Annotated in this window: 43 protein-coding genes; 35 read left to right on the top strand and 8 right to left on the bottom strand. The window is 40.9% G+C overall.

What is annotated here, in order from left to right:
- Positions 1-127: 127 nt before the first annotated feature.
- From P2W72_RS11315 to hemH, 24 genes are all read left to right on the top strand, one after another.
- A complete protein-coding gene (locus P2W72_RS11315; protein ID WP_276362384.1) occupies positions 128-1,768 on the top strand; it encodes an aminotransferase class V-fold PLP-dependent enzyme in 1,641 nt (546 codons plus the stop codon).
- A gap of 90 nt (positions 1,769-1,858) precedes the next feature.
- Positions 1,859-2,593, top strand: coding sequence for a carbohydrate-binding family 9-like protein (locus P2W72_RS11310; RefSeq protein WP_276362381.1), 735 nt, complete (start codon positions 1,859-1,861; stop codon positions 2,591-2,593).
- A gap of 36 nt (positions 2,594-2,629) precedes the next feature.
- A complete protein-coding gene (locus tag P2W72_RS11305) occupies positions 2,630-3,913 on the top strand; it encodes an amidohydrolase/deacetylase family metallohydrolase (RefSeq protein ID WP_276362378.1) in 1,284 nt (427 codons plus the stop codon).
- A gap of 18 nt (positions 3,914-3,931) precedes the next feature.
- Positions 3,932-5,239, top strand: a complete 1,308-nt coding sequence (locus P2W72_RS11300) for an amidohydrolase/deacetylase family metallohydrolase (protein WP_276362375.1) — start codon at positions 3,932-3,934, stop codon at positions 5,237-5,239.
- 11 nt (positions 5,240-5,250) lie between these two features.
- Positions 5,251-6,891, top strand: a complete 1,641-nt coding sequence (locus P2W72_RS11295) for an aminotransferase class V-fold PLP-dependent enzyme (RefSeq protein ID WP_276362374.1) — start codon at positions 5,251-5,253, stop codon at positions 6,889-6,891.
- A 28-nt stretch (positions 6,892-6,919) separates the two neighbouring features.
- Positions 6,920-7,873, top strand: a complete 954-nt coding sequence (locus P2W72_RS11290; RefSeq protein ID WP_276362371.1) for an amidohydrolase family protein — start codon at positions 6,920-6,922, stop codon at positions 7,871-7,873.
- A 59-nt stretch (positions 7,874-7,932) separates the two neighbouring features.
- The gene (locus tag P2W72_RS11285) at positions 7,933-8,856 is read left to right on the top strand and encodes an RraA family protein (RefSeq protein ID WP_276362368.1); all 924 of its coding nucleotides are present in this window, start codon (positions 7,933-7,935) and stop codon (positions 8,854-8,856) included.
- Between the two features lie 17 nt (positions 8,857-8,873).
- Positions 8,874-9,974, top strand: a complete 1,101-nt coding sequence (locus P2W72_RS11280) for a bile acid:sodium symporter family protein (RefSeq protein ID WP_276362366.1) — start codon at positions 8,874-8,876, stop codon at positions 9,972-9,974.
- A gap of 4 nt (positions 9,975-9,978) precedes the next feature.
- A complete protein-coding gene (locus P2W72_RS11275; RefSeq protein ID WP_276362363.1) occupies positions 9,979-10,407 on the top strand; it encodes a nuclear transport factor 2 family protein in 429 nt (142 codons plus the stop codon).
- A gap of 18 nt (positions 10,408-10,425) precedes the next feature.
- Positions 10,426-11,091 (top strand): bifunctional 4-hydroxy-2-oxoglutarate aldolase/2-dehydro-3-deoxy-phosphogluconate aldolase, encoded by a 666-nt coding sequence (locus tag P2W72_RS11270; RefSeq protein ID WP_276362360.1) that lies wholly within the window; start codon positions 10,426-10,428, stop codon positions 11,089-11,091.
- A 32-nt stretch (positions 11,092-11,123) separates the two neighbouring features.
- Entirely contained in the window at positions 11,124-12,035 is a 912-nt protein-coding gene (locus P2W72_RS11265) for a TIM barrel protein (protein ID WP_276362357.1), read from the top strand.
- Between the two features lie 30 nt (positions 12,036-12,065).
- Positions 12,066-13,025, top strand: coding sequence for a D-2-hydroxyacid dehydrogenase (locus P2W72_RS11260; protein ID WP_276362353.1), 960 nt, complete (start codon positions 12,066-12,068; stop codon positions 13,023-13,025).
- Positions 13,026-13,046: 21 nt separating this feature from the next.
- The gene (locus tag P2W72_RS11255) at positions 13,047-13,610 is read left to right on the top strand and encodes a RidA family protein (RefSeq protein WP_276362350.1); all 564 of its coding nucleotides are present in this window, start codon (positions 13,047-13,049) and stop codon (positions 13,608-13,610) included.
- A gap of 114 nt (positions 13,611-13,724) precedes the next feature.
- Positions 13,725-14,270 (top strand): RidA family protein, encoded by a 546-nt coding sequence (locus tag P2W72_RS11250; RefSeq protein WP_276362347.1) that lies wholly within the window; start codon positions 13,725-13,727, stop codon positions 14,268-14,270.
- A 1-nt stretch (position 14,271) separates the two neighbouring features.
- Positions 14,272-15,405: a glycerate kinase gene (locus P2W72_RS11245; RefSeq protein ID WP_276362344.1), complete on the top strand. Its 1,134-nt coding sequence runs from the start codon at positions 14,272-14,274 to the stop codon at positions 15,403-15,405.
- 158 nt (positions 15,406-15,563) lie between these two features.
- Positions 15,564-16,973 (top strand): D-alanyl-D-alanine carboxypeptidase/D-alanyl-D-alanine-endopeptidase, encoded by a 1,410-nt coding sequence (dacB, locus tag P2W72_RS11240; RefSeq protein WP_276362342.1) that lies wholly within the window; start codon positions 15,564-15,566, stop codon positions 16,971-16,973.
- Between the two features lie 74 nt (positions 16,974-17,047).
- Complete coding sequence (locus tag P2W72_RS11235) at positions 17,048-17,497, top strand: DoxX family protein (protein ID WP_276362340.1); 450 nt, start codon at positions 17,048-17,050, stop codon at positions 17,495-17,497.
- Positions 17,498-17,586: 89 nt separating this feature from the next.
- Positions 17,587-19,047, top strand: a complete 1,461-nt coding sequence (gene crtD, locus P2W72_RS11230; RefSeq protein WP_276362337.1) for a 1-hydroxycarotenoid 3,4-desaturase CrtD — start codon at positions 17,587-17,589, stop codon at positions 19,045-19,047.
- Between the two features lie 38 nt (positions 19,048-19,085).
- Positions 19,086-19,709: a lysophospholipid acyltransferase family protein gene (locus P2W72_RS11225; RefSeq protein ID WP_276362334.1), complete on the top strand. Its 624-nt coding sequence runs from the start codon at positions 19,086-19,088 to the stop codon at positions 19,707-19,709.
- A 2-nt stretch (positions 19,710-19,711) separates the two neighbouring features.
- Entirely contained in the window at positions 19,712-20,803 is a 1,092-nt protein-coding gene (locus P2W72_RS11220; protein ID WP_276362332.1) for a glycosyltransferase family 2 protein, read from the top strand.
- Positions 20,800-21,438 (top strand): carotenoid biosynthesis protein, encoded by a 639-nt coding sequence (locus P2W72_RS11215; RefSeq protein WP_276362328.1) that lies wholly within the window; start codon positions 20,800-20,802, stop codon positions 21,436-21,438. The genes P2W72_RS11220 and P2W72_RS11215 overlap by 4 nt, the downstream gene beginning before the upstream one ends.
- A gap of 61 nt (positions 21,439-21,499) precedes the next feature.
- Positions 21,500-22,348, top strand: coding sequence for a 4-hydroxy-3-methylbut-2-enyl diphosphate reductase (locus P2W72_RS11210; RefSeq protein WP_276362325.1), 849 nt, complete (start codon positions 21,500-21,502; stop codon positions 22,346-22,348).
- 3 nt (positions 22,349-22,351) lie between these two features.
- Entirely contained in the window at positions 22,352-23,035 is a 684-nt protein-coding gene (locus tag P2W72_RS11205) for a fatty acid desaturase (protein ID WP_276362322.1), read from the top strand.
- Positions 23,036-23,116: 81 nt separating this feature from the next.
- Positions 23,117-24,136 (top strand): ferrochelatase, encoded by a 1,020-nt coding sequence (gene hemH, locus P2W72_RS11200; protein ID WP_276362318.1) that lies wholly within the window; start codon positions 23,117-23,119, stop codon positions 24,134-24,136.
- 5 nt (positions 24,137-24,141) lie between these two features.
- Here hemH and P2W72_RS11195 read toward each other — a convergent pair whose 3' ends face one another.
- Positions 24,142-25,380 (bottom strand): glycosyltransferase N-terminal domain-containing protein, encoded by a 1,239-nt coding sequence (locus tag P2W72_RS11195; RefSeq protein ID WP_276362316.1) that lies wholly within the window; start codon positions 25,378-25,380, stop codon positions 24,142-24,144.
- A 197-nt stretch (positions 25,381-25,577) separates the two neighbouring features.
- Between P2W72_RS11195 and P2W72_RS11190 the strand changes: the two genes are divergently transcribed.
- The 4 genes from P2W72_RS11190 to rfbB are packed head-to-tail and all read left to right on the top strand — an operon-like array spanning position 25,578 to position 30,002.
- Positions 25,578-26,891 (top strand): UDP-glucose/GDP-mannose dehydrogenase family protein, encoded by a 1,314-nt coding sequence (locus P2W72_RS11190; RefSeq protein ID WP_276362313.1) that lies wholly within the window; start codon positions 25,578-25,580, stop codon positions 26,889-26,891.
- On the top strand, positions 26,888-27,874 hold the full coding sequence (locus tag P2W72_RS11185; RefSeq protein WP_276362310.1) for a UDP-glucuronic acid decarboxylase family protein: 987 nt from the start codon (positions 26,888-26,890) through the stop codon (positions 27,872-27,874). Before P2W72_RS11190 ends, P2W72_RS11185 begins: the two co-directional genes overlap by 4 nt.
- Positions 27,874-28,899: a UDP-glucose 4-epimerase GalE gene (gene galE, locus P2W72_RS11180; protein WP_276362309.1), complete on the top strand. Its 1,026-nt coding sequence runs from the start codon at positions 27,874-27,876 to the stop codon at positions 28,897-28,899. The genes P2W72_RS11185 and galE overlap by 1 nt, the downstream gene beginning before the upstream one ends.
- Before the next feature lie 50 nt (positions 28,900-28,949).
- Entirely contained in the window at positions 28,950-30,002 is a 1,053-nt protein-coding gene (gene rfbB / locus P2W72_RS11175) for a dTDP-glucose 4,6-dehydratase (RefSeq protein ID WP_276362308.1), read from the top strand.
- Between the two features lie 37 nt (positions 30,003-30,039).
- On the opposite strand, the gene P2W72_RS11170 is transcribed toward rfbB, so the two are convergent.
- Both P2W72_RS11170 and P2W72_RS11165 read right to left on the bottom strand, forming a co-directional pair.
- On the bottom strand, positions 30,040-31,284 hold the full coding sequence (locus P2W72_RS11170; RefSeq protein ID WP_276362305.1) for an ABC transporter permease: 1,245 nt from the start codon (positions 31,282-31,284) through the stop codon (positions 30,040-30,042).
- A 64-nt stretch (positions 31,285-31,348) separates the two neighbouring features.
- Positions 31,349-31,702, bottom strand: coding sequence for an iron-sulfur cluster assembly accessory protein (locus P2W72_RS11165; protein ID WP_276362303.1), 354 nt, complete (start codon positions 31,700-31,702; stop codon positions 31,349-31,351).
- Positions 31,703-31,795: 93 nt separating this feature from the next.
- Between P2W72_RS11165 and P2W72_RS11160 the strand changes: the two genes are divergently transcribed.
- The 4 genes from P2W72_RS11160 to P2W72_RS11145 all read left to right on the top strand — a co-directional run bounded on the left by P2W72_RS11160 (position 31,796) and on the right by P2W72_RS11145 (position 38,067).
- Positions 31,796-32,329 (top strand): hypothetical protein, encoded by a 534-nt coding sequence (locus P2W72_RS11160; RefSeq protein WP_276362300.1) that lies wholly within the window; start codon positions 31,796-31,798, stop codon positions 32,327-32,329.
- A gap of 4 nt (positions 32,330-32,333) precedes the next feature.
- Complete coding sequence (locus P2W72_RS11155) at positions 32,334-33,893, top strand: methylmalonyl-CoA mutase family protein (RefSeq protein WP_276362297.1); 1,560 nt, start codon at positions 32,334-32,336, stop codon at positions 33,891-33,893.
- 411 nt (positions 33,894-34,304) lie between these two features.
- On the top strand, positions 34,305-35,732 hold the full coding sequence (gene dnaA, locus P2W72_RS11150) for a chromosomal replication initiator protein DnaA (RefSeq protein WP_276362294.1): 1,428 nt from the start codon (positions 34,305-34,307) through the stop codon (positions 35,730-35,732).
- A gap of 172 nt (positions 35,733-35,904) precedes the next feature.
- Positions 35,905-38,067 carry a PQQ-binding-like beta-propeller repeat protein gene (locus P2W72_RS11145; RefSeq protein ID WP_276362293.1) on the top strand — a complete coding sequence of 721 codons (2,163 nt, stop codon included), beginning with the start codon at positions 35,905-35,907 and terminating at the stop codon, positions 38,065-38,067.
- A gap of 914 nt (positions 38,068-38,981) precedes the next feature.
- On the opposite strand, the gene P2W72_RS11140 is transcribed toward P2W72_RS11145, so the two are convergent.
- The 4 genes from P2W72_RS11140 to P2W72_RS11125 form a co-directional block, all read right to left on the bottom strand.
- Positions 38,982-39,533, bottom strand: coding sequence for an NUDIX hydrolase (locus tag P2W72_RS11140; RefSeq protein WP_276362291.1), 552 nt, complete (start codon positions 39,531-39,533; stop codon positions 38,982-38,984).
- 57 nt (positions 39,534-39,590) lie between these two features.
- Complete coding sequence (locus tag P2W72_RS11135; protein WP_276362288.1) at positions 39,591-40,361, bottom strand: TPM domain-containing protein; 771 nt, start codon at positions 40,359-40,361, stop codon at positions 39,591-39,593.
- Between the two features lie 32 nt (positions 40,362-40,393).
- Positions 40,394-40,828, bottom strand: a complete 435-nt coding sequence (locus P2W72_RS11130; protein ID WP_276362285.1) for a TPM domain-containing protein — start codon at positions 40,826-40,828, stop codon at positions 40,394-40,396.
- Positions 40,829-40,897: 69 nt separating this feature from the next.
- The gene (locus P2W72_RS11125) at positions 40,898-41,476 is read right to left on the bottom strand and encodes a LemA family protein (RefSeq protein ID WP_276362282.1); all 579 of its coding nucleotides are present in this window, start codon (positions 41,474-41,476) and stop codon (positions 40,898-40,900) included.
- A 90-nt stretch (positions 41,477-41,566) separates the two neighbouring features.
- On the opposite strand from P2W72_RS11125, the gene P2W72_RS11120 reads away from it, so the two are divergent.
- Positions 41,567-43,114 (top strand): FAD-dependent protein, encoded by a 1,548-nt coding sequence (locus tag P2W72_RS11120; RefSeq protein WP_276362279.1) that lies wholly within the window; start codon positions 41,567-41,569, stop codon positions 43,112-43,114.
- A gap of 818 nt (positions 43,115-43,932) precedes the next feature.
- Entirely contained in the window at positions 43,933-44,292 is a 360-nt protein-coding gene (locus tag P2W72_RS11115; RefSeq protein ID WP_276362276.1) for a CoA-binding protein, read from the top strand.
- Between the two features lies 1 nt (position 44,293).
- Here P2W72_RS11115 and P2W72_RS11110 read toward each other — a convergent pair whose 3' ends face one another.
- Positions 44,294-45,661, bottom strand: a complete 1,368-nt coding sequence (locus P2W72_RS11110) for an RNA methyltransferase (protein ID WP_276362273.1) — start codon at positions 45,659-45,661, stop codon at positions 44,294-44,296.
- Positions 45,662-45,797: 136 nt separating this feature from the next.
- Here P2W72_RS11110 and P2W72_RS11105 point away from each other — a divergent pair, with 136 nt between their 5' ends.
- Positions 45,798-46,115, top strand: coding sequence for a hypothetical protein (locus P2W72_RS11105; RefSeq protein WP_276362269.1), 318 nt, complete (start codon positions 45,798-45,800; stop codon positions 46,113-46,115).
- The last annotated feature ends 5 nt before the right edge of the window (positions 46,116-46,120 follow it).

Raw genomic sequence — 46,120 nt, 5'->3', positions numbered from 1 at the left:
CTAAGCACACAGGGTTGAGCCATAGAGCTCGAGGATGAAATTTTACAACTCTTGGCTGTGTTTTTTTAATTAATTAACAGAAGTATAAACCCGTTGACTTTAACTAGTCAACATTAAATATTTACGGATGAAACGTAGAAATGTAATCAAAGGGATAGCGATGCTGCCGCTTGCCGGAGCTGTTCTTAATAAGGAATCGCTTGCAGCGGCTCCTATTGCTGCTTCTTCAGCAGCAGAGTCTGTAACCACTGCAGCCTCTTTTATGGCAGAAACCAATATTTTCCGGAGAATTGGTGTTGAGCCTGTTATTAACTGTATGGGTACTTATACCATTATCGGAGGTTCAATCGAACGTCAGGCTGTGCGGGAAGCCATGGAAGCTGCTGCACATAATTTTGTTCAGTATGATGAACTGGCAGATGGTATCGGTCAGAGACTGGCAGATCTTACCGGTGCTGAGTGGGGAATAGTTACTGCCGGATGTGCCGGTGGATTGAAGCACATTACTGCTGCCTGTGTTACCGGTGGGAATCCTGAAAAACTGATTCGTATTCCTGATCTGACTGGTTTTGATAAATCAGAGGTAATCATTCCCAGATATTCACGTAATGCTTATGACCATTCTATCCGGAATATCGGGGTTAAGATTGTTCATGTTACTACACCTGAAGAACTCGAAAAGGCAATCAATCCTAAAACCGCGATGATTTACCTCACTGCAGGGGCACAGTCTGAAACCGGACAACCGCTTTCACTTGAAGCTATTTCTGCGATTGCAAAACCTAAAAATATTCCTGTACTGATTGATGTGGCCGCCCAGAATCTGACAATACCTCCTGTTCATCTGAAAAGAGGCGCTGATGTTGTGGCATACAGTGGTGGAAAAGCTATCTGCGGACCGCAGTGTGCAGGATTAATGCTTGGCAATAAATCTATTCTGATGTCGGCATGGCAGGCAAGTTCTCCGCACCATGGCCCCGGTCGTGATAATAAGGTAGGAAGAGAAGAAATGATCGGAATGATGGCTGCTGTTGAAGACTGGGTACAACGTGATCATGCTGCCGACTGGAAAAAATGGTTAGGCTGGCTGGATACAATCTCTAAAAAACTGGCATCCATTGATGGGGTTAAAACAACGGTTTATGAACCTGCCGGTCTTTCAAATAAATCACCTGTGCTCTATGTAAGCTGGGATCCTTCAAAGTTTCATGTTAATGGATTTGATGTTGCGGAAGAACTGGGAAGAAACAAGCCTAGAATTGCTTTGGCAGACCGTGGTGATAAAGACGGATTGAGTACGATCAGTATTACAACCGGACAAATCCAGGCCGGGGAAGAAAAGATAATTGCAACGCGTTTACATGAAGTACTTTCAAAGAAACGCAGTCCGAAGGCTGAAATGACAAGTCCGGCAGCTAACCTTAGCGGCAGCTGGGACTTCAGTATTAAATTTTTCAGCAGTACCAGCCAACAGGCCATGAATCTGCAGCAGGATGGTAACTGGATTCAGGGGACGCATAAGTCTGATTTTCAGGACAGAACCATCAATGGTACCATTGATGGAAATAATGTAAAACTGGAGAGTACTGTAAAGGTTATTGCCGATGATATTGATTATCAGTTTTTCGGCACAATAAATGGCGATACAATGTCGGGAGATATTCATTTAGGTGAATACCGCACAGCTACATTTACTGCGGTTCGAAGCAAGACAAGTCCGGTAAGAAAAAGGGTTCAGATCCCTGCAGGTCCGCCTTTGGCAACCTGATCTGATAATTTTAAATCAGCTGTCATCTCCAAATGGTGACAGCTGATTTCTTTTTTGCATTACAATACGTTTAAAAATCATAAAATATCCATGAGAGTCTTAAAACTATTTCTTCTTGCTTTAATCCTGTCTGCCGGCAATCTGTTTGCTCAGGATGGCGGTACCGGTAATCTTTCTGAGTTATCTGTTTACAGAGTCAAAAAAATTATAAATCCAATCAGTGTAAATGATGGATGGAAAAGTGCAGGCTGGAAAAAGATGAAATCAGTAAAGATTCAGAATTATATGGGCAAAGTGCCTGCATTTAAACCAGACGCACAGGCAAAGATGACATATGATGATAATTTCATTTATGTTATTTACCAGGTGAAAGATCGTTATGTACGAAGCATCACTCAAAAGATTAACGGGAAAGTATGGGAAGATTCAGCTGTAGAATTCTTCTTTTCTCCGGAGGCTGACAGGCCGGCAAATTATTTCAACCTGGAAATCAATTGCGGAGGAACTCCTCTGCTTCATCATAGTAAGAACCGGCCAACGGTGGCTGATATTGAACAGATAGAGATTAAAGCCAGTTTGCCAAAGGTGGTAGATCCTGAGATCACTGATCCTGTAACCTGGACAATGTCATTCAAAATACCACTCAGTATGCTTGAAAAATACACTAATGTTGTTCGTCCTAAACCCGGAGTAGCATGGAGGGCGAATTTTTACAAGATTGCAGAGATCAACTCCAATCCTCACTACATTACCTGGAATGAAATAAAGAATGATAAGCCGCAGTTCCATCTTCCTAAGTTTTTCGGGATTTTGAAATTTGAGTAATTCAGGCCTGTATAATTTGAATGATAAAAGATTGATATGAGATCACCGAAGAGTTTTTATATAATTAACAAGATTAACCGCAGGCTTGCCCTGGCTTTGTTATTCCTTTCTGTATACCTTTCTGCAAGAGCGCAGGAACTTGATTTGATTTTAAAGGGCGGGCATGTCATAGATCCCAGGAATAAAATTGATGCGGTTATGGATATTGCCATCAGCGGCAATAAAATTGTCAGGGTAGCTCAGAATATACCTGCAAATACCGCAAAAAAAGCGATTGATGTAAGCGGCTTATATGTTACCCCCGGAATTATTGATATGCATGTGCATGTTTTTCAGGGCACAGATAAGTATAGTACTTCTGTAGCTAATTCTAACCGGAGCCAGAATGCGGATGCTTTTTCTTTCCGCGCCGGTGTAACAACCATGGTAGATGCAGGTACCTCAGGCTGGAGGAATTTCCGCACTTTCAAGGCACAGTCTATAGATAAATCCCAGACCAGGATTCTGGCATTTTTGAACGTTATCGGAAACGGTATGATCGGCCGTTTTGAAGAGCAGGATATTACCGACATGAATCCCGAAATGAATGCCTACATGATCAAAAAGCAATTTCCTGAAATTCTGGTAGGTATAAAATCGGCACATTACTGGGGTGGTTTTACATCTGTAGATAAAGCAATAGAGTCGGGAAAGCTTGCTGATGTGCCAATTATGGTAGATTTTGGTGAGCATATCCCAACAAATTCTATTGAATCTCTTTTTTTGAAGCACTTCCGTCCGGGAGATATTTTTACCCATACCTTCTCTGAGATAAGTGCCGGTCGTGAATCTATTGTGGATGAGAAAACCAGGAAACTTAAGCCTTTTATATTCGAAGCACAGAAACGCGGGGTTGTTTTTGATGTTGGTCATGGTGGCGGGGCATTCTCCTGGTCGCAGGCAATTCCCGCATTTAAGCAGGGCTTTTTGCCTGATGTGATCAGCTCAGATCTACATGATTTGAGTATGAATGCAGGAATGAAGGATATGACGAATGTGATGTCGAAATTTCTTGCATTGGGAATGCGGCTTCAGGATGTGATTGAACGTTCTACATGGGCTCCTGCCAGAGTCATTAAGCGTACTGATCTGGGGCATTTGAGTGTTGGTGCTGAAGCTGATATTGCAGTGTTTAATCTCCGAGAGGGTAAATTCGGATTTACGGATGTTAAAAAAGTGAGTGTTATCGGAACAAAAAAACTGGAGGCAGAACTGACTCTCCGTGCAGGAAAAATTATGTGGGATCTGAATGGAATCAGCGGACAGCCCTGGAAAGACTGAATTTTTGAATGAAGGATTATGGAAGAGAATAATACACAAACAACAAATTATGAGATTATGAGCAGATTCTTTGTTGAGTTAAGGAATCGGGTACAGCTTTCTCTGCAAGCTGCATCCGTGCTGCTTTTATTACTGAGTAGTCCATTCATATTACGTGCTCAGGAATATGATCTGTTACTTAAAGGCGGCAGAGTGATTGATGCCGGGAATAATATTGATGCACAGATGGATGTTGCCATAAAAGCAGGGAAAATTGCAAAAATTATCAAAGGAATTCCTGAATCTTCTGCAAAGAAGGTAGTTAATGTAAGTGGTTTGATCGTTGCTCCCGGATTGATTAATATTCATACCCATGTTTTTGCGGGGAGTAAGCCGGGTTTTGCAGATGGTCCGGGAAGCCAGCTTCCTGATGCATTTGGCCCCCGTTCGGGGATCACTACTGTAGTGGATGCAGGTACAACAGGCTGGAGGACTTTCCCTGAGTTCAAAGCTAAAGTGGTTGATAATTCTTTAACACGTGTGCTGGCATGGATCAATATTTTTGAAACAGGCTTTAGTGCTGGTTCGGCATTTGAGCCCGATATGAATACACTGGATGTTCAAAAGACTCTGGAAACCATTAAACAATATCCTGACCTGATTGTTGGTACCCGTGTAGGGCATTATAAAGGTAAAAGCTGGATTCCGTTTGAAAGGGCATCAGAAACTGCAAAGCTTGCAGGCAAGCCACTTTTTGTTGAATGTCATATGCCAGAGTATTCTTTGAAAGATCAGCTGGATCACATGCGTCCCGGAGATATCATCACCCATTCTTTTGAGAATGTTTCAGAGCGGATGCCGCTTGTTGATGAACAGGGAAAAGTCAGACCTTTTGTTCTGGAAGCTCAAAAAAGAGGAGTTCTGTTTGATGTCGGTCATGGTGGTGTTGGGTTTTGGTTTAATCAGGCTATTCCGGCATTTCAGCAGGGTCTATGGCCAAATTCATTCGGTACAGATGAGCATAGTTTCAGCATGAATTCCGGAATGAAAAACATACTGAATGTGATGTCTAAATTCTTAAATATCGGGATGAGTCTGCCGGATGTTATTGCCCGCGGAAGCTGGAATGCTGCTAAGTCTATTAAAAGGGAAGATCTTGGGAATTTATCAGAGGGCTCGGTTGCAGATATTGCAGTTCTGAATGTGCTGACCGGGAAATTCGGATTTGTAGATTCTGGAGGCAATCGTATCGAAGGCGATAAGAAGTTAGAAGCAGAGCTAACCATCAGAGGAGGAAGAATTATCTGGGATCTGAATGGATTGTCAGCAAATAAATACAATCAATAATCAATAATTTCATGAAGCGCAGAAATTTGATCAAAGGCCTTGCATTACTTCCGGTGGTTGGAAATGTTCTTTCTTCTGAAGGAGCTGAGTTGGCAGCAGGGCAGGCCGGAGAAGCAGAAACAACTTTAAATTCTTTTTTAGCTGAGACTAATATTTACAGATCAATGGGTGTGGAACCCATCATCAATTGCCGCGGTTCATATACAATAATCGGAGGGTCGATTAAACTTCCTAAAGTAAAAGAGGCATTGGAGGCAGCCAGCAATAATTTTGTGCAGCTTGATGAACTTGCAGAGGCGGTTGGAAAACGTCTTGCAGAATTGACGAAAACAGAATGGGGAATGGTTTCTTCAGGTTGTGCGGCTGGTGTAAAGCATATTACAGCGGCATGCGTTACCGGAGGCAGTCCTGAAAGATTGATACGTATTCCTGATCTTACCGGATTTGAGAAGACAGAAGTTATTATTCCAAAATACTCCCGTCAGCATTATGATCATGCTGTCAGAAATATCGGGGTGAAGATTGTCACTGTGGCTACAGCAGCAGAGCTTGAAAAAGCAATTAATTCTAAAACAGCGATGATATACCTTACTTCAGGTACTCCCGGAGCTGCCTCAGATACCGGTCAGCCGTTATCACTGGAGGTAATTGCTTCTATCGCTAAACCTAAGAATATTCCAATTTTGATAGATGCCGCAGCAGAAAGTCTTACAATACCTCCTGTTCATTTAAAAAGAGGTGCAGATGTTGTTGCTTACAGTGGTGGTAAAACTATTCGCGGACCGCAGTCGGCCGGACTAATGCTCGGCAATAAAAACATTCTTCTTGCTGCCTGGCAGGCAAGTGCCCCCCATCACGGTCCGGGCCGCGACAACAAATTGGATCGTGATGAGATCGTTGGTATGGTGGCTGCAGTTGAGAATTGGCTTGTACGTGATCATGAAGGGGAATGGAAGAGATGGCTTGGCTGGCTGGATGTGATTTCAAAGAAGGTATCAACAATCAGTGGGATGAGTACCAGGATTGTTGAACCCACAAATCTGAACAATAAATATCCGGTTCTTCATATCATCTGGAATCCGGAAAAGTACCCAGTTACCGGATACGAGATTGCTGAGGAAGTAGGCAGGAGCAAACCAAGAATTGCTTTGGGTAATCGTGATGAAGCTGATGGAACTACTTCAATACAGATTACCCCGGGGCACATGCAGTCCGGTGAAGAGAAAATAGTGGCAGACCGATTATATGAGGTATTGTCCAGAAAGCGTAGCCCTAAACCTGAAATGGCTGCACCGCTTGCTAATCTCAGCGGGCGCTGGGATGTAGAGGTGCAATATGCATTAAGTACCAGTCAGCATTCTTTTGTGATTGAGCAGGATGGTAACTGGATTCAGGGGACTCATAAAGGTGATATGGATACCAAAAATATGGCAGGTACAATCGATGGCGATGAGGTAAAAATCAGGAGTACCATTCCAATCGTTGGAAATATTATCATTTATCTTTTTTCTGGTAAGGTTAAGGGAGACATAATATCCGGTGATATCCATATGGGAGAATACCTGACAGCGAAGTTTACAGCTAAACGGAATACAACTAAACTTCCGAGGCAGAAGGTCATGATCCCGGGAGGTCAACCGCTCGCAACTTAAAACAGGATAAAGATTTAAAAGAAAACCTATGAAACGCAGAGACATTATCAAGGGGATGGCAGTTTTGCCATTAATGGGCATGATTGAGCCGCATGCTTCAGTATTTGCATCAATGCCTGAGAAATTTAAGAAGAAACGTCTGGTCATTGATACGCATGTGGAAACATGGAACTTTGATCCCCGTTTCCCATTTAAGCATCCTGAAAATCCTGATGCTAAAGCCAGCATAGAGGCACCTATAGAAAATCAGGTTAAGCAAATGAAGGATTTTAATATAAGCTACGGGGTCTTAATTAATCCGCGTTATTACGGATGGGATAATTCATACAAGGCACATTGCCTGAAAACTTATCCGAATCATTTTGTTGCTCATGGCCTATTGAATCCTCATGATCCGAAAATTGTAGATAATCTGAGATATTGGGTTAACGAACATGGCTTTCAGGGAATGCGTTTCAGTCCCATTTATCACCCCAAAGAAACCTGGCTGAATTCACCTGCTCATTATCCATTGTGGAAAGAAGCCGAGAAGCTGGGACTTTGTTTTAACTACTATATACTGCCTCATCAGATGCCCATGCTGGAAGATATGGCAGAGCGGTTTCCGGGAGTGAAAATTGTTATTGACCATGCAGGTAAACCTGATCTGAAAGCTGCCGACTGCTGGCCGGAGTTTAAAAAAATGTTTAAACTCAGCCGTTTCAAAAATGTCTGGATCAGTAATTCAGAACCTTACGAGATGTCGGAAATTAAGAAATATCCATACGAAGATACTCTTCCATTTTATAAAGCAATTTATGAGGAGTTCGGCGCAAAGCAAATTATATGGGGTACAGGATATCCATTCCCGAGATGGGAGCTTCCTATGGATAAGGAACTTGAATTCATGGAGAAATATTGTGATTTCTATACCGATCAGGATCTTGATCTGATTATGGGTAAAAATGCTTTGGGAATCTGGAAATTTCCTAAAAAATCCTAAATGTTCAGGCGGTCTTGAATCTTTAAAAACAGATCATCAATTATATTTATAAAATTATTATGAATTATAGATTTTATCTATTTCTATTTATTTTTTGTTTTTCACTTTCAGCTAAATCATTGGTAGCTCAGACCATTCCGAAGGATGAACTGATATTTCTAACCTCTGCCTGGAAGGGTGAACGCTTTGAAGACGGACGTCCGCGTATTTCAGATGATCTGCTGGAAAGGGCTAAAGTTATAGGTATTGAAGAGGCCTGGCAGATCCTGAATAATGAAGGATATCTTTATCAGTATGAGCGCAACTGGAAAATTCTGCATGAGGATGTTAAAGTTGTAGGCAGGGCATTAACGGCTCAATTCATGCCAATCCGCCCGGATGTTGAGAAGAACATAGTTGATCGTGCGGCAAAAGAAGGCCGTAAGGGAAGGCATTTACACTGGCCGATAAATATGCTCACTAAAGGTGATGTATATGTTGCCGATAATAAGGGCAGGGTAGGCTCGCTGATGGGTGATAACCTTGGGAATGTGATCTATAAGAATTCAGGTAACGGAGTTGTGTTTGATGGATTTGCACGTGATGTAGACGGGCTTGCAGAAATTAAAGGGTTTAATGCATTTGTCAGAGATTTTGCTCCGCAGTTTTTACAGGGAGTAGTTTTAATGGGTTTGAATACACCCATTACAATCGGAACTGCAATAGTGCTGCCCGGTGATCTGGTAATAGCCGGAAGGGCAGGAGTAGTTTTCATACCGGCACATATGGCAGAACTGGTTGTTTCTACCGCAGAGTTTATTGCATCTAAAGATCGTTTCGGTCATGAGATGATTCGAAAAGGAATTTATAAAGCTGAACAGGTAGATACCCAATGGACTGAGCCGATCAGAGTTGAGTATCTGAAGTGGCTGGACAGAAATCCTTCAGAGCGAAAGATCAGTCGTGCCCAGCTTGATCAGTTTATGTCTAAAAGAACCTGGTAAGAATTTAAACGGAACCTATGAAACCAATTTTCAAAATTGTAATGGGCCTGGGAGCCGCATGTCTGCTGGCGTCCCTGACTTTTTATCTGATCAATAACCAGGCTGTAGCCGAGCCATTTCTTATTGGTGGAATCGTATCTGTGGCTCTGGGGGTCAGAGGAATTTCGGCTTTAAAGGGATTTGCTTATCCGATGATGATTATCGGGGTAGTATCAACGGCATTAATCTTTCCGCATTATTTCATTGAGATTAATGGGTATAAACTATCGGGACTGATTACTCCGCTTATTCAGCTGATCATGTTCGGTATGGGAATAACCATGAGCTATAAGGATTTTCTTGGGGTGTTTAAAGCGCCTAAAGGGGTGTTTGTAGGAATATTGAGCCATTTTACAATTATGCCCTTACTTGGATTTGCATTGGCAAGTCTGAGCAATTTCTCGCCTGAAATTGCAGCGGGGATGATACTTATCGGCTGCGCTCCCAATGCTGTTGCCGCGAATGTGATTTCATATCTGGCAAAGGCCAATCTTGCACTTTCCATCACTTTAACATCGATAGCTACTTTATTAGCTCCATTTCTGACTCCATTGATGATGAAGTTACTCGGAGGATCCTTTATTGAGATCGATGTTATTGCCATGATGTTGGATATTATGAAAATGGTAATCATACCAATTGCACTGGCCATCGGAATCAATGAATTGATGAAAGACAGAATGAAGTGGATTAACTCGGTTATGCCGGTTGTATCAATGTTTGGCATTGCATTTATCATCATCATTGTCACTGCTGTAGGCAGAGAAAGTTTGTTGACAGTGGGACCTTTACTCATCTTACTGGTCTTAATACATAATATCATGGGCTATACACTGGGTTACTGGTCGGCAAGACTTTTTGGAATGAATGAAAAAGATTGCCGCACCATTGCAATTAATGTGGGTATGCAGAATGCCGGGCTTTCAAAAGGTTTGGCTCATGGAATGGGGAAGCTCGGAACGGTTGGATTAGCTCCAATGATTTATGGTCCGATGATGAATATCAGCGGATCAATTCTTGCTTCATACTGGAAGAATAAACCTGTTGAGGAAGAAGATGACACTAAAACTAAAATTTAATAAGATGCTTAAATCACTATTAATAGGAACTGTTTTTCTGCTGATCAGCAGTGGTATTCAGGCACAGACGAAAAAAGAAAACCGTGTTGCACAATTGGTTAAAGACCTGAACCGGGCTATTGTAAACAGAGACAGTTCAGCCTTGGATGACCTTACCCTGGCTGAGCTCACTTTCGGACATTCGGGCGGTATTATTCAGGATAAGGCGGCATTTATTAAAGCTGTTCTGGGAGGGCCTACTTTTTTTAAATCGATTGATCCGGAAGGTCAGACCATAAAAATTACCGGTAAGCATGCTATTGTCAGACATATCGTTGTTGCCAGTGCTACACGCGATGGTAATCCTCTGCCCTTGCGATTTGGTAATGTGATGGTCTGGTATAAAAAACAGGGCAATTGGAAATTACTTGCACGGCAGGGATATAAACTATAAACAAAAGGGATTAAACAGATGAATAAGAAATCAGAGCTATCGGTGCTCATGAATGAACAAGGGATTGTTCCACTGTATTATGCTGCAGATGCCGGGGTAAGTATAGAATTAATGAGGGCCCTTTATAATGGGGGGATCAGAACAACCGAATATGCTGACCGTGGTGAAAAGGCAATGAAGAATTTTAAGGAGATGCGTAAAGCCTGTGATGCAGAAATGCCGGGAATGCGTCTTGGAATTGGCACCATTAAGAATCCGGAATCAGCGCAGGCCTATATTGATGAAGGGGCAGAGTTTTTGGTTTGCCCGGGGATTCTTGAATCTGTGATCGAATTATCCGATAAGCATAATCTTCTCTGTGTGCCGGGGTGTATGACTCCGAGTGAGATTATTCGGGCCGAGGCCTGTGGTTCAAAGATTGTCAAACTTTTTCCGGCCAATACTCTCGGACCCTCTTACATTGAGGCTGTTCAGGCTTTGTTTACAGATATTGTTTTCATGCCAACCGGTGGTATTGAACTCAATGAGGCTAATCTTCGCAGCTGGTTCAGGGTTGGGGTTTGTGCAGTTGGCGGTAGTAAGATGATCACCAAAAATGTAATTGAAAATAAATTATACGATGAGCTGACTGCCGAGTCGGGCCGTGCTTTGAATTTGATCAGGGCAATCAGGGAGAGTTTGTAAACAGAAGAAAATACGATTATACATTTATCAATATGAACGAAGCATTATGTAAATACATGAGAGTGGGTTTGGTTCACTTCATGGCATATCCGGCAACGATTAAAGGAGAAGGCCCGGTTGTGGAGACTATCCGTAAAATTGCCGTAGACGATTATTTCAGTGCCATTGAAATTACTACTGTTAAAGATCCTGAGGAACGTGCTGCAGTAAAAAAAATGCTTGAAAGTTCTCATATGACCGTAGCCTATGGTGCTCAGCCGAGACTGCTGACCACAGGAATGAATATCAATAGCCTGGTTGAAGAAGAGCGTCAGAAAGCGTTAAATAATCTTAAAGAAGGCATCGACGAAGCATACGAGATTGGAGCCTTCAGTTTTGCATTTTTAAGTGGTAACTATGATGAAAGCAGGAAGGAAGAAGCTTTTCAGGCTCTTGTAAAATCAACCAATGAGATTTGTGCTTATGCAAAAAGTAAAGGTGATCTGAAAATTGCACTGGAAGTATTCGATTATGATGTTGACAAGAGAAGTCTGATTGGTCCGGCAGATCTTGCCTTGCGTTATGCCAAAGAAATAAGAAAGACACATGATCACTTTGGTTTAATGGTTGATCTCAGTCATATACCTTTGATTCATGAGACCATAGAGGAATCGATACTTCCGGTCAAGGATTATATTGTACATGCTCATATTGGTAATTGCGTAGTTAAGAGTCCTGATATGCCGGCCTATGGGGATGTTCACCCTCGTTTTGGATTTCCGGGAGGCGAAAATGATGTTGATGAAGTGGTGGCATACCTCAGGGTTCTTTTACAGATCGGATTCCTGAATACAGAAAATCCTCCGGTGGTAAGTTTTGAAGTGAAACCTTTCGGCGATGAAGATTCTGATATTGTAATTGCCAATGCAAAGCGGGTATTGAACCTGGCCTGGTCAAGAGTTTAAGAATTTAAAAAGGGAACAAATATTTACAGAATGAAATTAGTTGTATTAGACGGTTATACTTTAAATCCCGGAGATCTTAACTGGGAGGGGATAAAGCAGTATGGTGAACTGCAGGTTCATGACAGGACACCCGAAAGTCAGATTCTGGAACGTTGCCGGGGTGCTGAGATTGTATTTACCAATAAGACGCCGCTCAGGGAAAACATTTTGGAGCATCTTCCTGATCTGAAATATATAGGGGTACTGGCCACAGGTTATAATGTGGTTGATGTTGACTATGCTAAAAAGAAAGGAATTCTTGTTGCCAATGTGCCGGGATATGGAACTGCTTCGGTAGTACAGATGACATTTGCCCTTCTTCTCGAATTATGTCAGCATGTTCAAAGTCATAGCGACTCGGTATTTGATGGCGGATGGGCTGCTTCGCCTGATTTTTGTTATTGGAATCATCCATTGGTTGAGCTCGCAGATAAAAATATTGGTATAATTGGCTTTGGAATGATCGGGCAAAAAGTGGCTGATGTTGCTGCAGCTTTCGGAATGAATGTAATTGCATACTCCAGAAGGCAGAGCGATCAGTCGCATCGCAAGAATTTCAGATGGGCAGGTTTGAATGAATTGCTTACAGACTCTGATGTGGTAAGTATTCACTGTCCTTTATTTCCGGAAACTCAGGGAATGATTAATAAGGAGTCCTTAAAATTGATGAAGAAAACAGCATTCTTTCTGAATACATCCAGAGGTCCGCTGATGGTTGATCAGGATCTTGCTGATGCACTGAATGCCGGGGTAATTGCCGGTGCCGGAATCGATGTGCTTTCGGTTGAACCGCCTTCAGAAAACAATCCTTTGTTCAAAGCAAAAAACTGCCTGATTACCCCTCATATTGCCTGGGCAACGAAAGAAGCCAGAGCCAGATTGATGGGAATTGCAGAAAATAATTTATCTTCATTCCTGAATGGAAATCCAGTCAATATTGTAAACAAGTAACAATTTAAAAATTAAACAATTATGAAAAAGTACTCTTTATTATTCCTTCTGTCAATCGCTTTAGTTAGCTGCAGTCCTAAAAAAGAAGATTCAGCAAAACAGGAAACTGCTGCTGCACCTGCTGTTGACATAGAGGCACGTTTGAAGGAGTTAAATATTCAACTGGTAGAACCATCTGTGCCAACTGCCAACTTTGTGAAAACTGTACGTGTTGGTAATCTGGTTTACACTTCTGGTCATGGTCCGGATAAACCTGAAGGCGGAACCTTACAGGGAGTAGTTGGTGGCGACCTTACCATTGAGCAGGGTCAGGAAGCTGCCCGTTTAACCGGTATCGCTTTATTATCAAGCCTTAAAAAGGAAATTGGTGATTTAAGTAAAGTGAAAAGAGTGGTTAAAGTTCTTGGAATGGTGCAGTCTACTCCTGAATTTAAGGATCAGCCTAAAGTAATGAATGCATTTTCTGACATGATGGTGGCGGTATTTGGCGAAAAAGGAAAGCATGCACGTTCTGCTGTGGGTATGGTTGCATTACCAGGGAATATCGCTGTAGAGATCGAGATGATCGTTGAGGTGGAAGAATAAGAATTTTTTCCTTAGCTGAATGTTTAATGCTGATCTGCTTTCTCTTTGTGATTTAGCTGATCAGCATTAATTTTATATAGCCTGTTTCTTTAAATTAATCCTAAAATTAACATCATGAAAAAGTATTTTATTTTATCATTCATCGCTGTAGCTCTGTTCGCATGTAAACCTGCACAGGAAGAAAAGAAGGCAGAAACCATTGACTTTGATAAGCGTTTGAAAGAGTTAAATATTACCTTATCTGCACCGAGTGCACCAATGGCTAATTATGTTAAAACTGTGCGTGCCGGTAATCTGGTGTTCACATCCGGACACGGACCTGAATTGCCGGGAGGTGGACGCGTTACCGGAACATTGGGAGCCGATCTTACTCTGGAGCAGGGCCAGGAAGCTGCCCGTTTAACGGGTATCGCTTTATTGTCGAGTCTTAAAGCAGAAATTGGTGATCTCAGCAAGGTGAAAAGAATTGTTAAAGTATTGGGAATGGTTCAGTCTGTACCTGAATTTAAGGATCAGCCTAAGGTAATAAATGCTTTCTCTGACATGATGGTTGCGGTTTTTGGCGAAAAAGGTAAACACGCCCGTTCTGCTGTGGGTATGAACGCATTACCTGCAGGTATGGCTGTTGAAATCGAGATGGTAGTGGAAGTAGAGCAATAAAATGCATATTCTGATTGCTCCAAATGCTTTTAAGAATAGTCTGACTGCACAGGAAAGTGCAGATGCAATCCGTGAAGGGCTCATCCGCAGTGGACTGAATTGCAGTACTGAATGTTTTCCTATTGCTGATGGCGGAGATGGTACAGGTCGCCTGATCGTAGAGAAATGCCAGGGTTTATGGCATGAGTACAATGTTCATGATCCTCTTGGCCGAATAATCAGAGCTCCTGTGGGTATCATAGATCAGGGCAAAACTGCTGTGATTGAAATGGCTGATGCTTCCGGTATCCGGATTCTCCGTGAAGATGAAAGAAACCCCTTAAAAGCGTCTTCTTTCGGTACAGGTGAATTGATCAGATATGCTCTTGACAGAGGAGTAAAATCTATTGTAATTGGTCTTGGTGGATCAGCAACGGTTGATGGTGGGATTGGGATTTTAAGTGCCCTTGGTGTACAATTTCTGGATGTGAATGGTAAACACATCAATGCACTATCCGAAAATTTAAAGTATTTAAACTCTGTTGATCTTTCAGAAATAGATCAGAGAATATTTGATTGCAGAATCACGGTGCTTTGTGATGTGGACAATCTTTTGCTGGGATCAAATGGTGCAGCAGCAGTTTTTGGTCCGCAGAAAGGTGCCCGACCCGAAGATGTGCCTGTTCTGGATGCGGCACTGGCAAAACTTTCTGATTGTGTTTTTAAGCTCAATGGAAAGAGAATGAATGAAATTGTTCATGGAGGTGCAGCCGGAGGCGTTGCTGCAAGTCTGAATGCCTTATTGGATGCCGAATTGCTGAATGGAGCCGAACATTTTCTGAAACTAACCGGTTTTTCTGCAAGTCTTAAAAACGCTGACCTTCTTATAACCGGAGAAGGCAGTCTGGATGAGCAGACATTACAGGGCAAAGGTCCCTTTGCAGTAGCGAAATATGCTAAGGAGAAAGGTATACCTGTAATCGGGTTTGCCGGCAAAGTACCGCTGATTGATCAGCCGGAAATGAATAAGTATTTTAACGTCCTTCTGGCTATTGGTAATCAGCCTGAGGATTTAGCCTCAGCTATGAAATTTACTGCTTCCAATCTGATCAGAACAGCTAAGGCTGCGGGGAGTTTGATCAGTTTGTTAAAGTAAAAGCTTAATAGTATTCACAAAACTGAGCTGATCTGCTCATTTTGTTCAGGCTCTTTTCTCAGGTTTTTTCTCTTATTTTGTCTTGTGTTTTTGGATTAGAACCAGAAACCTGTACCTGCCTGTTTTATAAACTTTAAAGACACTGACGGAGGCCCTCAATGCGATATTACCTTTTCTCATTTTTACTATTTTATTCCATCTGCAGTTCTGCGCAGACAATCAGGCAAAAGATTGAGAATGCCTACAGCACTTTTGAATCTGATCCGAACTTGAAATATGCGAGCAGCTCGCTTACGGTATTGAATGCAGAAACCGGTGCGGTAATATTTTCTGCAAATGGGAATACCGGTCTGGCAAGTGCATCAACCCTGAAGACCATCACCTCTGCCACTGCATATTATGTTCTGGGCAAGGACTTTACCTGGGAAACAACTTTGGGCTATTCGGGTACAATTCTGGCAAACGGAACACTGAATGGTGATCTGATCATTACAGGAGGTGGTGATCCGGTACTTGGAAGTGATCGGTATGATCAGAGCCGAAGTGAGCTGATATTGCAGAAATGGACCGATGCGCTGATTCGTTCAGGTATTAAACAAATTGCCGGAAATATTATAGCGGATGATCGTCTTTTTGGGACAGAAACCCTGCCGGGTGGATGGACATGGCAAGACATTGGCAACTATTATGGTGCAGGCCCATCTTCACTTAGCTGGCGTGAAAATCAGTTTGACCTCATCTTTAAACCTGGAAGGGTTGGATCACCGGCTCAACTGATAAGTACCCGGCCCGGGATGGATTATCTTAAAATAGTGAATGAAGTGCTTACGGGTGCTGCAGGAACCGGTGATAATGTTTATGCATATTCGGCACCATATTCAACAGTAGTTTATTTAAGAGGAACCTATGGGGCAGATCTGAATAAAGTCATTTCAGCTTCTGTACCTGATCCTGCTTATGATCTTGCATATCATTTGATGAACAGGCTGAAGCAGGCTGATATTCAGGTTTCTAAGGGAGTTGTTACAGCAAGAACACTGATTGCCAATAAGGAGACATTTATTCCACAGTCAAAAATTATTGATATACATACTTCGCCTTCGCTTGAAAAGGTCGTTTACTGGTTTAACCGTAAGAGTGTCAATCTCTTTGGCGAACATTTAATTAAAACTATTGGATGGAAGCAGGCTAAAGAAAGCAGCACAGCTAAATCTGTAGAGTTTGTTAAAAAATTCTGGGAGCAAAAAGCAGGTATTGAACCGGCAGCGATGAATATTTATGATGGCAGTGGTTTATCGCCTGCCAACCGTATAACCACAATGGCTATGGCCCGTATTTTACAATCAGTAAAGCGTGAACCATGGTTTGATAGTTTTTATGAGAGCCTGCCAATCTACAACAGTATGAAAATGAAAAGCGGCAGTATCAGTGATGTTCTGGCTTATACCGGATATCATACCGGCGCATCGGGTACTCCTTTGGTATTTTCTTTTATCGTTAATAACTATAGTGGTAGCAGTTCTTCTGTGAGACAGAAAATGTTTAGCGTTTTAAATACGCTCAAATAATGGTATAAATACATAAAATCTCAATATTTTTTTGTAACTTGAATGTAATCAGCCTGTTAAAAAAGGAGGTTTATATGAACTTGGTTCAAAAAATAGAGCACTGGGGCGATGTGCATCACGCTAAGTGGCTCGATCTGATTCGTATTGTTCTCGGACTCTTAATTCTTAGTAAAGGTCTTGCTTTTATAGCTGATACTGAAGCTCAGAAAGATTGGATATTGCAGAACAATACTTTTGGTTTTTCCGGCCTTATGGTTATGGCGCTTGTTCATACCGTGGCATTTGCTCACCTGGTGGGTGGGGTATTGATTACGGTCGGGCTTGTAACCCGGTTTGCAACAGTAGTACAAATTCCAATTCTGCTTGGAGCGGTATTTTTCGTTAATTTAACGAAAGGCTTTTCGGCATTAAATTCTGAGCTATGGTTATCGGTAATTGTACTTATGTTACTGATCCTTTTCTGGATTGTTGGTTCCGGGCCATATTCAGTAGATCAGTTGCTGAAAGATCATAAGATGAAATAATAGTAAAGGTTTCACGGTCAGATTTTAATAATCTGGTCATATTTGTTCGGAGACAATTGCGGAGGAGAGAAATAATGTAATTTCGTTGCATGTCCAAAGCAATTATCATTGGTGCAGGTATTGCCGGTATCGCTTCATCAATCCGCCTGGCTGTAAAAGGCTATCAGGTTCAGGTTTTTGAAGCAGCATCTGGTCCCGGAGGCAAACTCTCTGAGATCAGGCAGGATGGCTATCGATTTGATACCGGCCCAAGTTTATTTACCATGCCCCAATATGTAAATGAACTCTTTCTGCTTGCAGGAAAAAATCCGGGAGCTTATTTTAAATACAAAAAGCTGGATACAATTTGCCGGTATTTTTATGAAGACGGCACACGTATTGAAGCTTTTGCAGATCCTGAAAAATTTGCAAATGAAATTGCATCCAAAACTACCGACAGCTCTGAATCAGTTCTAACTTTCCTTGATAAGAGTAAAACAATTTATGAGATCACTAATTCGGTTTTCCTTGAAAGGTCATTGCATAAATTTAGCAGTTACTTTAATGCCGGAACATTAAAATCATTAATGCGTTTCCCCGAGATCGATGCTTTTCGATCTATGAACAGTGCCATAGAAAGTAAGTTCAGGGATTCAAAAACCATTCGGTTTTTCAACAGATACGCTACTTATAATGGGTCTGATCCATATAAAGCACCGGCAACCTTAAATGTTATTCCACATTTTGAGCAGTATTTTGGGGCTTATTTCCCGATTGGGGGTATGTATGCAATTGTGAGTTCTCTTGTGAAGCTGGCCGCTGATCTGGGTGTTGTTTTTCATTACAATTCTTATGTTGACGAAATTTTAATAAAGGCTGATCAAGTTACCGGGATAAGTTCGGGAGGGAAGATTTATGAAGCTGATTGTATTGTGTCAAATATGGATGTATGGTACACGTACAAAAAGCTGCTGAAAGGTTATAAAATTCCCGGACGCATCCTTCAGCAGGAAAGAAGCAGCTCGGCACTGATATTTTACTGGGGAATCAGCAGATCCTTTCCTGAACTGGGCTTGCATAATATTTTCTTTTCTGAGAATTACCGGGAGGAGTTCAGACAGATCTGGGATGAGAGATCTGTCTGTAAAGATCCTACAGTATATATCAATATTACTTCCAAATATAAGCCGGATGATGCCCCTGAGGGTGGGGAAAACTGGTTTACAATGATCAATGTCCCGGCAAATACCGGTCAGGATTGGGATACCCTGATTAAGGAGGCAAGGCAAAATATCATTGAAAAATTATCGAAAAATCTTGGAGAGGATATAAGTAAATTTATAAAGTATGAGTCGGTGCTCGATCCAAGAACAATCGACTCAGGAACATTCTCATATCAGGGCTCATTGTATGGAAGCAGTTCTAACAGCCGGTTCTCTGCTTTTCTGAGGCATGCTAATTTTTCTTCCCGCATTGACGGTCTGTATTTTGCAGGTGGAAGTGTGCATCCCGGGGGAGGAATTCCCCTGGCTCTGCTTTCAGCCAAAATTGTATCTGATCTGATCGGATAAATGATTTTTGGGAATATGAAAATATTTTATCTTTAGGTATGCTGGAACCGCGCAAAAACAAAATTGTTTACGCTTTCTTTTCATGGTATATCAACAGGATCATTAAATCTGATTTTGAGGGTTTAAATTACAATCATGTAGTATTCGGGAAAGACAGATCTATACTGCTTCTTGCTAATCATTTTTCATGGTGGGATGGTTTTCTGATGTTCCAGATCAACAGACTGTATTTCAGAAAGAAATTCCATGTCATGATCTCCGAGGAAAATTATAAAACGGTCTGGTTTCTTAAATATCTGGGAGGCTTTTCTGTTAAGAGCAATTCCAGAAGCATGATACAATCGCTTGAGTTTGCCGGTAATTTGCTCAATGATCCGCAGAATCTGGTTCTGATTTTTCCTCAAGGCAAACTTTATTCCGGACATGTAGCTGAAGTTAAATTTGAAAAGGGCTTAATGAACCTGATCAATTCCTCCAACAGGAATTTTCAGTATGTATTTGCTGCAAGTTTTGCTGATTATTTCCAAAATCGTAAACCTGTATTTACATGTTACTTTCAGAAATGGGAGGGTGCTGAATACACCAGTCTTCAATTAATTAAAAGTGCTTATAACAAGCATTATGAATATTCAAGGCAGAAGCAGATCTCAAATATTATTTAAGAATGATACTGATTTATCTGATTTTCTTTTTCCTCATTCTGAGATTTACGGTTACTCTCTTTAATTTCTTGTCGAATCCTAAACTTGGTAATTCGCCCGGGCATTATGAGGATAAAATTTCAATTTTAATTCCGGCACGTGATGAGGCTGAAAATATTTTAAATCTATTGCATTCAATCAGGGCTCAGGATTATCAGAATTATGAAGTAATCATTCTGGATGACAATTCATCAGATAATACCTGGCAGCTTTGTGAAAGTTTTTGCAGTACAGACAGGAGATTTAGTGTACGGAAAGGAGAAGTACTTCCTGCCGGCTGGCTTGGAAAAAATTATGCATGTTATCAGCTTGCTAACGCTGCTGCAGGTAAATATTTTATTTTCCTGGATGCTGATGAGATAATTAAAAATGGCCTGATAAATAATGCTCTTCACCGGATGAAATTATATCGCCTGAATTTACTGAGCTTGTTTACCAATCAGATTATGCTCAGCTTCGGAGAGCGTCTTGTTGTTCCGATGATGCATTATTTACTTTTGAATCTGCTTCCACTCAGACTGGTCAGAATTTCAAAAAACCCTTCCTTTTCTGCTGCAAGCGGACAGTTTATGATGTTTGATGCAGAGAGCTACCGGGTAAATCAATGGCATGAACAGGTAAAGAATAAGGTTGTTGAAGATATTGAGATTATGAAGATTGTGAAAAGTTCGGGATATAAAGGAGAGGCTTTGCTTGCTAATAATTTCATTCAATGCCGTATGTACAAAAGCTTTACAGAAGCGGTTAAGGGTTTCAGCAAGAACTTTTTTGCGGGCTTCAATAATAATGTCTTCGGACTCTTTTTTTACCTCTTTCTGGTTGTTATCGGTCCGCTTGCCGCCGCTGTTTTTTTAAGTACAGACTTGGTTTTGTTTGCCTTATCATTGATTATTTTAAGCAGGGTGATGATATCATTAATCTCAGGACAAAATGTTTTGATGAATGTTATTCTGCATCCCCTGCAGTTGTTATGTCTGGTAATAATTTCGGTAATATCTGTCAATAAATATTATACAAAAACAATTTTCTGGAAAGGCAGGATAATTCGCTTATGAAGCTGAATAGGATACAGGTTTACAGTGTATTAATCGTATTGTTCCATGCGGTGGGGCTAACAGGTTTTCTATTGCCTGAATATGAGGGGCTGTTTATAAAGCTGGTTCCCTTTCATTTACTGCTGATGTTACTTATTTTGATATTTACAGTAAATGACCGGTCTGCAGATCTGAAAATATTTGCACTTATTGTTTATTGTCTGGGTTTTCTGGTCGAGCTTATTGGCGTTAACACCGGATTGATCTTCGGGGAATATACCTATGGGAATGCGCTGGGTGTTAAACTTTGGGCAACACCATTGATGATAGGCGTAAACTGGATGATACTGGTTTATTCTGCCGGAGTATTTCTTGAACAATTCAAATTAAAAAGCAGCTTGCTTTTTTCAGCACTCGGGGCTCTGATATTAACAGCAATTGATTTGCTTATTGAACCGGTAGCTGTTCGCTTTGACTACTGGTTCTGGAATGGAGGAATAATTCCTGTCCGGAATTACATAGGATGGTATTTGTTTTCATTTCTGCTTTTTATGTTATTCCGTACAATGAATTTCAGAAAAGAAAATAAAGTAGCAGTATTGCTTTTGTTTGTTCAGACCGTCTTTTTCCTGATCCTGAATATTACAGCAATCTGATAAACTATTTAGTATTTTTGCAAATCAGGGTGCATTTTGAAAGAATAATTTGAACAGGCTAATGAAACTTAATCTCGAAGTAACTATTGATCAGGATTCCGGCTTTTGCTTTGGAGTGGTATATGCTATTGACATGGCTGAAGAAATTCTGGAGGAAGATGGTTACCTGTATTGCCTTGGAGACATTGTACACAATGATGAAGAAGTGAGCCGGCTGAAGGCAAAAGGCCTGAGAATTATTTCTCATAACGAGCTCCTGAATATTAGGAATGAGAAGGTATTAATTCGTGCACATGGTGAAGCTCCTGAAACCTATCGTCTTGCTCTTGAAAACAATATCACTCTGATTGATGCCTCTTGTCCGGTAGTTTTAAAATTGCAGAACAGAATCAAGAACTCTTATGACAATGATGAAAAGGTTTTGATTTTTGGTAAGCATGGACATGCAGAAGTGATTGGCTTGCAGGGGCAAACCAATAATGATGCTTTGGTATTTCAGGATATTGCAGAATTGGATAATATTGATCTGCCTCAGAAGTTTACTCTTTACAGTCAGACTACCAAGAGTACAGCTAAGTTTTATCAGATCAAGGATGAATTGCTGAGAAGAGGGTATGAAGTGAAGGCTAATGATACTATTTGCCGCCAGGTTTCAAACCGGGATGAGGAATTAAGAAAGTTCGTTGTGAATTTCGATCATATCGTATTCGTATCCGGCAAGAAATCATCAAATGGTAAGGTGCTGTATGATGTTTGCAAACAATTTAACTCAAACACTCATTTTATCAGCAGTGAGGAAGAATTGAACAAAGACCTGTTTAGAGCAGGAGACAAAATAGGAATTTGCGGAGCAACCTCTACCCCAATGTGGCTAATGGATAAAGTTAAATCGGCTCTGGAAGCTTATTGATTTATGTATGCCGAACGGTCAAATACCGGACTGATTATTGCTCTGATTGTAATCAGTGCCTGGCTTTTCTGTATTATCTTTCTGATGGGGCTTGAAATAAATTTTCAAAATCCACTTCATTATTTCCTGATCCTTGTTCAGATGCATCTCTATACCGGATTGTTCATAACGGCCCATGATGCGATGCATGGTACCGTTTCATCAAATAAGAAGCTAAATAATGCTGTTGGGCAATTATGCACAATGCTTTACGCTTTTTTTCCCTTCAGAAACCTGAATTCCAAGCATCATGAGCATCATAAACATGTACATACGGCGCGGGACCCTGATTTTTATGAGGGATCGTTTCTTCCCTGGTACTTTAAATTTATCAGAGAGTATCTTTCCTTATGGCAGGTACTTCTGATGGCTTTGATTTTTAATTTGCTGAAAATATGGATTGATGAAATTAACCTGCTTCTGTTTTGGGTTTTGCCATCATTGCTCAGTACTGTGCAGCTTTTTTATTTCGGTACCTGGCTGCCGCATCATGGAGAACATGATAACAGGCATCAATCCCGTTCTCAGGGTAAAAATCATTTGCTGGCATTTTTGTCCTGTTATTTTTTCGGCTATCATTATGAACATCATGATTCTCCCGGAACTCCATGGTGGAAGCTATGGAAGATGAAACAGGCAGGTAATTAAAATGTTATTTATTGGTCAAATAGGCAGATCTGCTTTTTACTAAGCAGATCTAAGACTATCTTTGGATGATCAGAATTCTATATGAAGAAAAAAGGAGTTTTATTAGTTAATCTGGGTACACCTGATAGTCCCTCAACCTCTGATGTAAGAAAATATCTTGACGAATTTCTAATGGACGGAAGAGTCATTGATATTCCTCCGGTGCAGCGTGCAATGCTTGTTAAGGGTATTATTGTCCCTTTTCGTGGCCCAAAATCTGCAAAACTTTACAAAGAAATCTGGTCAGATACTACGGGTTCACCCTTGATGCATTACAGCATTATTCAGAGAGACTTACTTCAGAAACGTCTTGGTGATGAATATCATGTCGAACTGGCTATGCGTTATCAAAATCCTTCTATTGAATCAGCTTTGAACAAGCTGAAACTTGCAAAGGCAGACAGTATCAGAATCGTTTCTTTATTTCCTCAGTATGCCTCTGCAACTACAGGGTCGGTAATGGAGAAAGTAATGCAGATTGTCAGTAAATGGCAAACTATTCCCGATATATCCTTCATTAATTCATTCCATGGCGATGAAAAAATGATCGCTGTTTTTGCAAAAAACGGTGCAAAGTACAAGCCTGAAGAATACGACCATATTTTATTTAGCTTTCATGGATTGCCTCAGCGTCAGCTGGTTAAAGGGGATGATTCGGGAAAACATTGCTTGAAAGTGGATGATTGCTGCAAAGTATTAAATGATAATAACAAGTTCTGTTATTCAGCTCAGTGCTACAATACAGCCTATCTGATTGCAGAAAAACTTGGTCTTCCTAAGGATAAGTTTACAGTTTGTTTCCAATCCCGTTTGGGCAAAGATCCATGGGCACAGCCTTATACCAGCAGGGTGCTTGAAGATCAGGCAAAGAAAGGGGCTAAGCGGCTTTTAGTTTTCTGCCCGGCATTTGTTGCTGATTGTATCGAAACGGTGCATGAAGTTAGTGTGGAATATGCCGAAGAATTCCATGCACTTGGCGGTGAACATGTACAGCTGGTAGAAAGCCTGAATGATGATCCGCTCTGGATCGAGTCTCTGGAAGGCCTGGTAAAATCAGCTTAAAAAAATCAGGTACTGGAAATATGATCCAAAAAAATCCGGCTTGCTCCGGTGTTTTGCCGTACATAATTTCCTGCAATGACCCCGCAATTTTTTCTGAATTCTGGTTCTTTCAGCTGGTTCATAAGGAGCTTTAACTCATCAGCGCTTTCAATAGAAAATGCTCCTCCTTTTTCGATAAGTTGCACGGCTTCCTGAAACCTCGAGTAATTAGGTCCAAATATTACCGGTATGCCAAATGCAGCCGCTTCAAGTGTATTATGTATGCCTACTCCGAAACCTCCTCCAATGTAAGCGATTACTCCATATCGATATACCGATGAAAGTATTCCAATACTGTCAATAATCAGTATCCGGCTATCTTTCAATTCCGGGTTTAGATTCTCTGCACCTTTGATCCCGGAATAATTTACTGATTCAGGAAACAGCAATTTCAGCTCAGCGATTCTTTTCTCATTTACTTCATGGGGGGCAATAATAAATCTCCAGTCAGGATATTGCACAGCTAAACCTGCAATTAATTTTTCATCTTCCGGCCAGGTACTGCCTGCAATAAACACTTCATTCTCTTTACTGAATACTTCAATTTCAGAAAGACTTAGAGGGTTCTCAGAATTATATTTAACCCTGTCGAAGCGGGTGTCACCACTTACCGTCACATTGTTAATCCCTAAATTTCCAAGTAAGGTTTTACTGATTTCGTTCTGCACAAAAAAATGTGAAACCCAGCCGAGCATTCTTCTGTGCAGTGTTCCATACCATTTAAAAAAGGCCTGTTCTTCTCTGAAAATCCCGGAAATAATGTACAGAGGGATGTTTTGATTGTTCAGTTCTTCGAAATAATGATACCAGTATTCATACTTCGTGAATATCGCTATTTCCGGATTTAGTAATCGGATAAAGGTTCTGGCATTGGCAGCAGTATCGGCAGGGAGATAAAAAACATGATCTGCCAGGGGGTAGTTTTTTCTTACTTCGTATCCGGAGGGTGAAAAGAAAGTAACAACAATTGAACATTCTTTCCTTTCTTTTTTCATTTGCTCAATTACCGGTCTGCCTTGTTCAAATTCTCCCAATGATGCAAAGTGAAACCAGGTATATTTTAAAGATGGATCTATGCTTTTTTTGATGATGTCGAAAATGTCTTTTCTGCCATTAATCCACAGTTTTGCTTTCTTGTTTTTGACTGAAGCAATGCGGATAAAGAGGATATATAAACGTATTCCGAGGTCGTACAAAAAAAGCATTTTGAATATAATTCTTATCTTCGTCGAAGTTAACGTTTAATCTTTTATTTTAGACTTCATCTTTAATTGAAATCTGCCGGGATTTAGTTTTTATACTGTTTATTCAGGTAAATACTCATAAGGAAGTACTCTTAACAGATAGTCCGGATTATAAACAGATAACGTTATCATCATCGAATATATTAATATAGATACTAATGAGAATAGCAGTTGTAGGTACCGGTTATGTTGGTTTAGTCACTGGAACTTGTCTGGCTGAAACCGGAAATACTGTAACCTGTGTGGATATCAATGAAGAGAAGGTTAAAATGATGCAGGCGTTTAAACTGCCTATATATGAACCTGGTCTCGATTTACTTTTTCACAGAAATATTGAACAGGGGAGATTGAATTTTACTACAAATCTGGCCTCTGCCATTGAAGATGCACAGATTATTTTTCTGGCACTTCCAACTCCTCCCGGAGAGGATGGCGCTGCAGATTTAAGTTATGTTTTAGGTGCAGCCAAAGACATTGCGAAATTAATTAAAGATTACAAGGTCATAGTAACCAAATCCACTGTTCCTGTTGGTACTGCAGATAAAGTTATTAAAGTATTTAACGATACGACCCCGGTAGAAGTTGATGTGGTTTCCAACCCTGAATTTCTGCGGGAAGGCGTTGCGGTTGATGATTTTATGAAACCTGATCGTGTTGTGGTAGGGACTCAGAGTGTCAGGGCTCAAAAAATCATGGCAGAATTATATGGACCTTATGTCAGACAAGGGAATCCTATCATTTTTATGGATACACGCTCTTCAGAGCTGACAAAATATGCAGCAAACTCATTCCTGGCAACGAAAATCACTTTCATGAATGAAATCGCCAATTTGTGTGAACTTGTAGGCGCTGATGTTGATGCGGTAAGGAAAGGAATTGGCTCTGATGATCGTATCGGAAAGCGTTTCCTGTTTCCGGGAGTTGGTTATGGAGGCAGTTGCTTCCCTAAGGATGTTCAGGCTCTGGCTCAATCAGCAAAGGAAAATCATTATGAGTTCAAGATCCTCGATTCAGTAATGGAGGTTAATGATACTCAAAGAAAAAAGCTGGTGGAGAAGATGAGGAAATATTATGGCGGGGACATTAAAGGAAAGAAAATCGCAATCTGGGGATTGGCATTTAAACCTGAAACAGATGATATTCGCGAAGCTCCTGCACTTTATATTATTGATGAACTTCTGAATGACGGCGCCATTATTTCTGCCTTTGATCCGGAGGCGATGAATAATGTCAAGAAAATGTACGGGGATAAGATTTCATTTACAGATAATCAGTATGACGCATTGAAGGATGCTGATGCTCTGCTTATTGTTACTGAATGGTCTGTGTTCAGAACCCCTGATTTCGACAAGATCAGTTCACTAATGAAGGCCAAAGTAATTTTTGATGGTCGTAATTTATACGATTTACAAAAAATGATAGATTGCGGTTTTTACTATAATAGTATTGGTCGCAAAACCATAAGTATATGAAGTCAAGGAAGAGGGTACTAATTACCGGGGCTGCCGGATTTCTTGGTTCACATTTATGCGACCGCTTTATTAAAGAGGGTTTCCATGTTATCGGCATGGACAATCTGATTACAGGAGATCTGCGCAACATTGAACATTTATTTCCTCTTGAGAATTTTGAGTTCTATAATCATGACGTTTCAAAGTTTGTTTATGTTGCGGGCGATCTTGATTATATCCTTCATTTTGCTTCACCGGCAAGTCCTATAGATTATTTGAGAATACCTATTCAAACTCTTAAAGTTGGGTCACTCGGAATCCATAATTTACTGGGACTGGCTCGTTCAAAGAAATCCAGAATATTGATTGCCTCAACCTCAGAAGTTTATGGTGATCCTACAGTCAATCCTCAGCCTGAGGAATATTGGGGGAATGTGAACCCGGTTGGCCCGCGTGGTGTTTATGATGAAGCTAAACGCTTTCAGGAGGCAATGACTATGGCTTACCATACTTTTCACGGACTGGAAACCAGGATTGTCCGAATATTTAATACTTACGGACCAAGAATGCGTCTTAATGATGGCCGTGTTTTACCTGCATTTATTGGACAGGCATTAAGAGGAGAGGATCTTACGGTATTTGGAGATGGTTCACAAACCCGCTCCTTCTGCTATGTGGATGATCTTGTAGAAGGTATATACCGGCTGTTGTTTTCTGATTATTCTTTACCTGTTAATATCGGAAATCCTGATGAGATTACTATCAGAGAGTTCGGTGAAGAGATTATTAAGCTAACAGGAACAAAGCAAAAAATGGTATATAAAGATTTGCCAACCGATGACCCTAAACAAAGGCGTCCTGATATCACTAAAGCAAGAACGATTCTGGGATGGGAGCCAAAGGTAAATCGTGCAGAAGGCTTGAAAATAACCTGTGAGTATTTTAAATCCTTGCCAGAGAAAGAAATTAAGCATAAAGATTTTACTTATTATAACAATAAATAATGCCGGCCAGGAAAATATTAGTAACAGGAGGAACCGGCTATATCGGGTCCCATACTGTTGTAGAGTTAATTAATGCAGGTTATGAACCTGTAATTATTGATGATCTTTCAAATTCAAGTCAGCAGATCATTGACCAGATCATGAAAATTACAGGTAGGAAGCCTGAGTTTTATAATTTTGATCTTTGTGATGAGAAGAAAACTCTCGGATTTGTTCAGGCACATCCTGAAATAGAGGGAGTGATACATTTTGCTGCATTTAAGAGTGTTGGCGAATCGGTGAGCCAGCCTTTGAAATATTACAGGAACAATATATACTCCTTAATTAACCTTCTGGAATCGGTTTCGGGACGAAGGATGAATTTTGTTTTCTCATCGAGTTGTACCGTTTATGGTGAGCCTGACAGTCTTCCTGTAAATGAATTGGCTCCGGTTAAAAGGGCAGAGTCTCCTTATGGCAATACCAAGCAGATAGCAGAAGAGATTCTGGCTGAAACAGCGTCTGTAAACGAGAATCTGAAGGTTATTGCATTGAGATATTTTAATCCGGTTGGAGCACATGCTTCGGCATTGATTGGGGAACTTCCGATTGGGGTGCCACAGAATCTCGTACCTTTCATTACACAGGCTGCAATAGGCAAAAGAGGTAACATCATTGTTTTCGGTGATGATTACAATACTCCTGATGGAACATGTATTCGTGATTATATCCATGTTGTCGATCTGGCAAAGGCACATGTGGCTGCAATAAAAAAGCTGGAGGGAAACCCTCTGCAATATGATGTTTATAATATCGGAACCGGTCGGGGTAATTCTGTTATGGAGGTAATACATGCATTTGAGCAGGCTAACGGGCAGAAATTGAATTATACAATCGGACCCAGAAGACCCGGAGATATTATTCAAATATTTGGAGATGTAAGCAAAGCAGAGCGCGAGCTTTCATGGAAAGCTGAACTAGGTCTTCTGGAGATGATGAGCTCAGCATGGAACTGGGAGAAGTATATCAGGGATAATCCATTGTAAAAATTCAGAGCCCGGCTCTGGTTCTCTATTTAAAAGAATAGATTTTAGGAATGAAAAAAATATTGATTACCGGTGGTGCAGGGTTCATTGGCTCGCATGTAGTTAGAAGATTTGTAAATAATTATCCTGAATATCAGATTATTAATCTGGATAAGTTAACATATGCCGGTAACCTTCTGAATCTGAAAGATGTAGAGGACAGACCAAATTATAAATTTATAAAGGGTGATATTGTTGATGCTCCATTTATCGACAAATTGTTTGCTGAAGAGCAGATCGATTCGGTCATACATCTCGCTGCTGAATCGCATGTAGACCGGTCGATCAGCAATCCTGTTGAGTTCGTAATGACAAACGTTGTGGGCACGGTTAATTTGTTAAACGCAGCACGTAAACAATGGAGTAATAACTATGCAGCTCATCGTTTTTACCATGTCTCAACAGATGAAGTCTACGGAAGTCTGGGCGAGGATGGCTTATTTACTGAAACCACTTCCTATGATCCGCATAGTCCTTATTCAGCATCTAAGGCAAGTTCAGATCATTTTGTGAGGTCTTATCATGATACATACGGGATTGATACGGTGATCTCCAATTGCTCAAATAATTATGGTTCTCATCATTTTCCTGAGAAATTAATTCCTTTGTCTATTAATAACATCAAGAATAATAAGTCTATTCCGGTTTACGGAAAGGGAGAAAATATACGCGACTGGCTATGGGTTGAGGATCACGCAAGGGCAATTGATGTTATTTATCACAAGGCTGCAAGCGGAAGCACTTATAATGTCGGCGGTCATAATGAATGGAAAAATATTGATCTGATCCGTTTATTATGTAAAATCATGGATGAGAAGCTGGGACGGGAGCCCGGAACTTCTGCTAAACTGATTACTTATGTAACTGATCGTGCAGGGCATGACCTGCGCTATGCCATTGATTCGACCAAACTTCAGAATGATCTGGGCTGGAAACCAAGTCTTCAGTTTGAAGAAGGTTTGGAGAAAACGGTTGAATGGTACCTGCATAACGATGAATGGCTGCAAAGTGTAACTTCAGGATCCTATCAGTCTTATTACGAAGAACAGTACGGAAAAAGATAGTTAGAAACCTTTCTTGTTTTATCTTCCTTCCTGTTTTCTATTCGTATCTAAGTGATTCTACGGGATCCATCTTTGAAGCTTTCACCGCAGGATACATTCCTGAAAGTAGACCTACACCAACGCAGAGGCTTAATCCCAGTATGGTCCATGCCCATGGCATGATGAAAGAGCCTCCCATCACCATTGAAAGAAGATTCCCGATAAGGATTCCGAGAAAAACTCCTGTTAAACCTCCCATCAGGCAGATTACAATAGCTTCGATAAGAAACTGCCTCCTTATGACAATTGGGGTTGCACCAATGGCCTTTCTGATCCCGATTTCGCGTGTTCTTTCGGTTACAGAAACGATCATGATATTCATCAACGCAATTGCAGCACCTATCAGTGTAATAGCGCCAATTGCTATGCCGCCTATTCTTACAAATTTTAAATTTTCTACAAGAGTTTGAGCAATTGCATCACTTTTGGTAATCTCAAAATTGTTTTCATCTGCAATTTTCAGATTTCTGACGTTTCTGAATAAGGAAGTAGCTTCGCCAATTGCAGCGTCCATCTGAGCCGGATCATCACTCATAACAGAAATGGTGTATGATGGATTTGTAATTGACATAACCTGTTTGGCCCGGTAAAGTGGAATAACACAGATTTTATCTCCTCCAAAGCCCATACTTGATCCCTTAGGCTCAAAAAGACCTATAATTCTGAACTTATTGCTTCCAATACTGATCGTTTTATTGATGGGATCCTGATTTGGAAATAAACGTGTCTTAATCTCATTTCCAATGATTACCACACTTGTGCCATATTCCAATTCCGATTGAGAAAAATTTCTGCCGGAAGCCAGTTTATATCCGGCTGATTGTATGTAGTTCTCGTCTGCTCCTAATACAGATATATTAGGATTCGTTTTTTCATTTCCGTATTTAACGGTTCCTCCGAATGAAGCAAATACATTTACTGAAATGGTAGCAGGGAAATTAAAACTTTCCTTGAATTCCATTGCCTGCCGGTAGTCTATTGATTTATAGCGTTTAGGTCTTTGTCCGCCACCCCCGATCCTGATACCAATACCCCGGTTTCTGATTGTGAAGGAATTGGCTCCCATACTTGAAAAAGTATTGTTTAATGAGCCTTCTATGGCATCTATAGAAGTTAGGATACCCACAAGGGCAGTTATACCAATTGCGATGATGATCGCTGTTAAAAATGTTCTGAGCTTGTTACCCTTAACGGATTGCAGAGCTACCTTGACATTTTCGGAATAACTCATTGTCCCTGCCATAGTATAAATATAAAAAAAGTCCTGTCGCTTTGACGACAGGACCCTATGAAATGTTACAAATTGGTTAAACTGAGAATGATGTGCCGCAACCACAGGTCTTGCTTGCGTTCGGATTACTGAATGTAAAGCCACGGGCATTTAAACCATCCTGGAAATCCACTTCCATTCCTGCCAGATACAGACCATGGGCCTTATGCATAAATACCTTTATTCCGTCTATGAAATACTCCTGATCGCCATCTTTTTGCTGGTCAAAACCTAAAATATAGTTCATTCCGGCGCATCCTCCACCTTCAACACCCAGACGTAAGCCATAATCTTCATTTAATTCCTGTTGCTGAATAAGTTTTTTTATTTCTTTTTTAGCTCCTTCAGTTAAAGTTACCGGTGCAGTTGGGCTTGCAATTTCTGTACTCATAATTCTTTTAATAAATCCAACAAATATACATGAAATTGCTCACTTTTGTTCTGACTGCAGGCATTTTGACCATCTGTTAACAATTGCAAACCAATGAATGGAACTCTTTATATACTTGATATTTTAAAATATGCGATTGCCGGCATTATTGTTTTCTTTACGGCATGGTATTTTATTAAAGAACACCTCAGCCAAAAGCTGAATGTTCAGTTAATTGATCTCAAAAAGGAAAGCATGAGGCAAACCTTGCCATTGAGACTCCAGGCTTATGAGAGGGTGGTGCTTTTCCTCGAAAGGGTCAATCCTGTTAATATGTTAGTGAGGCTTCATCATCCGGGAATGACCGCCCGCCAGTTGCAGCAATTAGTAGTAGAAGAGATAAGGGCTGAGTATCAGCATAACATCTCACAGCAAATTTATGTTAATGACAACACCTGGAACATTGTTAAAAAAGTGAAAGAGGATACAATTGCCCTGATTAGTAATGCTGCAAATGCTTTACCCGAAGATTCAAGTTCGCTGGAATTAAGTAAATCGGTATTGCTTCACCTGGCGAATCTTGAAGGTGAAAATCCTTACGATTTATCGCTTGCTATAGTTAGGGAAGATATTCAAACTTTATTCTGATGAAATGAGCGATAAAAAAGTAAAAACCAGCTCAGGTATTGAGATTAAAGAAGTTTACTCTGAGCCAAAAGCATTGGAGATGCCGGGGGAATTCCCGTTTACAAGAGGGATTCAGAAAGATATGTACCGGGGGAGATTGTGGACGATGCGCCAGTATGCAGGGTTTTCTACCGCAGCTGAGTCTAATAAGCGCTATCATTATCTGCTTTCACAGGGCACCACCGGACTTTCAGTTGCATTTGATTTGCCAACTCAAATTGGTTACGACTCAGATCACGTGATGTCGGAAGGGGAAGTTGGAAAAGTAGGAGTGGCTATAGACTCTCTCAGGGATATGGAGATTCTTTTCGATGGGATTGATCTTCAGAAGGTAAGCAGCTCCATGACCATTAATGCCACTGCCCCGATCCTGCTGGCTATGTATATCTCACTTGCCAAAAAACAGGGAGCTGATCTTAAGCAGATATCGGGTACCATTCAGAATGATATTTTGAAAGAATATGCTGCCAGAGGAACATATATTTATCCGCCAAAGCCCTCTATGCGGCTAATAACAGATGTTTTTGAGTATTGCAGCAAAGAGCTTCCCAAATGGAATACAATATCCATATCCGGATACCATATTCGCGAAGCAGGCTCAACAGCAGTACAGGAGCTGGCATTTACCCTTGCAAATGGCAAAGAATATTTAAAAGCTGCTTTGGATAAGGGGCTCGACATTAATGTTTTTGCAAAACGATTGTCTTTCTTTTTTAATTGCCATAATAACTTTTTTGAAGAGATTGCAAAATTCAGGGCAGCCAGGCGAATGTGGGCAAAAATCAGCCAGAGTCTTGGAGCCACAGACCCTTCAGCACAAAAACTGAGATTTCATACGCAAACCGGAGGCTCAACTCTGACCGCTCAGCAGCCCCTGAATAATATCATTAGAGTTACAAATCAGGCAATGGCTGCCGTTTTAGGGGGTACTCAGTCACTTCATACCAATGGATATGACGAAGCACTTTCCTTGCCTACCGAAGAAGCTGCTAAAGTTGCATTAAGAACGCAGCAGATTATTGCTTTCGAAAGTGGAGTCACAGAGACCGTCGACCCGCTTGCAGGTTCTTATTTTGTGGAGTCGCTGACAGATGAAATTGAAGCAGCAGCCTGGAAGTATATTGATGCCATAGATGCCCGGGGCGGGGCAGTGGCTGCAATTGAGGCAGGTTATATTCAAAGTGAAATTGCCGCTTCGGCCTACGAATATCAAAAGGATATTGAAAATAAGGCTCGTATACTGGTTGGTGTTAATAAATATGAAGATACAGAAGGTCTGAGACCAGAAGTTTTTAGGGTAGATGATTCCATACGTAAAATTCAGACAGAAAATCTGAGCAGTTTAAAATCCGACAGGGATGCTGCGGCTGTCCTGAATGCACTATCTGAGTTAACCACCGCAGTCAGATCCGGAACTAATACCATGCCCTTTATCATAAATGCTGTTGAGGCTTATGCTACCCTGGGAGAAATAGCAGATGCCTTTCGCCGGGAGTTTGGAGAATACCAGGCACAGGGCTTATAATCTGCTTTGAAATTTTATCTCAGGTTTTGGTCTTCCGGAAAGGCTTAACAGGATGTTGTTGATAAATAAATAAGTATAAAAGTGCCGAAAATATTATCCTGAAGAGTAAATATTTAGCAATATAAACCATAAGTGTTCATATACAGTATCTTATGAATTAATTGTCCAATGGGAGGCAAATAAACACTCTGAAATCGTCCGAATTTGGTCAGGTAAAAGGCGTATAAATCGATTTTCTTTTTGAGATATAAAATCAACAAAAAATAACTTATTATTCTCTTTTACAATAAGTTAAAACTAATTTTAAATTTTAGTTTTTTAATCGGATTTTTTTCCGAATATTCGATACTCCAAAGAGTTATCAACATTTCTTTCGGCATCGGTTGTAAATCAGATTATTAGTAAAATTATATGGAAAAAACTTGTACACATGTATGGAATAACTGCCTTCAGATTATTAAGGATAACATACCGGCCCAGAGCTTTAAGACCTGGTTCGAGCCGATAAAAGCCTTAAAATTAGAGGGTAACGTTTTGACTATACAGGTGCCGAGTTTATTTTTCTACGAATGGCTTGAAGAGCACTATGTTGGGCTGCTCAGAAAAACTGTAAAAAAGCAGTTAGGAGAGGAAGGAAGACTGGAGTATAACATCGTTGTGGAAAAGTCTTCGACCAGTATTCCATACACAACCAATATGCCATCAAATGGCAATGGTGCTGAGGGTAAAAATCAGTCCATGCCAATGCCGATTTCTCTGAACAAGGACATCAAAAACCCTTTCGTGATTCCGGGCCTGAAGAAATTGCAGGTAGACCCTCAGTTAAATCAGAATTATACTTTCGAGAATTTCATTGAAGGCGATTGTAACAGGCTTGCGCGTTCAGCCGGATATGCAGTTGCTGGAAAACCAGGAGGAACATCTTTTAATCCGCTGATGATCTATGGCGGTGTAGGTTTGGGGAAAACCCACCTGGCTCAGGCAATCGGTAACGAGATCAAGCGTACTTTAACAGATAAACTGGTGCTTTATGTTTCCTGCGAGAAATTTACCCAGCAGTTTGTTGATGCTTTAAAGAATAATAATATTAATGACTTTGTGAATTTCTATCAGGCAATGGATGTACTGATCATGGATGATGTACATAACTTCGCCGGTAAAGAGAAAACACAGGATATATTCTTCCATATTTTCAATCACCTGCATCAATCAGGTAAACAGTTGATTATTACGTCAGACAAGGCTCCCAAGGATCTTTCAGGTTTAGAGGAAAGATTGCTTTCCCGTTTCAAATGGGGACTATCTGCTGATCTTCAGGTGCCTGATCTGGAAACCCGTATGGCTATCCTCAATAAGAAGATGTATTCAGATGGAATTGAACTGCCCTCCGAAGTTATTGAATATGTAGCCCATAACATCGACAATAATGTTCGTGAGCTCGAAGGTGCAATGGTTTCCTTATTGGCACAATCAACCCTTAATAAAAAAGAGATTGATTTGAATCTTGCGAAGTCCATGCTGAAGAATTTTATAAAAAATTCAAGCAAGGAAATTTCTATGGAATACATTCAGAAATTGGTTTGTGAGTATTTTGAGGTTCCGGTTGAGATGGTTAAGTCCAAGACCAGGAAACGCGAGATTGTTCAGGCTCGTCAGATCTCCATGTATCTGGCAAAGCTTCATACCAAAACTTCACTGAAATCGATTGGCGCCTTTTTTGGTGGTCGTGATCACTCTACTGTAATCTATGCCTGCCAGACTGTTGATGATCTGATCGATACAGATAAAAAGTTCAAAGGTTATGTTGCGGATATCCAGAAAAAATTAAAAATGAGCTAAACTGTCTGATTGTCAGAATTTTAGAATAATTTGTAGTACGTCTAATGAGTTTGAAACCAATCCCCGGATTGGTTTTTTAATTTCTAAGATTCTGAATATTACCTGATTACTTGTTTTTATTCACTGAAATTCTTTACTTGCTTATAGTCATCTAAAATTATAGCGTATCCCTGTGAAAATAAATGTAGAGTCACGTTTGTTCCTGATTGCTTTGTCAGGACTAATTCTTAATTCCTGTTCAAAATCAGGGAATGCCGATTATTCAACCTGGTCAAGTTATGGAGGTACAAAAGATGCAAACCGCTATTCAAGTATTGATCAGATCAATACCGCTAATGTATCAAAATTGGAAGTAGCCTGGGTATTCAACACCGGCGACAGGGATACATCCAATCGTAGCGAAATGCAGTGCAATCCAATTGTAATAGATGGTAATTTATACGTAACCAGTGCTAAATTTAAGCTGTATGCTTTGGATGCTGCAAGCGGCAAACAGAAATGGGTATTTGATCCTGCATCCATGAGTGATGAAAGCACAGGATTCGGGATCAGCAGGGGAGTGATGTTTTGGCAGGATGAGACAGGTACAGATAAACGCATTATTTATGGGGTAGCTTCCAGGTTATATGCAGTGAATGCTTTAAACGGGAAGCCTGTAAAGGAATTTGGCAGGGGCGGATACATTGAATTAAAGGATGGACTTGATATTCCCAAAACTCAGGATGGTTCATTGCTTCTTAAAACACCTGGAGTTATCTATAAAGATCTGCTTATTCTGGGGATGAGTTTGTCTGAGGATGCGGATGCTTTACCCGGACATATCAGGGCATTTGATGTCAGAACAGGGAAGAGGAAGTGGATATTTCACACTATCCCTCAGCCCGGTGAATTTGGTTATGATACCTGGGAAGATAAAGATGCCTGGAAAAATATCGGTGGTGCAAATAACTGGACCGGAATGTCTCTTGATGAAAAAAGGGGCATCGTTTATATCCCTACAGGTTCGGCCTCTCCCGACTTTTATGGAGGTACACGTAAGGGATCAAACTTTTTCGCGAATAGTATCATCGCTCTCGATGCAGCTACAGGGAAATATATCTGGCATTATCAGGTAGTGCATCATGATCTCTGGGATCGTGATCTGCCTGCTGCTCCTAATCTTATTACAGTAAACCATAATGGAAAGAAAATTGATGCACTGGCTCAGATCACCAAGCAGGGTTATGTGTATCTGCTTGACCGTACTAATGGGAAGCCGGTATTTCCGATTCCTGAGGTTCCGGTTCCTCAGGAGGGTGCTTTACCCGGTGAAAAACCATGGCCTACTCAGCCAATTCCGACACTGCCTGAACCATTTTCCCGCCAGACATTCGGCCCTGAGGATGTAAGCAATCTTAGTCCGGAAACCCATCAGGAATTAATGGCCAGATATCTTAAGATTAAAAACAGAGCACATTATTCTCCCCCAGGTAAGGAGGGAGGCTGGATGTTCCCTGATTTTGGAGGTGGTGGTGAATGGGGAGGTGCTGCCGTAGATATGGAAACTCAGATTCTTTATGTAAACAGTAATGAGGTTCCTTCTACCCAGGTTATGCTCGATGCACCATTGAATACCGGCGCTGGTATTAGTCCGGGCAGGGTTCTCTACAATAAATACTGCATCAGTTGTCATGGAGCCGAATTGAAAGGCAGTGGTTCAGAATACCCTTCTCTGGAGAATCTGAATAAAAAATACACTATTGTCCAGGTCGGTCAGATCCTGCAGCAGGGGCGGAACAGAATGCCGTCGTTTAATCATATTCCTGAAGCAGAAAGAAAAACCATTGCTGCATTTTTATTGGGAACAGAAACAAGTTCGAAATCAGGAAATTTGCCTGTCGCTTCGGGAGAAGTCAAAAAACGCCAAATTCCGTATAACATGAAGGGATACGATCGTTTTGTTGATAAGGACGGCTACCCCGGCATTAAACCTCCGTGGGGAACGCTGAATGCAGTGGATCTGAATAGTGGTAAACTTTTATGGAAAGTTCCTTTGGGTGAATATGCAGAGTTGATTAAACGGGGCTTTGGAGTAACAGGTTCACGTAATTACGGAGGACCGGTGGTAACTAAAGGTGGCTTGATTTTCATTGCGGCCACTCCTGATGAAAAGATCAGGGCTTTTGATAAGAATACCGGAAAAATACTTTGGGAGGCTAAACTTCCTGCAGCCGGTTTTGCGAGTCCATCAACCTATATGATTGATGGTAAACAATATCTGGTGATTGCCTGCGGCGGAGGAAAACTGGGGGTAAAATCGGGAGATTCGTATGTTGCTTTTGCCCTTCCGGATTAACTCAATTAAGCCTCAAAGTATCAGGTTAAATCTGAAAGAGTAAAAAGGCCTTGTTTGAGTCTTTAAAACTGTGCCCCTTGTTTTAAGATTTAAATGTAAGCCCCCCCCTTCATAACCTTTCCTCCCTCTATCGCCGGGAGGGCTCGGTGTTATTCACCTTTTGTTTATTGTTTTTAAAGGTGTTCATGCTTTCGCCGCTGAAGGGCGGCTCAGGTTTGACGGCCAAAAGTACCCAAAAGCCTCTTTCAATCCCTAGGTGCCTTTGGCCACCAGTCAACCGCACATCAAAAAACAGCGATCGCTGAATTGGGGGATATTGCTATATGAAAGCATTCCTTATATGATCCCAAAGTCTAATGCTCGGTATTGCTATTTGATTTAATTTGCTTCTGTTTTTTGATCTTGCTGGCATAGGTCCCGGTTTAACACCGGGAGAGTCGTCCTTCGGTACCCCCTGTATACTATTAACGTTGGTTGGAATCCTGCCATGACTGACAATCATTCATAACTTGCAGGTATTGAGCCTTGCAGAGATCGGCCTTCCGGGATTTGGCAGGAAAGGCGCATTTTATCCTTTATTTTAACAATCATAAAGCACAGGTACTAAGCAATCCGGAGAAGTGTTGCAGAAACATTCATATCTCACCACCATGGATACGGTTTGGATTGCACTTACAGGATAAAATGTGGATTTACAACAAATACCGGACAGCCGCGGCGTTACTCAAGTTTTTTATGTCTTTTAATTGCTTTCGTGGTCTCGCCGCTGAGGGTGGCTCGGCATTGCTTCCTTTTCCAGCTGCAGGGAAAAGGAAGTGCCCAGCGGCATGAGCGAAATTTTTTCAGTGTGGTTAAATCAAATGTAATTAACCAGGTAACAATTAATTAAGCCTTTGGAGAAACAATGGTCTGCCTTATTTAAGCAGTCCCATTTTTACCAAAGCATAAAATATCCCACTGGTATGAAGGGCCTGTCCGAATTGATTTTTCAAAACCAATTCTTTTAATTTTTCAGGGCTTACCAGTTCAATATCAATTTCTTCACCTTTGTCCAGTTTCTGCCCGGCAACTTTTTTCCCGCCTGTAGCCAGATAACAATAGGTCTTATTATTAGCTGTGGCCGGATTCCCGTAAACAGTAGAAAGGAATTCAATTTCGTTGAATACATATCCCGTTTCTTCGAGCATTTCCCTTCTTAAAGCTTCTTCCGGAGTCTCATTCGCTTCCATACAACCTCCGGGAAGTTCCAGAATAACTTCTTCAGCGGCATGCCGGTATTGTCTTACCAGGATAACTTTTCCATCCCCGGTCAATGCAATTGCATTAACCCAATCGGGATATTCAAGTACATAATAGTCGGGAATGATGGTTCCATCAGGCATTTTGCAGGAATCAACCCTTAGAGTAGCCCAGTTTTCTCTGACGAGATATTTAGATGACAGTTTTTCCCAGTTGAGATGACTCATATTCAGATCTCTTGAAGCTTTATCCTTTGAGCTTTTGGCTTTCCCCTTTTCGCTAAATTACCAGCTGCCGCTTGACCCACCGCCACCAAAACTACCTCCTCCGAATCCACCAAAACCACCACTGTCAAATCCTCCGCCACCTCCGCCGAATCCTCCGCCATGTCCACGCCCCATCTGACTGCCCAGTAATAACCACCAGAACGGACTGGCACTACCACGGCCGCCGATAACCTCAGATCCGCCCCCGCCTTTTTTTATCGCAAGCAGGATGACTATAACTATGATAATGACAACGATGATATCAATACCTCCGCCTTTGCCTTTACGTTTCGGGCTATCGTTTTTGTATTCACCTTTAGTATAGGCGATAATGGCATCAGTTCCGGCAACTAATCCGCCGAAATAATTACCTTCTTTAAAGTTGGGTGTAATTTCTCTGGTAATGATTCTTTTGGTTATAGCATCAGGCAATGCACCCTCAATTCCGTAGCCGGTTTGAATAGTTACTTTTCTGTCGCCCAGAGATACCAGTAATAATACTCCATTATTGTTTTTTGCTCCGCCAATTCCCCAGTTTTCGGCCAAACGTACAGCATAATCAGCGATATCATAACCCTCAAGAGATTTAATAAGAACAACCGCGATTTGTGTAGAAGTTGAATCATCAAATGCGACCAGTTTTTGTTCCAGTTGCTGAATTTGTTCTGAAGATAGCGTTTGGGTATAATCATTTACAAGTTGATTCGGTTTTTCAGGGAAAGTCTGGGCATTTAGTCCCAATCCTGATAAAACCAGAATAAACGTGATGAGTATTTTATGAAATTTCATTTTTAGCTTGCTTATGTAATTATTTGCACCCATTATTTGCCATCCATAAATGAGATGTCATCTGATAATTCGTTGAGGTCGCCATCCTGATACGGGAAATAAGTCTGAAGCTGCTGTCCGGCAAGCCTGATCCCTGCAGTAATTCCTCCTGCAAGATCACCATTCTTAAAATAGCTGAGCATAACATCTTTTGTACTGTCCCAGAAATTATCCGGAACAAGCTTATTGATCCCTGCATCGCCAATAATTGCAAAACGATGATCTTCTGTTGCAATGTAAATTAGCACACCATTCCTTTGCACAGTCTTATCCATTCCTAGTTTTTTGAAATAGTTGGCTGCACGATCCAGTACATCTTCACTGCAGGTTTTTTCTACACAAATACGAATCTCACCGGAGGTAAATCGTTCAGCTGATGCAACTGCACTGCTGATTTGCTTTTGTTCTTCTTCACTGAAAATTGACATGACTGAAATTTAAATCGCCGGCTCAGAGTCCGGCGATCTTGTTAATTAATGTATTAGCTGTGATAAGTTTTAGAATTCAACTTTAGGAGCTTTGCTTGCTCCTTCATCAGCTTTGAAATACCCTTTTGCCTTGAATCCAAACATTCCGGCAGTCAGGTTATTCGGAAATGTTCTGATTGTAGAATTGTACTCCTGGGTAACTGTGTTAAATTTTTGGCGTTCAACAGTAATTCTGTTTTCTGATCCTTCCAGTTGTGCCTGAAGTTCAAGAAAGTTCTGATTCGCTTTAAGTTCAGGATATGCCTCCACTGTAGCAAGTAATCTTCCCAGAGACTGGCTTAACTGTCCTTGCGCTGCCTGAAATTGTGCAATAGATTCCGGAGTAAGCTTGGTTGGGTCAACACTAACTGAGGTGGCTTTTGCCCTGGCTTCAATAACCTGAGTCAGGGTTTCTTTTTCAAAATTTGCCGCTCCTTTAACAGAGTTAACCAGATTTGGAACAAGGTCAGCACGGCGCTGATAAACATTTTCTACCTGTGCCCATTGTGAAGTAACCTGCTCGTCCAGCTTTACCATGCTGTTATATCCGCAGGAGCTTAATGAAAGCACTGCGAAAAAGCCTATGATACTGAATACTATTCTTTTCATGATTGATTTTTAGTTTTTCTTAAATTTACATGATAGGAATCAATTTTCATACCTTTGTTACATATCCGGGATAATACCCGGCAAAAAAATATGATCAAAGAGATTGAACTGGTTCTCCCTCCGGAGCATTCATCTGATGAGTCCTTCATCAGAAATTCAGCATGTAAAGCCTTAAATATTAGTTCTGAACGTGTAAATGAGGTTAAAATACTAAAACGTTCAATTGATGCACGAGGCCGGAAAGTGGTCTTCAGATTAAAAGTCAATGTATTTATTGATGAGTTTCAGGTACCTGAAATAATTTCCGTTAAATACCAAAATGTCAGCGACAAAAAGCCGGTTTTGATCATTGGTGCCGGACCAGCTGGATTGTTTGCAGCCTTGCGTTGTATAGAACTGGGACTCAAACCCATCATTATTGAACGGGGTAAGGATGTTAAACAGCGCAGAAGGGATCTTGCATTGATTAATAAGCAGGGAGTTATTAATCCTGATTCTAATTATTGCTTTGGTGAAGGCGGAGCAGGAACCTATTCTGATGGTAAGCTCTATACCAGATCAAATAAAAGAGGGGATATTCAGTACGTTCTGAAGACTTTTGTGTCTCATGGCGCTACAGAAGATATTCTTATTGATGCCCGGCCGCATATAGGTACCAATAAACTTCCGGGAATTATTACCTCAATTCGTGAATACATATTAAACGCCGGTGCGGAGATTTATTTTGATTGCAGAGTTACTGATTTTATTATCAAAGGTGGTAAAATGAAAGGGGTACTGGTCGGTGACCGAAAATTTGAGTCTGATCATGTTATTCTGGCAACGGGTCATTCTGCCAGAGATATCTATTATATATTAAGAAAGAATAATATCCTGCTCGAAGCAAAACCATTTGCGCTTGGGGTTAGGATTGAACATCCTCAGGAGATCATTGATCAGGCTCAGTATCATTGTGCTGTCAGGGGGCCATATCTGCCCCCATCGTATTACAGTTTGGTTGAGCAGGTGGATAACCGGGGTGTTTTTTCATTTTGTATGTGCCCCGGAGGGATCATTGCACCTTGTTCAACTGATGAGAATGAGATTGTAGTGAACGGATGGTCGCCATCGAAAAGAAATAATCCATTTGCAAATTCAGGTACAGTGGTGCAGGTAAATCTTGAGGATTTACCCGGCTCTGCAGAAGACCCATTCAAAATGCTCAGCTTTCAGGCTGACATTGAGAGAAAGGCGTTTGTAGCGGGAGGAGGCAATCTGGTGGCTCCGGCTCAGCGCATGCTTGATTTTGTAAATAATAAACTTTCAAATGACCTTCCTGTGAATTCCTATATTCCGGGTACAAAGAGCGCAGATTTGAGAACAGTACTTCCTGAATTGATTTACCGGAAATTGCAAAAGGCGCTGCCTGCTTTCGGAAAGAAAATGAATGGATATTTTACTAACGAAGCGATTCTTGTGGGTGTTGAGTCAAGGACATCTTCACCCTTAAGAATTCCGAGGGATAAGGAAAGCTTCCAGCATCCCGGTATGCCGGGTTTATTTCCCTGTGCTGAAGGTGCCGGATATGCAGGTGGAATTGTTTCAGCGGCCATTGATGGGATGAATTGTGCGGATGCGGTTTTTAGGGCTGTCAATTAAGATGAACCAATGTCTTTGTGTTTGCTGAAAGATTGAATATGATTTCTGCTTTCGTTAATTTTTGATGATCAGGAAATCAGCTGTGTCGCTCTTTTGATCGGCAGTCCTGCTTTTTGCTCATACTTCACCGGCCTTAATCACAGGCCGGTATCCGCTTCAATCAGGTTTAAAAACTTTGGAATTGCTTTCAAATCATAACGAATTGAAAGAGAGTATCAGACCTTATTCTGTACAAAATCCTGATGCTTTATATATGAATAGAAATCCCGGGATGCTTTTACGAGATTAAATTACAGATGGAGTCTGCATTTTAGCTTGCCATGCACTGAATGTGTAAGCTTACTGACTGAGGCCAAGTTCTGTCCATAAGGCACTCAAATCTGATTATTTGACAATAGTTAAATGTAGCTAAGACTTATGTTCGCCATTTATTGGTCGTTCATAATTGTCATAAAGACGACCAATATACGACGAAGAGACGACTAATAGACGTCGAAGACCAGGTATTGGTACAGATATGTCTCAGCTTAAAGTGGGGTGAATAGCCTTCCCTGATTTTTTGGGTGTTCAATACGAAACGAACCTTTGATGCTCATCACTCTCAAAGTACGTGTTTAGTAGATGGTTCAGTTCATCAAAATCTTCCACAGTGATAGATGAGGGAATGTTATCTGCTTTAAAACCTGCTGTGAGATTTTAGTACGCCAATGCCTTTCTTACGAATTCCTTGTATATTTGATTTTTAGCAATCAGGCTTATTTTTAAGGCAGATTGCTATTACATCCGGCTCAACTCAATCTAATCTACCTCAATACCAAATGAAAAAAACTTTAATACTTGGAGCAAGCACCAATCCCTCAAGATATGCTAATCTGGCAGCACACCGTCTGGTAGCATATGGACATCCGATTATTAATGTGGGTATAAAACAGGGTGAAGTTGCAGGTGTTCCGATTGAAAAGCCTGAGCAGATTCATACGGATCTGGATACCATTACCCTTTACCTGGGTCCGCAGAACCAGCCTGAGTATTATGATTACATCATAAAATCAAAACCCAGGCGCATTATCTTTAATCCCGGTGCTGAAAATCCGGAGCTTGAAAGTCTGGCAGAAAAGAACGGTATTGAAACAACCGAAGCCTGTACCCTTGTACTTTTATCCACAGGACAGTATTGATTTATACTACATTCGGATTGGTTATTCTTATTTCCTTCGGAAAATAATTATTTAGCCGGTTGTTCAGAATTTTGGCCCAGCCAAGCGGGTGGCCTTCATAGCACATCAAAGCCCATCCCCTGTGCTCTGATTCAATTTTTAACTCATCCCTTTTTAAATAGGATATAGATTCTTCTCTGCTAAGGCTTATTTGGGGAATATCCTTATGATATATAAGGCTTACTGCAAGTTCATGATTTGGCACCACGTCCTTTCCCATAACCTTGCCGATTCTGACCCCTGATTTTTTAAGATATAGTTTTGACTGGAGGAATTGAAGGTCTGCTTCATGTGCCGGGTTCAGCGCATAATACTCATCCAGATGATTGATCATACTTAACTCTGATGAATTATTGAGCCATCTCTTAATGATATCATCATTTTTTTTGTTTCCTTTATTTTCTTTCGCCCTCTTTATCTGTGCTGAAACTGCTATGTCCTTTTTTCTGAAGGCAGCGATAAAGAAACCTTCTCCTTTTACTTTATGCGGGTAGAAACGGTATCCATAACATTTATGCTTATCAGATTGTGTTTCCACGATACCCCATTCTGCTTCTATGGGGATACGTAAGCTTTCCAGATTAAAGTTATTGCAAAGCCAGTCGGATATTTCTTCATTTTCTTCCTTTGAGTAGGAGCAGGTTGAATAGATCAGCGTTCCGTTTTCTTTTAATGCAGGATAAATATCTGCAAGAATTCGCTGCTGTCGATGGCTGCAAAGCTGGACTGCACTTTCAGACCATTCGCTGATTGCATCCGGATCTTTTCTGAACATTCCGGAACCGGAACATGGGGCGTCAACAACTATGGTGTCGAAGTAGCCGCCCAGCCTTTTGAAGTCCTTCGGGTCATTATTGCTTACAAAGGTGTTCTCCATGCCCCATTTATTCAGATTGTCGCATAATACCGGCACGCGTGTTTTGATAATTTCGTTGGCGAGCAGTAAACTTTCTTTAGTAATAAGAGAGCTGATCAGGGTGCTTTTACCTCCGGGGGCTGCGCAAAGATCAAGCACTCTCTGGTTTTCTGAAAGGTCTGTTGAATATTTAAGTACCTGTTCCAGAAACATGGATGAGGCTTCCTGCACATAATAACAACCGGCATGAAACAAAGGATCGGCAGTAAATGAAGGTCTTTCTTTCAAATATCTTCCGGTTTTGCACCATGTTACCGGTTCAGCATCATTGAATAGGCCTGTTGGCTTAAAAGGATTTAATCTGACTGATGTAAGCGGTTCAGAACTATCATGTGTTTTGATAAACAGTTCATCTTCAATATGATGATTCACTATTAATGATCTGATCAATGCCGGGGGTAGTTTGCTGCTCATAATTAGATCAAAAATACAGGAATACTTGTTATAAGGCTGATGTGAAATTGTTTTTAATTTTTTTCATCTTCAGGTTCAGGCAGTTAGTAATTTTTGCAATTTTTTTCTTGTCAGGAGTTGTGTGGAGAGGTAAAAGATGTTACCTTTGCAACCCCGCAACGAAGGAGATGTGGGGTTGTTGTTTGAGAAGGTTTTAGGGTTTAGGTTTAGGATGAGCGTGGTTGAGGAGAGCAGTGGAGAGAGGTTGAAAAAAAACTTTAAAATAAATTTTGCAGGAGTGGAAAATGTTTCTACCTTTGCAGTCCCAAACGAAAGGGGAATCAAAAAACACACCGGCGGCGCAAGGCCAAAGGGAACAAAAACTGAAAGATTTACGATCCTGCAATTGCGGGAAAGAAAATATAAGCTGCACCGTGAAGGGAAAGCGCCACGTTCTTTAAAGAAATGTCAATAGAAGTA

It is taken from the genome of Daejeonella sp. H1SJ63, from assembly GCF_029360775.1.
GTDB lineage: Bacteria > Bacteroidota > Bacteroidia > Sphingobacteriales > Sphingobacteriaceae > Daejeonella.
This window is presented reverse-complemented; position numbering and strand designations above follow the sequence as displayed.

Bases quoted from the DNA above. Each gene is read 5' to 3' on its own strand.
- crtD (WP_276362337.1), top strand. From the start codon at position 17,587: ATGTCCAAAGCAATTATCATTGGTGCAGGTATTGCCGGTATCGCTTCA.
- P2W72_RS11160 (WP_276362300.1), top strand. From the start codon at position 31,796: ATGAATGGAACTCTTTATATACTTGATATTTTAAAATATGCGATTGCC.
- P2W72_RS11250 (WP_276362347.1), top strand. From the start codon at position 13,725: ATGAAAAAGTATTTTATTTTATCATTCATCGCTGTAGCTCTGTTCGCA.
- P2W72_RS11305 (WP_276362378.1), top strand. From the start codon at position 2,630: ATGAGATCACCGAAGAGTTTTTATATAATTAACAAGATTAACCGCAGG.
- P2W72_RS11115 (WP_276362276.1), top strand. From the start codon at position 43,933: ATGAAAAAAACTTTAATACTTGGAGCAAGCACCAATCCCTCAAGATAT.
- P2W72_RS11290 (WP_276362371.1), top strand. From the start codon at position 6,920: ATGAAACGCAGAGACATTATCAAGGGGATGGCAGTTTTGCCATTAATG.
- rfbB (WP_276362308.1), top strand. From the start codon at position 28,950: ATGAAAAAAATATTGATTACCGGTGGTGCAGGGTTCATTGGCTCGCAT.
- hemH (WP_276362318.1), top strand. From the start codon at position 23,117: ATGAAGAAAAAAGGAGTTTTATTAGTTAATCTGGGTACACCTGATAGT.
- P2W72_RS11275 (WP_276362363.1), top strand. From the start codon at position 9,979: ATGCTTAAATCACTATTAATAGGAACTGTTTTTCTGCTGATCAGCAGT.
- P2W72_RS11120 (WP_276362279.1), top strand. From the start codon at position 41,567: ATGATCAAAGAGATTGAACTGGTTCTCCCTCCGGAGCATTCATCTGAT.
- P2W72_RS11190 (WP_276362313.1), top strand. From the start codon at position 25,578: ATGAGAATAGCAGTTGTAGGTACCGGTTATGTTGGTTTAGTCACTGGA.
- P2W72_RS11205 (WP_276362322.1), top strand. From the start codon at position 22,352: ATGTATGCCGAACGGTCAAATACCGGACTGATTATTGCTCTGATTGTA.
- P2W72_RS11310 (WP_276362381.1), top strand. From the start codon at position 1,859: ATGAGAGTCTTAAAACTATTTCTTCTTGCTTTAATCCTGTCTGCCGGC.
- P2W72_RS11255 (WP_276362350.1), top strand. From the start codon at position 13,047: ATGAAAAAGTACTCTTTATTATTCCTTCTGTCAATCGCTTTAGTTAGC.
- P2W72_RS11260 (WP_276362353.1), top strand. From the start codon at position 12,066: ATGAAATTAGTTGTATTAGACGGTTATACTTTAAATCCCGGAGATCTT.
- P2W72_RS11235 (WP_276362340.1), top strand. From the start codon at position 17,048: ATGAACTTGGTTCAAAAAATAGAGCACTGGGGCGATGTGCATCACGCT.
- P2W72_RS11215 (WP_276362328.1), top strand. From the start codon at position 20,800: ATGAAGCTGAATAGGATACAGGTTTACAGTGTATTAATCGTATTGTTC.
- P2W72_RS11195 (WP_276362316.1), bottom strand. From the start codon at position 25,380: ATGCTTTTTTTGTACGACCTCGGAATACGTTTATATATCCTCTTTATC.
- P2W72_RS11170 (WP_276362305.1), bottom strand. From the start codon at position 31,284: ATGGCAGGGACAATGAGTTATTCCGAAAATGTCAAGGTAGCTCTGCAA.
- P2W72_RS11285 (WP_276362368.1), top strand. From the start codon at position 7,933: ATGAATTATAGATTTTATCTATTTCTATTTATTTTTTGTTTTTCACTT.
- P2W72_RS11300 (WP_276362375.1), top strand. From the start codon at position 3,932: ATGGAAGAGAATAATACACAAACAACAAATTATGAGATTATGAGCAGA.
- dacB (WP_276362342.1), top strand. From the start codon at position 15,564: ATGCGATATTACCTTTTCTCATTTTTACTATTTTATTCCATCTGCAGT.
- P2W72_RS11140 (WP_276362291.1), bottom strand. From the start codon at position 39,533: ATGAGTCATCTCAACTGGGAAAAACTGTCATCTAAATATCTCGTCAGA.
- P2W72_RS11245 (WP_276362344.1), top strand. From the start codon at position 14,272: ATGCATATTCTGATTGCTCCAAATGCTTTTAAGAATAGTCTGACTGCA.
- P2W72_RS11270 (WP_276362360.1), top strand. From the start codon at position 10,426: ATGAATAAGAAATCAGAGCTATCGGTGCTCATGAATGAACAAGGGATT.
- P2W72_RS11315 (WP_276362384.1), top strand. From the start codon at position 128: ATGAAACGTAGAAATGTAATCAAAGGGATAGCGATGCTGCCGCTTGCC.
- P2W72_RS11110 (WP_276362273.1), bottom strand. From the start codon at position 45,661: ATGAGCAGCAAACTACCCCCGGCATTGATCAGATCATTAATAGTGAAT.
- P2W72_RS11185 (WP_276362310.1), top strand. From the start codon at position 26,888: ATGAAGTCAAGGAAGAGGGTACTAATTACCGGGGCTGCCGGATTTCTT.
- P2W72_RS11125 (WP_276362282.1), bottom strand. From the start codon at position 41,476: ATGAAAAGAATAGTATTCAGTATCATAGGCTTTTTCGCAGTGCTTTCA.
- P2W72_RS11280 (WP_276362366.1), top strand. From the start codon at position 8,874: ATGAAACCAATTTTCAAAATTGTAATGGGCCTGGGAGCCGCATGTCTG.
- P2W72_RS11265 (WP_276362357.1), top strand. From the start codon at position 11,124: ATGAACGAAGCATTATGTAAATACATGAGAGTGGGTTTGGTTCACTTC.
- galE (WP_276362309.1), top strand. From the start codon at position 27,874: ATGCCGGCCAGGAAAATATTAGTAACAGGAGGAACCGGCTATATCGGG.
- P2W72_RS11155 (WP_276362297.1), top strand. From the start codon at position 32,334: ATGAGCGATAAAAAAGTAAAAACCAGCTCAGGTATTGAGATTAAAGAA.
- P2W72_RS11130 (WP_276362285.1), bottom strand. From the start codon at position 40,828: ATGTCAATTTTCAGTGAAGAAGAACAAAAGCAAATCAGCAGTGCAGTT.
- P2W72_RS11210 (WP_276362325.1), top strand. From the start codon at position 21,500: ATGAAACTTAATCTCGAAGTAACTATTGATCAGGATTCCGGCTTTTGC.
- P2W72_RS11165 (WP_276362303.1), bottom strand. From the start codon at position 31,702: ATGAGTACAGAAATTGCAAGCCCAACTGCACCGGTAACTTTAACTGAA.
- P2W72_RS11295 (WP_276362374.1), top strand. From the start codon at position 5,251: ATGAAGCGCAGAAATTTGATCAAAGGCCTTGCATTACTTCCGGTGGTT.
- P2W72_RS11135 (WP_276362288.1), bottom strand. From the start codon at position 40,361: ATGAAATTTCATAAAATACTCATCACGTTTATTCTGGTTTTATCAGGA.
- P2W72_RS11220 (WP_276362332.1), top strand. From the start codon at position 19,712: ATGATACTGATTTATCTGATTTTCTTTTTCCTCATTCTGAGATTTACG.
- dnaA (WP_276362294.1), top strand. From the start codon at position 34,305: ATGGAAAAAACTTGTACACATGTATGGAATAACTGCCTTCAGATTATT.
- P2W72_RS11225 (WP_276362334.1), top strand. From the start codon at position 19,086: ATGCTGGAACCGCGCAAAAACAAAATTGTTTACGCTTTCTTTTCATGG.
- P2W72_RS11105 (WP_276362269.1), top strand. From the start codon at position 45,798: ATGTTACCTTTGCAACCCCGCAACGAAGGAGATGTGGGGTTGTTGTTT.